Raw genomic sequence first — 57,671 nt, forward strand, 5'->3', positions numbered from 1 at the left:
GTTAATAAAGACCTTCAACTCAACTTATAAATAATAAAAATAAGTGGTGAAATCAATGTTTAAGCCAAAAGAGTCTAGCCAAAGTGAATATGAATTTGTATCTATTGATGAATGGGTACCTGATGTCCATCTTCTTCGTTTGATTGATAAATATATTGATTTTTCGTTTCTTCTTGAGAAGGTCCGTCCTTATCAAAGCGATTGAAGAATGTGAGCGAACAGGCTATTCTTACTGCAGCCTGCCAAAATAAAAAAAGATTGTGACACACTTAGCAAGGATAGAAAAAGTGTGTTGCAATATTTTAGGTTGATTTGCCTCCCTGTTGATTGGAGCGGAGGGCACTCGACTCCTGCGGGATAGAGAGGTCACTGGAGACCCCGCAGGCGCCAAAGCGCCGAGGAGGCTCCAGGACCTCCCCGCGGAAAGCGAGTGCCCGGAGCGGAAATCAACAGGCCCATTTGCAGGGATAATCAATAAATTTAGTATTTAAATTTTGACAAAAAAAAATTGCCGAGAAAAATACCCTTTCTCGACAATCTGAGCATCGGATACGATCCGATGCTTAATTTCAACCCCAATAAAAAGGAGTCTCTTGGTAAACATAATAATTGAGCCAGTTTGAAAAGAATAAGTGGCCATGTGATCGCCAGCGGTTGATTGGAGGTTGGGTTGGATCATTATTTGGAAAGTAGTTCTCTGGTATATGAATTTCAAGACCCTTATTCAAATCCCTTTCGTACTCCTGTGCGAGCGAATCTGATTCATATTCCAAATGCCCGGTAATCATAACATGCCTTCTGTCTCTTGATGCAATTAATAATGCTCCTGCTTCCTCTGAAGCAGCAAGTAATTTTAATTCTGGATGTTCCTTAATAGCTTCAATCGATATATCTGTATAACGAGAATGAGGCGCATAAAACTGGTCATCAAAACCACGGAGCAAAATATCATTTTGTTCAAAAATCCGGTGGGCATAAATGCCTGAGCATTTTCGCTGTAATTCAAATTTGTTAATATCATAATGATAATTAAGTGCCGCTTGTGCTCCCCAGCAAATATGTAAGGTCGAAGTAACATTTTCATTAGCCCAGTCCATAATTTCTGTTAACTCCGCCCAATATTTTACTTGATCAAATTCTAAGAGCTCCACAGGAGCACCAGTAATAATCATCCCGTCAAATTTTAGGTTTTTCACTTGGGAAAAGGTAGTATAAAACTGTTCGAGATGCTGTTTACTTGTATGGGTCGATTCATAAGAATTCGTTTTTAAAAAATTAACATTAACTTGTAAAGGCGAATTTCCTAATACTCGTAAAAGCTGTGTCTCCGCTTTCTCTTTTTCAGGCATTAAATTTAGAATGAGGATATTTAATGGTCTGATGTCCTGAGCAATCGCACGTTCATTGTCCATGATGAAGACATTTTCTGTTTCAAGAATTTCCCTTGCTGGAAGGAGTTTTGGAATGTTAATTGGCAAGTGACCATCCCCTTTATCAGGTTTAATTTAAGGCGTTTTTATAATGACTACATCCATTAATATAACTACCTACGACAATAAGTCAATGAATATTTAAAATATTTAATAATTATATTATAAACATTATTGTAATTTCAGAAAAGATAATAATTTATTCATATTTAAATATCGGATTGAATGCGCCTATTTGATACAATGATAACGTAGGTCTAATTCTATATGCAGAATGCGGGGGATAAAGGTGGTATTAAAAACAACAGTGAAGTCAGACATTGAAATTGCCCAAGAATCAAAAATGAAGCCAATTGTTGAAATCGCCAAAAAAATTGGTTTGGAAGAGGATGATTTAGAACTCTTTGGAAAATACAAAGCAAAGATTTCAAATGAAACTCTTGCTAAACTCAAAACAAAAACAAGCGGGAAAATTATTCTTGTTACTTCCATTAATCCAACACCAGCAGGAGAAGGAAAATCAACTGTGACCGTTGGGCTGGCTGATGCGTTTAATCAGATAGGTAAAAGAACCATGATTGCAATCAGAGAGCCTTCCCTAGGACCAACAATGGGGATTAAAGGCGGAGCGACTGGCGGCGGGTACTCTCAAGTTCTGCCAATGGAAGACATCAACCTACACTTTACTGGAGATATTCATGCGATTACAACTGCAAACAATGCCCTCGCAGCATTAATCGATAATCATCTCCAACAAGGAAACGAACTTAACATCGATCAACGCAGAATTGTCTGGAAACGAGCGCTAGATCTAAATGATCGTGCCTTAAGAAAAGTGATCATTGGTCTGGGCGGTCCACTTCAAGGGGTGCCGAGGGAAGATGGCTTTGATATTACAGTAGCATCGGAAATTATGGCTGTTTTATGCTTAGCAACAGACTTAAAGGATTTAAAATTACGATTATCACGGATGGTCGTTGCTTATAATTTTAATAAGGAGCCGGTTACGGTCGGTGACTTAGGGGTGGAAGGCGCATTAACATTATTGTTAAAAGAAGCGGTTAAACCTAACCTTGTTCAAACCATTGAACATACGCCAGCTCTTATTCACGGCGGTCCGTTTGCGAATATTGCCCATGGATGTAATAGTGTAATTGCTACAACAACAGCGGCTAAATTAGCGGATTATGTCATTACAGAAGCAGGTTTTGGTGCTGATTTGGGTGCTGAGAAATTTTTACATATTAAATCGAGAAGCGCAGGGATTAAACCAGAAGCTGTTGTCATTGTTGCGACGATTCGTGCCTTGAAAATGCATGGTGGTGTAGCGAAAAGTGAGTTAGCTCATGAGAATATTCCGTCTTTAACTCTAGGATTTGCAAATCTAAAGAAACACATCGAGACAATTCAGAGCTTTGGATTACCCGTTGTTGTTGCGATAAATAAATTCATTACCGATACCGAACTTGAGGTAACAACATTACTAGAATGGTGTCAAAGAGAGAATGTGCCAGTTGCCTTAACCGAGGTGTGGGAAAAAGGCGGAGCAGGCGGTATCGATCTTGCTAACACGCTTTTAGATTTAATGGACAAAAAAGAAAACAACTTTAAGCCGCTATACGACTTATCGGATTCCATCGAGAAGAAAGTTAGAACGATTGTTCAAAAAGTGTATGGTGGAAACGATGTAGAATTTTCATCAAAAGCAAAAAAACAATTAATTGATTTTGAAAAGTTCGGCTGGTCTAATTTGGCCGTTTGTATGGCGAAATCCCAATATTCGTTGTCGGATGACCCATCAAAATTAGGAAGACCATCGGATTTCAGTGTGACGGTCAGGGAATTTAAACCATCTATCGGTGCAGGATTTATTGTCGTCTTAACCGGAGATGTCATGACAATGCCGGGTCTGCCGAAAAAGCCAGCAGCCTTAAATATGGATGTAGATGAAAACGGAAATGCAATCGGGCTATTCTAAGAGGAGAGTAATGGTAAATGTTTGATCCAACAGCCTTCGATAATATGAAAGTAGTAGTTGAAGGGGCACTTTATGACTTGGATATTTGTGGTGAGATTGTGATTACCGATCGCAACGACTTTATGAACATGGCTAAAATGGCTCGGAAATTTGACGTTTCTTTTCAATTGCCTCATAAAAAGGTTACAGCGAAAATCGAAATGACATCAAACCTTGTTAATCTAGGTGCTGAGCTTCTGCCAGCTTTACTCTCAGAGAAGAATGCAGGTTGTCATTTGAACCTTCAATTTTTTACAGAACATGAAGACTTAAATATTGACTTTGAAGCAGTTGAAACCATTCTAATGAATGTTTGGGGGGCCACGAGAAAAATTACTCAAACCATTCAGTATGACCCGCTTAAAATTGAAAAAAATCATACTCATGTCATGACGGTTGAATTTGATCGATTAATCGGAGAAGACCAAATGGATGATTTAGTTGAAATGGCGGAGTTTATCATCACAACACTCAAGAAACTTAGCGAGAAAATTAACTAATCAAACAAAACCAGCTTTTTCATCGAAAGCTGGTTTTGTAAGCGCTTTTATAATATTTACAATATTCTAATTTTTATGTACGATGAATTTACAAACTTGTAGAATTTTTAATATAAAGGGGAGATGACGTTGGTCAAAACGGCTTGGGTCACAGATAGTACTGCCTATTTAGATGAAGAATTAAGAAATCATCCAGATTTATATACGATTCCACTAACAATTTTACTAGATGGTGATGAATTTTCAGATGGGATTGACTTAACCTCTGCTCAATTATTCGAGCGATTAAAGCAACTTAAAAATCCTCCAAAAACATCACAACCTTCCATTGGTGCATTTCAAGCATTATTCGAACAACTATCTAAAGAATATGACCAAGTGGTTGCCATTCTTTTATCAGGAAAATTAAGTGGTACAGTCTCCTCCAGTGAACAAGCTGCAAAACTTGTTGATATTCCAGTTATCACGTTTGATTCTAATATTCTTACCTATCCAATGACGGCATTACTTAAAGAGGGAATATCATTACTAGAGGGTGGGGCTAATCTTGAATCGGTCATCGACCAACTTGAAAGGATTAAGAAGACGAACGAGACCTATGTGCTTATCGGCAGTTTAGAACAACTCCACCGAAGTGGAAGGATGTCCGGTGTGCAATTCTTCCTTGGCAGTATGCTTAATGTTAAACCCATTATTTCTATCGTAGACGGAGCATTGAGTGTAAAGGAAAAAGCAAGAAGTGAGAAAAAAGCGAAAGAGAAAATATTGGATTATTTACGATCGTCGTACGAGCAACATCATTTTAAAGAAGTATATATTTTATATGGCTTGCACGAGGAACCAGCTGCTAATTGGAAGAATGAATTAAGAAAGGAATTTCCGGAGCTAGAGATTATCTGCTGCCCACTTGGTGCGGTAATCGGGGTTCACGCAGGTGAAAATACACTCGGTGTCAGCTGGCACAATGAATTGAAATAACTTAATATCGTACTGAGCATACTAACATTGCATTTGAATTTAGATGAGAGGAAGATGCACTATTAGTAAGCAAGGTAGACAAAATCCGAACCAAACAAGAGAGCAAATTGAAAAACAAGACAAAAGAAATGATATTGAACTTGGCAGCGAGTTTCAGATTGGTAATAGCAAGTCTCAAAGCCAGAAAAAAAGTGGACGTCAAGCCAACAAAAAATAATCCCGAGCATTCGGGGTTATTTTTTGTTGGTTTTTCATGATAAAATAGCAAGGATGAAAGTGGGTGTGCGGAAATAATGAAGAATCAGATGATAGAACAAACAAAAGTTTATGTACGTAACGAATTAGGGGAAGATGCCACAGGCCATGATTGGTTCCATGTTGATCGTGTCCGAAGAAATGCCCTACATATTTGCAAGGAAGAAAAGGCAGGAGATCCGTTTATAATTGAAATGGCGGCCCTTCTCCATGACATATCAGATGAAAAGTTAAATGAAAGCAGCGAAAAAGGGGAAGTAAAACTAGAAACGTTTTTACAAACCATCCCGCTGACTGATCACGATAAAACCCATATCAAACAAATTATCGCAACGATTTCCTTTAAAGGTGGACAACATACAACGCTTGCAACGATTGAAGCGAAAATTGTTCAGGATGCAGACCGATTAGATGCGATAGGAGCAATCGGGATTGCAAGGGTGTTTGCATATGGTGGCAAGAAAGGACAGGCCATCTACGATCCAAGCATTAAAGTAAGAGAAGAAATGACCGTAGAGGAATATCGAAAGGGTAAATCAACAAGCATTCATCATTTTTATGAAAAATTACTTAAATTGAAAGACTTGCTTAATACCGAGACTGCTCGAAAAATGGCAGAAAGCCGTCAGCAAATGATGGTCACATTTTTAGAACAATTTTACCAAGAATGGGATGGACAAGAATGAAAATGCTCACAGTTGAAAATGTTTCGAAAACATATGGGGATAAACAACTCTTTAACTCTATATCCTTCACGATCGGCGAAAAAGAGCGTGTGGGGTTAATTGGAATCAATGGGACCGGTAAATCATCCTTATTAAAAATAATTGCTGGACTCGACACACCAGACGAAGGCAAATTAATCACTAGTAAAGACTATTCAATCGCGTTTTTAAACCAGCAGCCAGAATTAGATGGGGATAAAACGGTCCTAGAACAGGTCTTCCATGGCGAAGCCCCCATTTTAAAACTAATGCGCTCCTATGAAAAAACTTTATTGGATCTTTCTATTTCCCCAAATGAATTAAAAATCCAAGATGAACTTTTTCAATTGCAAAAGCAGATGGATGCGCTAAATGCTTGGGATGCGAGTACGAATGCCAAATCGATATTAATGAAATTAGGAATTGAAGATTTCACAAAAAGAATCGGTGAGATGTCCGGTGGGCAGAAGAAACGTGTTGCCTTAGCGCAAGTTTTGATAGCTGAGCCCGATTTACTTATTTTAGACGAACCAACAAACCATCTTGATTTTGATTCGGTGAAGTGGTTAGAAGATTACTTGAGCAGATATAGTGGCTCGATTCTACTAGTCACCCATGACCGTTACTTTCTCGATCGAGTAGCTAATCGAATGTTTGAACTCGATGGCGGGCAAGTTTACAGCTATAAAGGCAATTATGCGGCCTTTTTAGAAGCAAAAGCGATTCGTGAAGAGAATGAAGCAGCGACTTTTGAAAAAAGAAAAAACCTTTTCAGAAGAGAATTAGAGTGGATCAGACGCGGTGCAAAAGCCAGAACAACCAAACAAAAGGCTAGAATTCAACGATTTGATGAGCTTGATGAGAAGGTTGCTAGTGGGAAGCCAACCTCTGAAAAACTGGATATTTCTTTAAATGGCAGCCGGCTTGGTAAACAGGTATTTGAACTGAAGGACGCTTCCAAGCGATTCGAAGCAAGAACGATTTTAAATCACTTTGATTTGCTTGTGAAGCCTGGTGATCGGATTGGTATTATCGGTAAAAATGGGACGGGAAAATCAACCCTTTTAAATATCCTGGCCAAACAGATTCCGCTTGATGAAGGTGAGTTCATTATGGGGCAAACGGTGAAAATCGCTTATTATACTCAGGAAAGCGAAGATATGGATGAAAATAAGCGGATGATTGAATACATTAAAGAAACGGCCGAAGTTGTTAATACATCGGATGGAAAAACAATCTCAGCAGCGCAAATGCTTGAACGCTTTCTATTTCCTCCGTTTTCGCACGGCACACCGATTCGAAAGCTGTCAGGCGGAGAAAAACGACGTTTATATTTGTTGAAAATTTTGATGACCGCACCAAATGTGCTCTTGTTGGACGAACCAACCAATGACCTGGATACACAAACATTGACCGTTCTGGAAGATTATTTAGAAGATTTCCCTGGAGTAGTGATTACTGTTTCCCATGACCGCTATTTCTTGGATAAGGTGGCCGAAGAGCTTCTCGTTCTCCAAGGAGAAGGGGCGATTGATTCTTTCTATGGAAATTATACCGAGTTTCTTGAAAAGGAATCGGCTCTAGAAGCGCAAAAAACGGTTACAGTTACGGTCAAGCCAACCAAATCAAACGAGAAAGAAAAAAAGAAACGAATGACCTATGCTGAGAAAAAAGAATGGGAATCAATTGATGAGGACATTGAAAAAACTGAAACCCGCTTAGAAGAAATAGCTTCCGAAATGGCGAAGACCGGGAGTGATTTTACTAAAGCTCAGGACTTAATGAAGCAGGAAACAGAATTAAATGAAAAGCTCGAGTATTTAATCGAGCGCTGGTCATATTTAGCAGAGCTTGCGGAAAAGGAATAAGGTGAGATCAATGAGAATTAAGGCAATTGAACCAACGCCAAGCCCAAATACAATGAAAATCAATTTAGATGAAGAACTTCCCATGGGGAAAAGCTATAATTATAAGAAGGAAACAGCTGCAGTTGCACCTGTTGTGATTCAAGCTATCCTTCAAATAGAGGGCATAAAAGGTGTGTACCATGTAGCCGATTTTCTTGCTGTTGAACGGAATGCGAAATACGATTGGAAAGAATTACTGCCACAAGTACGCCAGGCATTTGGAGAAAAAGCGGCCGAAGTTGCCAAAACCAAACCAATCGATGAACATTTTGGTGAAATTAAGGTTGAAATCCAAATATTTAAAGATATACCGCTTCAAGTAAAGCTTACCGATGGTACGACTGAGAGACGGTTTGGAATGCCAGAATCCTTTTTAAAGGCAAGAGAGAGGGCGCAGCTTCCTAATGATCACTATCTTTTACTCAGAAAATGGCAGAATCAAGGCGTCCGCTACGGTGATTTTGGACAGGTTGGCCAAGAGGTTGTTGACGAACTGATTGCCGCCTATCCACAGGAACGACTCGAAGAATTGGTTGCAAAAGCCCAATCAACTGATTCTGCATCAGAGCAAAAAATGAGTGTGGTTCGCAAAAAAGTAACGCTCGCAGATTTACAGAATCCCGATTGGCAGATTCGCTATCAGGTCCTCGAACAAATGGATGACCCAGAGCTAGCGGATTTACCTGTCCTTAAAAAAGCCTTATCAGATGAAAAGGCTTCGATTAGAAGGCTTGCCACTGTGTATCTCGGGATGATCAAGGAGAAGGAAGTACTCCCGTTACTTTATAAGGCACTAAAGGATAAAACTGTGACCGTTCGAAGGACCGCAGGTGATTGTCTATCTGATTTGGGATTTCCTGAGGCAGCCGACGAAATGATGAAGGCCTTGCAGGATAAGAGCAAGTTAGTTCGCTGGCGGGCAGCTATGTTTCTATATGAAGCAGGCGATGAAAAGGCCCTTCCGGCTTTAAAGGCTGCTGAGAATGATTCTGAATTTGAAGTCAGTTTGCAAATAAAAATGGCCATTGAAAGAATTGAAGGCGGCACAGAGGCTAAAGGTTCTGTTTGGAAGCAAATGACGGAGGCTAGGAAGACCACCGAATAATTGCAAATACCTAATAGATTAGGTATTCTAAACATGATGATTCTTGAAACGGAGTGATTGTAAATGTCAAATGCATATGAAGAATATATGAAACAAATGGTTTTACCGATGCGGGAAGAATTAACAAGAGCAGGATTTGAAGAACTTGCTACTGCACAAGATGTAGAACAATTTATCGAAAATGTGAGCGGAACAACACTTGTTGTCGTCAATTCCGTGTGCGGATGTGCTGCTGGGTTAGCTCGTCCCGCTGCAACGCAAGCTGTCCTAAATAGCGAGAAAAAGCCCAACCATCTAGTAACCGTTTTTGCTGGACAAGATAAAGAAGCAACAGCAAAAATGCGTGAGTATTTTGAAGGAATTGAACCATCATCACCATCAATGGCATTATTAAAGGATAAAAAAGTCGTTCATTTTATTCCGAGACATGATATTGAAGGAATGCCAATGGAATCAGTAATGCATAATTTACTTGGGGCCTTTGAAGCCCATTGTTAATTAGGATGTCAGCCGACATCCTTTTTTTTAATTGCTGGGTAGGACGGAATATTTTCCAATTCCTCGTAAAAAGAAGTATAATATTTTCTATAATAACTAATTTCAGAAAATAGTAGAAAATAGATGAAGAATAAGGTGATTAATGATGAACAATTGGATTCGAAAAACGTTATTTGTACTAGTAACTGTTTTAACTTTTGGTCTCGTTACGCCAACACATTTAATAGACCAAGTAAACGCTAAGAATCTAAACGATCATGATGCGTTTGAAGCGCCAAACACAGAAATCGCCTTTGGACAATCGAATACCTTTGAGCAAGAAACGGAGTTTAATAAAGAAAAATTTTTAGAGGAACTTTTGAAACAAGCAGAAGTTCAGTCTTATCAGAAATTTGGTACTAAAATAAAACCTGTTATCGAAAATGAATTCAGGGAAATTATTTTGCCGAACATCGAAAAAGCCCTTGAGGAAATGGCTGTCCAATTTCCTGAAGAAGATCTAAAAAATCTCACCATTACAGAGCAGCCTGGAACCGGTCATTCTGAAAAAATATTTAATATTAATAATCGAGGAATCGGGAAAGATGTCCTTCGTTTTCATGTGAGACGGGATAATCCTCCGCAAGCAGGCTACTGGTTTAATTTTCATTATCATACCTATCATGATGATTTCCAGAACCATCATGAATTAGGGTCCATTTATTGGGCCAAAAATACACCACCCAAATGGATGAGTTAGAGTGATTTGCTATTAGGTACAAAAAAAATTTATTATAATAATTGAAACCTTTTTATGACAAACTCGTATATAGACTATTACCTAAAATGGAGGAATGAAAAATGGCAGTAAGTTTATCAAAAGGGCAAAAAGTGGATTTAACAAAAACTAATCCAGGATTAACTAACGTTGTGGTTGGACTTGGATGGGACACTAACAAATATGATGGTGGAAATGACTTTGACTTAGATTCATCTATTTTCTTATTGGGGGAAAATGGCAAAGTAACGAATGAAACTGACTTTATTTTCTATAATAATCCTCAAGGGGCAAATGGTGCTGTTGTACATACGGGGGATAATCGCACAGGTGCTGGTGATGGTGATGATGAAGGCGTAAAAGTAAGTCTAACTACTATTCCTGCCAATATTCAGCGAATTGCTTTTACCATTACAATTCATGAAGCAGATAGCAGAAATCAAAATTTTGGACAGGTATCAAATGCTTATGTCCGAATTTACAATGAAGCTAACGGTGAAGAATTAATTCGCTATGATTTAGGTGAGGATTTCTCAATTGAAACAGCCATTGTTGTCGGAGAATTGTACCGACATAATGGTGAATGGAAATTCAGTGCTATCGGCAGCGGTTATCAAGGCGGTTTAGCTGCTCTTGCAACTGACTTTGGCTTACAAATTGGTTAATGGTTAATTGTAAAAGATCCAGCCTAATGCTGGGTCTTTTTACAAAAACTTTGTTTTAAAAATGTCTAGCTAAAGCGCCTAGGGACGCTTCCGCTTTTCTATTCTAGGAGGAATTTTTTTAATGTCTGTTTTGAATCATATAATTGACACATATGCACAATTTTTTGATTTAAGTATGTGGGGTAAGATATTATCAGACCCAGTTAGCTGGGGATTAATTGGAACTCTTATTATTTTAGAAGGTTTGCTTTCTGCCGATAATGCACTTGTTTTAGCTGTTATGGTTAAACACTTGGAACCTAAAAAGCGCAAAAAAGCTTTGTTCTATGGTTTATTAGGGGCATATATTTTCCGATTTATCGCCATTGGAATCGGAGTATACTTAATTAAGTTTTGGGCCATTAAAGCGTTTGGGGCCGCCTATCTTGCCTGGTTAGCAATTAAATATTTCATTGATAAGCGTAAAGGCGATACTGGCAGCGATGAAGAGGAAGCGAAAGGAATTAACCAAGGAGGCTTGTTAATTCGCTTATTCGGTACTTTCTGGGGAACGGTAGCTGCCGTTGAATTAATGGATATTGCCTTCTCGGTCGATAGTGTTCTTGCTGCCTTTGGAGTCAGCAATCAAGTATGGATTTTATTTGTTGGCGGTATCTTGGGCGTATTAATGATGCGAGGTGTCGCTGGGGTATTCCTTACATTAATTGACAGAATCCCAGAACTTGAAACCACCGCTTATATCTTAATTCTAATCATTTCTATTAAGATGGCACTAACTTTACCGTTATTCAATATCCATATTGAATCTCTACATTTCTTTATCATTCTAGCAGTAACATTTGGGGCTACCTTTATTGTTCACTTTATGAATAAGAAAAAGGAAACCAGCAAAGAAAACCAATAATAAATGGTTGACTAAATAGGGGAGCTGACGAGAGTCCGTCTCTCCTATTTTTTAGCTTTAAAAAGAGGAGAAATTGGTTATGGAATTTTTTACATATTTTTACCAAGATGAAATTAAACGCTTCTTCTTTCAAAAACCTCAGACTTTTACTAAATATTCTAACCGTGAACTTTTATCTTATGGTTTAGGTGCGACACTTTATATGCCAGCGACACGCCCAAATATTCACCAAGAAATTCTCTCCAAGAAGCATGAAGGATTAACTTCTCTTGTCATCGACTTAGAAGATGCTGTCGGTGATAACGAGCTAACCAATGCAGAAGCTATGCTCATCAATGAATTGTTAAAGTTAAATGCGGAATTAAAAAAGGGCTTTCTAAGCTATTTGGATCTTCCTCTCATGTTTATCCGGATTCGGAATGTGGAGCAGTTTAAACGAGTTAAAGAACAATTAGCGGATGCCATTAACCTCCTTACAGGAGTGGTACTTCCCAAATTCAGCACCGAGACAGGTGAAGAATTATTAATGGAAGTGCGCCGAATACATACTAAGCAGCATCCATTTTATGCAATGCCCATCTTAGAAACAGCAAAGGTCATTCATAAAGAAACGAGAATGGAAGAATTAATGAGCATAAAAGCTCTTCTTGACCGCTACAAGGAACATATTTTAAACGTCCGGATTGGGGCTACTGATTTTTGCGGATTATATGGAATACGCCGGAGTGCGGATACAACCGTATATGATATAGCTGTTTTGAGAGATTGCATTTCTGATATTATCAATGTCTTTCAACGTTTTGATAGTCCCTATGTTGTATCAGGCCCAGTTTGGGAGTACTTTTCTGCGAAAAAAAGAATGTTAAAACCTCAGTTACGGCAAACCCCTTTTCGAGAACGGTATGGTGATGAAGGGCTGAAATGGCGTGCCAAATTAATCGATGAACATATGGATGGCTTAATCCAAGAAATTCTCATGGATATCGCAAACGGAATAACAGGAAAAACGATTATCCATCCCTCGCATATCAAAGTCGTTCAAGCCCTCAATGTTGTTTCCTATGAAGAGTTCATTGATGCAAGTAATGTCATAAATGCAGCAACAGGGGAAATTGGCGTCATGAAAAGTAATTTTGCTAATAAAATGAACGAGATCAAACCTCATTATTATTGGGCTAAGAAAACCATCTTAAAATCACAGTTGTACGGGGTGCTGCATGAAGAATTCACAACCATTGACCTTATTAAAAAAGAAGTATACGTATAATATCTTAAACTCAATTAAAACCGAGATAGAAGTCACTGAAAATCCGTATGATTTGCCGATAGAAGAGTTATTTACCATGGCGGCACGGATAAATAAGAAGCGCTCATTCTTATTCGTAAGTAAAGTGCTCGGTAAACACTTACCGATTAATCCCCATAAAGGACTACTGACTGCTGCGCTCCTTGGTGCGAGATATTTAGAAACTGTTAGGGAAACCAATTGTTTTGAAACTAAGAAACTATTAACAGCGTTTAGATGTGAAGAATCATACCGGATTAAGGCCTTTATTCCTGAGTATATTAATCCATTAGTGATTGGCTTCGCTGAAACAGCCACAGCCCTTGGGCATGCTTTCTTTGATTGCTTGCAATCTGCCGAATACTTTCACACCACTCGGGAAGAACTCATTCAGGTAAGTCCAGAAATTACCTTTGAAGAAGAGCATTCACATGCAACATCACACCGCTGTTATATTCCGTTGGAGATGATTCAGAATGAACGAGAGATTATCCTTGTTGATGATGAATTAACCACCGGTAAAACGGCCTTAAATATAATTGAATCCATTCATAGCAATTTCCCAAGGCGTAATTATACGATTGTTTCCATTTTGGATTGGCGTTCTGAAGAGAATCGTAATAGATTTCAACAACTTGAACAGGAATTAAACATAAAAATTAATGTTGTAAGTCTGGTGACTGGGACTGTACAAGTGGGGAAGATACGAGAACTAGAGAACCGCACAACAGTTGTTGAAAGGAATGAGAGCGTCACGGCATCTATTGAATGCATCGACCTTTCACCATTTATTTCTCTTACTCCCTTTTCAGTGAATAACTCAGTTAATAAGTCCTTTTTTATAAAAGAAACCGGTCGATTTGGCCTTAGCAGTTCAGAGAACAATTGTCTTCACCAGAATGCCTCTGCTGCTGCCTCGACTTTAAAACAAAAAAGAACGGGAAAAAGAACGCTTTGCCTAGGAACGGGAGAGTTTATGTATCTTCCTATGAGACTCGCTGCTGAAATGGGAAGTGATGTTTATTATCAATCAACTACTCGCAGTCCCATCTTCATCGAAAACAAACTGGGTTACGGGGCAAGGTACGGTTCGTCCTTTCCAAATCCGGAAGACTTATCGATTACTCACTTTGTTTATAACATCCCGCCAGGGTTCTACGATGAAATATTTATCTTCTTGGAAAGAAAAGTAGAGTTAGAGAATCTTCAGCCAATACTGAAAGAACTAGAAATATTACAAATAAAGTTGATTAGACTGGTCTTTTTTTCTGAAAATCGAGGTGAACAAGTTGAAAATCACAAAAAATAAACCTGCAAGCATCGGAAGCTATAAGGCGGAGGATGTGCAATTTTTATTAAAAGATTTAAGTAATATTACGTTGGAGGATACTACCGAAAATCGCGAAAGGAAGGTTCAATCAGGTGTTCATTATAGTGAATCTTTACCCATAGAGTACCAGCCTCCAAAAGCCTACGTGGATTTATTCTGGTCGACCTTACAGAAATACAAACAAAAAGTGGCTTTATGTATTGGAATTGTAGCTGAACAAATCTATCAATCTAAAGGCGATAAGACTGTCCTCGTATCACTAGCTCGTGCGGGTACACCAGTCGGGATCTTGATTAAACGATATATATACATGAACTACCATGTCTTATTGCCGCATTACAGTGTATCTATCATCCGAGATAGAGGGATTGATGAAAATGCGCTTCAATATATAATCAGCCGACACCCAAAAGCTGACATTCAATTTGTTGATGGCTGGACCGGTAAAGGGGCCATTTCGATAGAATTGACCAAAGCCTGCCACCAATTTCAAAAAAAATACGGGATATCGCTTGATAACACTTTGGCAGTGATTGCAGATCCTGGCTACTGTACCACACTGTTTGGAACAAGAGAAGATTTTTTAATCCCAAGTGCTTGTCTTAATTCAACAGTATCTGGGTTGGTGAGCCGGACAGTGTTAAATGATCAATATATCGGGAAGGATGATTTCCATGGGGCAAAGTATTATCAAGAATTAATTCCAATGGATGTTTCCAATGATTATATTGATTTATTAAGCATGGAATTTGTTAACATTTCAAAGGCAGGGGCTGAAGGTGCTCGTAAAATGATGCACGAGAAAATTGAAACGGGATTCTTAGGGATGGAGGACGTTAAGCGAATTCAAGCTGAATTTGGAATTGAAAGCCCTCATTATATTAAACCAGGAGTGGGAGAAACAACGAGAGTGCTCCTTCGCAGAGTTCCATGGAAGATCTTGATGCGCGACCCTTCAAGTCCCTTTGTCAAACATATTCTCATGCTGGCCGAAGAAAAGGGTGTAGAAGTCGTACCGTATCCGAATTTAAAATATTTATGCTGCGGCTTAATTAAATCGGTTAAGGGGAGGAGCTCATGATTTTTGCTTCTGACCTGGACCGGACATTGGTTTATTCGAAACGGGCAATTGAAGAACTGGGGATTGATGATCAGCTCGTCCTTAAACCGGTTGAAAAAAGAGATGATAACTGGGTTGCTTATATGACAGAATCATCCTATTTGGCATTAAAAGAGTTATCCTTGTCTAGTTTATTTATTCCAGTTACCACACGGACTACGGAGCAATTTAACCGCTTTCAAATCTTTGAAAAGGATATTTCATTAAAGTATGCAATCACCTCTAATGGAGCCAATATAATTTATCAGGGGAAATTGATGGAAGAATGGTCTCTCTATATTATGAATCGGATGAGAGATGAATCAGTTACCCAAGAAGAACTGCTTTTTAAGTTAAAAAAGGCAGGTTTACAATTTGATGGGCAAATGAAGCAGGCGGAGAATTTATTTTTCTATTTCATTTTAACCAGTCTTCCACCTGCTTCTGATCGGAAAGCGATTAATGAAGTGGCTATATTAAATGGATGGAGGATCTCCATTCAAGGGAGAAAGCTCTACTTTATCCCACGAGCGATTAGCAAAGGGGACGCACTTGAATTTATCTCAAAACGAGAAGGAAAGGAAGTATTGGCAGGTGCAGGGGACTCTGTACTAGATTGGGACTTTCTGGAAAACTGCCACTATCGTTTTGTACCGGCCCATGGTGAGCTTGCAAGGGTGTCAGGCACCACTAATTATACACTTACCAAAACTAAGGGTATTGGTGCAGGGGAGGAGATTATCCATCAATTTCTTCAACTGCTCCGTCTTACTGTTTAATCCTTTTCACTTTTTGGAGAAAAAACAAAAAAGTAAATGCTAGAAAATAGACTGTACGTACCCAAAAAGAAGAGAACCGAAAGGGCTAATGAATGCCATACAGGGGACAATAGAAAGGTAAAGATTAAACTGAACAAAAATAAATCAAGATAAACAAAGACATCGGAAACCATGACATCCATAACGGTATTTAGTTCTTCATGTATTTGTTCCATCCGCGGCCGCTTATATAAAAATCGCATTTGAGTCACCTACTTTAGTGTGAGTACTCAAATAGTATGTAAGGACAAGGAAAAAGGTGAAAAATGAGGAAAGTCTAATTATATGAAACATTTTTAAAGGAGTTTCGTATAAACAAATGTACCAAAGAACTAACTGTGATATGATGTTATGGAAACCTTACATAATTTTCTAAACGCTTGAAAAAAAAGCTTTCGCTTCTAGAGGGAAGGGATTATGAATGAATCCACCATATAATCAGTTGAACGCCAAACCTGTCTCCCTTTCATATGAAAATTGGCACACTTTGCTGAAAAAACCACTACCAGAGCGGCCAGATTATTCATTAGAAAATGGAACTATTCACATTGGGCAAGTAATTGGGAAGTTCCTTGGTATACCGATCGACCAAGATCACTATTATAACCAGCTCTATGATTATGTGAACAATCCGGAATGGAATCTTCATTTGTTAGGTGAAGAGTCACTTGATAAGACAATTAACAATCATCATTTTCAATCGATTCAAAAAGTAATAAATATTAATCGAGACCAAAAGCTGTCCATCAACCGATTTACGGCTTTTCTTGACGGAGAACAGCTTTTATTGAAATCAAAAGTGCCTGTTATCCATCGGAAACTGCGCGAAGCAATGATTGCAACCCTCGAGTTGTTCGCAAGAATTGAAAAGGAAGGTTTAGTCAACCATGATCTAAGGCGGGTCCTTGTTGATCTTGTTAAATGGTCTATCAATCATTTAGAGCCGGTATTGGAAAAGGCAGATCCCAAACAAGAAATGCCCAAATTTTTGTGGTACGGCGACTTTAAGAAAAGTCACCAATATTTTTTATTTTATTTAATGAAGCTTGGTTGTGATATCGTCATTTTTCATCCAGAGGGTAAGGATATTTTTAAAGGGCTGATTCATGAGCCGATATTCTCTCATGAATACCCCAATAGGATGCCTGCAGAACCATTTCCTAAGGCACAGCGCACTCGTAAAGCAACGGTTGCCTACAGAGCCTCAAAAGAAATTGAGACCATATTAAATCAAGAAGGTTCTGGCCTTTACAAACCATGGCAATTACGGGATTACACTCCGTCATCGATTACTTTAAAAACTACGTATGATGAACTTTTTATTCTTGGAAAAGAAATGGCAATGATTCGGCCTGATTTTGAGGTAGGGAATGGACAAGTCAAAATCCCTTCGATCTTTGCTAAAGTTCAGGGTGTGAGTAAGAATCGTAAAGAGTACTGGGACCGGTTGCAATCTCTGACTGAATTAGAACATAGTTTACTGATCCGTCGCTTGCCAATCACGATGGCAAGTACAAGTGATTTCCGCTTTCACTACCGAAATGCTCTTGATAAGGATGGTTTAATTAATCCTGAAATCATGATGAAGTCACATTACTGGCCCTATTCTTTTTTATCATCTGGGTTACAAAAAGGAATTGCTCATGCGGTAAGAAGAATTTGTGAAAAACCAGGTTTAAAGCCTTTACCAACGGAAACGATAGAAGACGTAAAAATGTATTTATTTACACAGGCCCTCTTTATGCCAAAACCGATTATTCAGTTGATTGAGAGGTTTGACTATTCCCAACATGTACCGAAATTGATTATTTTCAATAATGAATTAACCGGTATGCTGTCAAGGTCCGATGCAGCTCTTCTTTTACTATTAAATCAATTTGGGATCGATATCATTCTGTATAATCCTCCCGGTCATAATGATATTGAAAATTTTCTTGATGAACGGTTATTTGATAAGCATTGGCTCGAAGATGTTGTTTTTGAACTAGAGTTTAAAGAACCGTCTATCTTTAAAAAAGGCCTTTTTCAAGGAATCTTAAAAAATTTAAGGGGAGATTAATAAGTGACTCTTATACCAAATCCATCAAGCGGCTTAACGCCAGCAGGTGCAGATGACATCCTGACAGAAACGAAAGTCTCTGACATTAAACTTGCGCTTCGGAAAGAACCAGAAATTCAAAATTTGGTCCGTACGATTGATGAGCGTGACCAAATTCAAGTTTTAGAGTTTGGGAAGGAACCAGCCGTTCAAATTTCTCGTTTTTCTGATCAGATCCTAAACAATATGAGAACCACAAAAGTAGAGGATTCAGGTGAACTTCTTAAACAACTGGGCCGGATCATGGATAAATTTGATGCCAAGGACTTCCAAAAGACATCAGGTGGACTTTTCGGAAAGCTCTTTAAAAAAGGTGAAAAAATGGTTGAAAAGTTGTTTGGCAAGTACCAAACAATGGGCTCAGAAATTGACAAGGTATACATAGAAATATCCAAATATCAGCATGAAATGGTCGATTCAACAAATATGCTTGAACAAATGTATGAGCAGAATTACCAGTATTATTTGACGCTTGAAAAATATATTGTTGCGGGTGAACTAAAAGTGGAGGATTTAAAAAATAATCAACTTCCACAACTTGAAGCCCGGACCGCTGCTGGTGACCAGATGGCCTCTATGCAATTGGACTCGCTCAAAAATGTGATTGAGTTATTAGAACAGCGCATCTATGATCTTGAAATGGCGAAAATGGTCGCACTACAGACGGCACCTCAAATTCGACTTCTACAAAGAGGAAATACTAAACTGATTGGAAAAATTAATTCGGCGTTTGTTACGACCATCCCGATTTTTAAAAATGGTTTGATTCAAGCGATGGCAGCAAAAAGGCAAAAGTTAGTTGCTGATTCTATGAGTGAACTTGACCGCAGAACAAACGAAATGCTCTTAAAAAATGCGCAAAACATTTCACAGCAAAGCACCGATATTGCGCGGCTTGCCGGTGGACCAAGCATTAAAATCGAGACAATCGAAGAGTCTTGGAACATTATCATTAAAGGGATGCAGGAAACAAAGGCAATTGAAGAGGAAAATAAACGAATGCGGGTTGAAGGTACAAAACGTTTAGAACAGCTGCAAGATAACTTTAAAAAGTTGAAACAGGCTTAACAAATAACTGTTTTTGATTAACTAAAATTCTATTGAGGTGATTAAATTGGCTATTAATTTACAAAAAGGTCAACGAGTGGATTTAACGAAAGGTAATCCGGGATTATCTAAAATCATGGTTGGTTTAGGATGGGATCCAGTCCAAAGCGGTGGTGGCGGCGGCTTATTCGGCGGTTTATTCGGAGGCGGCGGTTCCGCTAATTTTGATTGTGATGCCTCTGTTATTATGCTGGGCACAAACGATAAACTCCAAAGCAATAAGGATGTTATTTATTTTGGTAATTTACGAAGCAATGATGGAAGTGTACAACACTCAGGTGATAATTTAACTGGCGATGGAGACGGCGATGACGAGCAGGTAATGATTGATTTAAGCCGAGTTCCGTCTAATATCCAAAAACTTGTATTCGTAGTAAATATTTATGACTGCGTAAAGCGAAAGCAGCATTTTGGGATGATTAAAAATGCCTTTATCAGGGTCGTAAATCCTGGAAATAATCAAGAGTTAATCCACTATAATCTAACCGACAATTACAGCGGGCTCACTTGTCTTGTAACTGGAGAAATTTACCGTCATGGAAATGAATGGAAGTTTGCGGCAATCGGCAGCGGCACCAATGCTGCTAGCCTTAGTGAAGTTGTTCGTTCCTTTAGTTAAGAAAGAGTATTAAGTTCAAATAGAGGTGATCCGTTTGGGTATTAACTTAGCAAAGGGGCAAAGAATTGATTTAACCAAAACAAACCCTGGGTTAACAAAAGTAATTGTTGGTCTTGGCTGGGATACGAATCGTTATCATGGTGGAAATGACTTTGACCTGGATGCATCGGCTTTTTTAGCTGACGCTAATGGCAGAGTCATCAACGATTCGGACTTTATTTTTTACAATAATCTAGTTCACCCTTCAGGTTCGGTCGAACATACAGGGGATAATCGAACGGGCGAGGGTGACGGGGACGATGAGCAAATCAAGATCGACTTCAGTAAAGTTCCTTCTCATGTCCATCGAATTGCAATTACGGTAACCATTCATGATGCGGATGCAAGATATCAGAATTTCGGCCAAGTTTCCAACGCCTTTGTACGTTTGGTTGACGAAGATACGAATAATGAGGTCTTACGCTTTGACCTTGGCGAGGATTTTTCAGTTGAGACAGCGGTTGTGTTTTGTGAACTCTACCGCCATAACGGTGATTGGAAATTTAATGCAATCGGCAGCGGCTTTGCAGGTGGATTAGCAGCCCTTTGCCGAAACTATGGTTTAGAAGTATAAATGTCATTTGAAAAGCTGCCTTTACCGGCAGCTTTTTCCCTTTAATAACCACTTTTCCCTTTTAAATTCCAATCGAACATACGCGTTCCCATGTTATAATTCTATTATTATATTGAATTATTAGGGGAAGATACTATGCTTAAATCTGTTACGGCTTTATTCATAGCTGTTTTGTTTCTCTCATCCATCACTACTTCACAAGCTTCATATGATGGTATTTTGCTAAGGGACTTTCCGGAAAACTCCTCACTATACCAATCTCTTAAAGTTGATAAGTCATTAGCACTATTAGATCAAATCATTGTTTTACCAAAGCAGGACTTTAATCAACAAGAAACGGCAGCCATTATAGGCAGAATTGATTCTCTCCCTTACTCTATTTTAGAAAAAATCAATAAAAAAGGAATCAGTTTGAAGCTTTTTACTGGAAAACTTACGGATAATCCCACGGCAAGTCAACTGGCAGGGAAGATTCCGAGAGGATATACAACGAATATAACCTGGGATGATGTTCCTGGCATTGGTGGTTCTAAAGTGGTCTTGGTTAAAATCGGTGCTAGTGAAAAAGGGCATGGACACGGCTCTATAAATTTAGAATTACACGAACTAGCACATTCAATTGATCGTTATGTGTATGGAGAGATTAGTGGTTCGAAAGAATTTTTGAATGTGTGGGAGAAGGAACATGAGCAATTGTTTCCAGGAAACAGCTATTTTCTATATCCAGAAGAATATTTTGCAGAGACCTTCGCAATGTACTATTTAAATAATGATACGAAAGAACTATTACGGACGAAAGCACCGAAAACATTTAAATTTTTGAAACAGCTATCGCTTCACTAATTTGCCCTTGATTGTTAAAATAGATAAATATGTGCATAAAAGGGAGTTGTCCGAGGTGAAGCAATATTTAGATTTATGTAAGCATGTACTTGAAAATGGAAACGTGAAGGGCGATCGAACAGGTACGGGAACCATTAGCACCTTCGGGTATCAAATGAGATTTAATTTGGCGGAAGGATTTCCGCTGATGACTACCAAAAAGCTGCATTTAAAATCAATAATTTATGAACTTCTTTGGTTTTTAAATGGTGATACGAATGTCCAGTATTTGCAGGAGCATGGCGTCCGCATTTGGAATGAGTGGGCCGATGAAAACGGGGAATTGGGTCCAGTCTATGGTCACCAATGGCGTTCTTGGACAGGGGCCGATGGAAAAACTGTTGATCAAATTACAGAGTTAATTCACCAGATCAAAACGAATCCCAATTCTAGAAGGCTGCTGGTTAATGCTTGGAACGTGGCGGAAATTGACAACATGGCGCTGCCGCCGTGCCACTGCATGTTCCAATTTTATGTGGCAGACGGCAAATTGTCCTGTCAGCTGTACCAACGCTCGGCAGATGTCTTTCTTGGCGTCCCGTTTAACATCGCATCCTATGCGCTTCTGACAATGATGATCGCTCAAGTATGCGACCTCGAACCAGGAGAATTTATCCATACATTTGGTGATGTTCATATTTATCAAAACCATCTTGAACAAGTAAGATTACAAATGGGGAGAGAGCTTCGTTCATTGCCTGCCCTTAAAATTAATCCGAATGTTAAAGATATTTACTCGTTTAAGTATGAAGACTTTACATTAGAAGGTTATGACCCACATCCTCACATTAAGGGAGTGGTTAGTGTATGATATCCTTTATTGTCGCGATGGACAAAAATAGAGTGATCGGGAAAGATAATCAATTGCCGTGGCGTTTACCGGAGGATTTAAAATTTTTTAAGAGGGTCACGATGGGCCACCCTATTGCGATGGGAAGAAAAACGCATGAATCCATTGGGCGTGTTCTTCCTGGCAGAGAGAACATTGTTATTACTCGCCAGGCTGATTACCAGAGTGAAGATTGTACAGTTTTTTCCTCGGTTGAGGAGTTTGTAAGGTTTAGCCAAAAGCAAAACGATGAAATCTTTGTGATTGGCGGAGCAGAAATATTCAAAGAGACATTTACAAATGCGGATCGTCTCTATATTACGCTTATTCATGATGAATTTGCAGGAGATACGTTCTTTCCTGATTTTGATCCTAGCGACTGGGAACTGGTTTCAAATGAAAAAGGAATAAAGGATGATAAAAATCCGTATGATTATGAGTTTAGAATATATGACAAAAAACCTAGAGGATAAATGAAAACCCTGTGAACAGGCCTTTTCATCTCATAAAAATAAGCATCAGCAAATCGCTGGTGCTTTAACTTGCTTTTGATTAGAAATATGTTCCATTTATTTCGTACTCAGCTAATTTAGCCAGCATTCCTCTGAATTCTTGTGGATGGCAAAATTCATCCTCGTTGAAATGGGTTTTAATCCAGGCAATTAATTCATACGGGCTATTAAAATATTCCCCACTTCGATCGCTTTTACGAATGGTATATCTTCCATTATCATCATCAATTGTTATCTCTACTGGAAGAGCTCCATCATAACTGCAAAGTGAAAATTCCATCCCATCACATCCTATCGATATTGTTTATCATTTTGAAAATATATGTTCCTAATGCTCCAATTATATTCAAAAAAATAAATAGTTATCAAAATATTTTAAAAGTTCATTAAATACATTTAATAATTGACTTCATTAATGGTAATTGTTAAATTGTCAGTAGTAATTTATAATGTGATATGGAATACTAAATAATACACAGTTGTTATTTTTACTAGAAAATGTGAACTTACTATGAATTATTAATGATAAATTACCAAAGATGAATTTTTGGTAATATAATCATAGTAGAAATAATATTACAATTAAAGGGGATGTACATCCATGTTTTCAAATATCGGAGTACCAGGATTGATTTTGATTTTAACACTTGCATTAATTATATTTGGACCTAAGAAACTTCCAGAAATCGGTCGTGCCTTCGGACAAACATTGAAGGAATTTAAAAAGTCTACACGTGAACTCACCGATGATGTTATGAAAGACATTGATGAAGATAAGAAAAATTTGACTAAATAAGGTGTGAGATATTGTGTCTTACACCTTTTCTGCTTCAAGTTTAACCTATAAGAACACGTGAAAACATGTTCACCTTGATTAAGGAATGTATCAGTACATTTCGTATCGAATTAATTATATGAAGTTGTCTTTCTAGAGTGCATGAACGTACTCATCTTTAACCTTTTAAAATTGGCAGGGGAAGTACATGGATGATAAAGAATTAAATTTAGTGGATCATTTAGAGGAACTACGCAAACGGATTATTATTTCTGCACTTGCCTTTGTAGTTTTTTTTATTGTAGGTTTTATTTACGTTGATGATATTTATAAATGGTTTGTTGGAAGTCAAAAACTACTGGTTCTCGGACCTAGTGATATTATGTGGATATATTTCATGCTGGCAACTGTTGTTGCTGTTGCAGGAACTATTCCTGTTCTCGCATTGCAAATTTGGATGTTTGTCAGACCAGCGTTGAGACCGGTTGAAAGAAGAATAACCCTTTCCTATGTTCCAGCCTTATTTTTCTTATTTATTATTGGCCTAGCCTTCGGCTATTTTGTAATTTTTCCAATGGTGTTAGACTTTTTAGTGAACATGGGCAAAGATATGTTTGTCACAAACTTCACAGCCGAAAGATATTTTAGCTTTATCATGAACATGACCCTGCCATTCGGGGTATTGTTTGAGCTTCCTGTTGTGGTTATGTTTTTAACTTCACTTGGGATCATCAATCCGTTTGTTCTTTCAAAAATTCGTAAATACGCCTATTTCGTCCTGATTATTATCGCAATCGTTATCACACCACCAGACTTTATGTCTGATTTTGTCGTAACTGTACCACTCTTACTTCTTTACGAAATCAGCATTAATTTATCGAAATTTGTCTATCGCAAACGGTTGAAAAAACAGCAAGATGAGGAATTAGAAGAAGAGATAATCGAAGCATAAGTAGACTGCAAAAGACCTCAAGGGGTTAAACTCCTTGAGGTCTTTTTTTTTTGTTGTGTTTACCAATATTTTCAACTCAATTATTGATAATATTGTAAAAATGTAGTTAAGGATAGTTTGTGTACTTTTTTGAATATTCAAGACTAAAGCCCTACTACTATACTACAATGCTCTTGTAATTATGTTTTTACTTATTTTCATGATATGCATCTTTGAATCAAATGCTATCTAAAGTGCTAGAGTATACAAAAGGGGTCCGGATCATGCGCGACCCGACTAGAGGCGGTTTTGCTACGACCCTTGTTGAGATTGCCGAGGATTTTCAGGTAACGATGAAAATCAACGAACTCGACCTGCCTGTTAGGGTAAAAGTACATGGGGTTTGTGACCTATTGGGGTTTGACCCTATGTTATCTGGCGAACGAAGGTAAAGCAATTATCATCGTAGCAAAAAAGGAAAAAGATAAGGTACTAGGTATTTTGCGGGAATTTCCAGAAGGCAAGGACGCTGTCATTATCGGTTCGATTATCGGTAAAGAGAGGGGCCAACTACTATTAGAAACCCCGCTCGGTTCGAAACGATTGCTTACTAGATTATCAGGAACAATGTTTCCGAGAATTTGCTAAAAAATAGCCCTCATTCTTTTAAGAATGGGGGCCGTTTTTTTTGTCCTGTTCTTTCATCCATGACTGATATCTTATGTAGTTAAGATACTCATGAAAGTCTTCTTTTTTTAAACCATCCTCGATTGCCTGCTGAATCAAAATCTTCCATTCCTCATCTAGTTCGCTTTCCTCATGTTTCTTTAGCTTTGATTCTTCTAGTAGATATTGAACGCTAGTCTCTAATGGTGCAGCGACTTTAACTAAAAACTGTAGAGATGGATTGGTCTGTAACCCTCGTTCCAGCTGACTTAAATAGGATTTTGATACATCAGCCAACCTGCCCAATTCCGTAATCGAATACCCCTTTTGCAGTCTCAACCGTTTAATCTTTTGACCGATCATATCACCTTCAGCTCCTAATAAAGAACAGAAAAATCAGTTTACATTGTACATTATAAAGAACAAATGGTATTTTATAAAATACAAAATAGTGAGAAAAATAGAGAAAACATGAGATATTCCAATTAAAACGTTCTTTATTAAGAAAATTTGGCTATTTTTAAGGTTTTTCAAGTTCGTTATTTTGGCATATACTCAACTTATAAGTTCGCTACTAAGAACGAAAAAGAGTTAGAACGGACTTATAACAAAAATATAAAGGATATAAGAGGAGGAAAACAAAAATGAGTATTAAAAAGAAATTAGGTTTGGGAGCAGCATCTGCAGCACTAGGATTGGCATTAATTGGCGGAGGTACATATGCTTATTTCAATGACAAAGCCGAAACGACTAGCAAATTTGCAAACGGAACTTTAGATTTAAATGCTGCACCAACAACTATTATCGATGTTGATAACTTAAAGCCTGGGGATACAATGTTCCGTTCTTTTCAACTAAAAAATGATGGTTCTTTAGATATTGCAAAAATCCTTTTAGCTACAGATTATAGTGTTACAGATGCAAAAGGTGATAATGCTGGCGAAGACTTCGGTAGTCATATCCGTGTTAATTTCTTAATTAATGGTGATAAAGCTGAGGTTCCAGTTTGGTCAACTACACTTGCTGACCTTAAATCAATGTCTCCTGATGTTATTGAAGAGAAGTTTTGGACTCCATGGTGGGCAGAAAATGGGGGTAAATTAGCTGCACATACTAGCGATACACTTTATGTTCAGTATGAATTTGTTGATAATAACCAAGATCAAAATAAATTCCAAGGTGACTCTTTAGAACTTAAATGGACATTTGACGGTAAACAAGGGGCAGGTACAGCAAGATAATTAAATTAAAAGGAAGGGTGGGTACTGCCCCCCTTTCTTTTAAATAAACTAATACTTTTAACCTTAGGAAAAGAGCATATCTTTTTTTAAGTTGAAAAGTATTAATAAGAATTAGATTTTACGAAATACATATAGTAGGGATAAATTTTACTAGATTCATTTCTACCCGGTAGGAGATGAGGGGTGTGATTAAGATTCGAAAATCCAGATTAAAAAAGTACGGGAAGAAGAATAGAAAGGTCCTAATAGTAGCTCAACTTTTAGGAATAGGATATATATTCACTTTCGGCATTGGATTTTTAACAACCAATACTGGGGCATATTTTAATGATGAAACTAAGACTACAGTAACTTTTCAAGCAGGTACTTGGGAAACCGAATGGGACAAAAGTTCTCTAAAATTTACTAGAAATGATCAAACTTTTGAAAGCTGTAATCAAAAAGAAATCACTGTAACTTTAACAAATACTGGCAGTGATATGGAAGGTCCATCCCGATATGAGGTGTATTACATAGATAAAGGGAATCCAAAGGATGGAGAAAAGGTTGCAGATGGAGTAATAGAACCAATATTAGCAAATAAGTCGAGTTCCTTAAAATATACAGCATCTAAACCTGGTAATTATAAATTTAGGGCCTTCCAACGACCTAACCATGCTTTTAAGGATGAAAGTCAGGATTTATGGAGTGATACAATCACAATCACATGTAAAACTAAATCATCTAATGAAACTCAACAAAATCAGATAAATAATAACCAAGGTGAACAAACTGAAACCCAGCCAACTGAAAATATTAATGAAAATGATAATAAGTCATTAAAACCAGAAGACTCTGAAACAAATCAAACTGAAAAAATTGATTCACCACAAAATGAAGAAAAACCAGAAGTTGATGATACTAATCAAACTGACGATTCTGTTCCCTCACAAAATGATCCAGAACCAGAAGATGCTGATACTAATCAAAGTGGCAATATTGATTCATCACAAGATGATTTGAATTCGACAGAAATTAATCCCGAAATCGGCAATACGAGCCCATAAATATTAACAACTGAAAGGTGATAAAAATGGATGCTAAAAAAATTAAAAAATGGACTAGTAATATTGTAACCTCTATTTTATTTATCGTGTTAATTGTAATGATTTTTGTTGTTATTTCATCTAAAGCATCTGGTGGAGAACCACAAGCATTTGGATACCAATTAAAAACAGTTCTTTCTGGATCGATGGAGCCTGGAATCAAAACAGGATCTATTATTGCAGTCAAACCAGGTGGGGACATGACAAGGTTTAAAAAAGGTGATGTTATTACCTTTAAATCTGAAGATAATGTTATTGTCACTCATAGAATTGCTAAGGTTATAAAAACAGGCGGGCAAGTCAGTTACCAAACAAAAGGGGATAATAATAAAACGGCAGATTTGAATCCAGTTTTATCTAACAATGTAATCGCAGAATACTCGGGATTCACAATTCCTTATCTTGGTTATTTTGCTGATTTTACTAAATCTAAAATTGGAGGATCATTATTATTATTACTTCCAGGTTTAGTTCTCCTAGCATATGCAAGTATTTCAATTTGGAAAACAGTTTCCCAACTTGAAAATAAAGGTAATAAAGTAGCTGAAATTGAAAGTACTGATAAGTCTGTATAATTAGTTCTTTAGACTTATTAGAGGTGGAACCTACTTTTTACTGGAATGGCTGGAACAAGGGGGAGAGAAAAAAACAGTGAATAAAATAATAAGTGTAACGTTTATTAGTATACTTGCTCTAACTCTTATATTTTCGCCGTCAATTATTAAAACAAGTGCTGCATCACAAGACCAAGATATAGATATTGCTACATCACCAGAAAAAGTGTTATTTAATATTTCTAATTTTAAACCTGGTGATTGGGCAGAGAGACAATTGACAATTCGAAATTTAGGGAAACAAGATTTTAAGTACCTATCCTCAATTAAATTAAAAGAAGGCTCAAAGAAACTTTATAATGAACTATTACTTAAGATTTCTGATAAAAACAATATAGTGTTTGAGGGTAAAATGAAAGATTTTAATAAATTGGATCCTAGATTCATTGCAAAAAATGATTCAGAACAATTGTTTTTTAAAGTTGTGGTTCCAGAAGAGCTGGGAAATGAATTTCAGGGACTTGGATGTGAAGTAGTGTTTAAATTTTATGTGGAAGGAACCTTGGGTGGTACTTTACCAGTTGACGGTCCTAAACTACCGGAAACAGGAACGAACATGTTTAATATTTTAGTAGCAGGAGCAGTGCTAGTTTTAACAGGATCAATTCTTCAATTCTATATTAAAAGACGTCATAGATTAGAGAACGATTTATAAAAGGATCTTGACTAGGTGAATTCCAACGTCAAGGTCTATTTTAAATACATAATACATAACTATTTGAAAATAGGTAAAAAAGTCCTCCAATAAAAAACGGAATGGAGCTGCCCTTTATGTACAAAAAACTCTGCCCAAAATGCCACCAACCATCCTTCAGTAGCAGCGATATAGACAGTTGGATCTGTCCAGTCTGTAATATTGACCTCACTCGTGTTACCTCTCAGGACGCTGAGAGTCCTAAACGAACAAAACCGCAATTATTTATAATCAAAAACAGTTATCTCCAAGAAAACCCAAAAGTAAATGCCAAAATAAAACCGTTCATATTTCAATCATTCGATTAAATTATAAATTGCCTTATTCACCAAGAAAGGTATGATTCCCTTAATATTGAGGAATTATACTTTTTTTAATTTAGGCTGAGTAAACAGACTCTATTGATTGGAGCGTAAGGCACGAAGACTCCTGCGGGAGGACGGGGCTGGGGAGACCCCGCAGGCGCAAGCGCCGAGGAGGCTCCCCGTGCCGCCCGCGGAAAGCGAAGTGCCTGGAGCGGAAATCAGCACTCAATTTCAATACAGCCTAAAACGTTAATAATTCATAAATATTTCTTTAATCCAAGCATAAATAGACACATTTCGATGGCAAGTGGGTGTATAATATATTCAAACGGGTGAAAAAGAGGATTGATATTTTGTTATTCAAAAGCCTAGAGTTCAAAAATGTTGTTGGACAGAAGGTTAAAGTCATGGACATTCCTGTATTGGCAGAAAATAGCACTTATAATTTTATGATTCAAGTCCGTTTACAGACGTTTGTGGCGTCGATTTACAAGGAAAAAAGCTTAAAAAAATGCTACTCCTTTAAAGAACATTTGAAAAAGGTCATGAAATGGCCGGATTATGAACAATTATTTAAAGTAGGAGAATTAAAGAATAACGCTTAATGCATTCAGAGCATCGCTGGGGATTACCTCAGCGGTGCTCTTTTATTTATAGAAAATACATGAAAAGTGATCGATATTATTCCTTTCAATAATACTTACCTGTATAATACAAAACAGTACTAGTAGGGAAGTGACTGTTTTGAGCAAAATTAAAATTGTAACCGATTCAACAATGGACATGCCATTAGAAATGGCAGAAAAACTTGGTATAGTTGTTGTACCCTTGTCCGTAACGATAAATGGAGAATCATACTTAGATAGAGTGGACATAGATGTAGTTGAATATATTGATGTGATGAAAAATTCGGCGGAATTACCGAAAAGCTCCCAACCTTCTGCTGGAACCTTTCTTGAAGTGTATGACCGGCTTGGAGAAGAAGGATATGAGATATTATCGATACACATGACAGGCAAAATGAGCGGGACTGTTCGTTCAGCTGAAAGCGCTGCCCAGATGTCGAAAACAAAAGTGACCGTCATTGACTCCATGTTTATTTCGTTGGCGCTCCAGTTCCAGGTGAAGGAAGCAGCGAAAATGGCGAAACAGGGAAAGAGTATCGAGGAAATCCTTACTCGGCTTGATAAGGTACGTGAACATACCAAACTATATATTATGGTAGATACGCTTGAGAACATGGTGAAGGGTGGGAGAATCGGTAAAGGTAAGGCGTTTATTGGTTCGTTATTAAATATCAAACCAATTGCCTCACTAGAAGGGGCCGAATACAACCCAGTTGCGAAGGTCCGCAGTCATTCGCAGGTGGTTAAATATCTGGCAAAGCAATTTGCTGAAGATGTTAAAGGGAAAACGATTCTTGGTGCAGGTATTGTTCATGCCGAAGCAATTCAACTATCAACAAAGCTAAAAGATGCGATCACGGAATTAACTGGCTATAAGGATATTTCCATTGATTATACTGGTCCAACCATTAGTACTCACACCGGGCCTGGTACAATCGCCTTAATGTATTATTTTGAATAGCAAAAAAGGATGGGCCAGATGAACTGACACCATCCTTTTTATTTACTATTTACAAATTCCGTGTTTGATGAGGGGATCGAAAGCCCAAGTCTGTGCAAATGCTTGCGAATACCGCATCGTTCCCAGGTTAATAGGATGTTATTTTCCAAACTATTTTTTGGATAAAAGATTCCAATCTTCGTCAGTTCTTCAAAGGTTATACCTTGGCGTACATAGTAATCAATGGTTTCATCGCGCTTTTCAATAATTGCAAGGAATTTATCCATCGCCTTTTTAAATTCCTTATTAGAAAATATACCTTTCTGATGCCCAGTAATATAGGTATCAGCATCAAGCGTAAGCAGACGTTTGCCTGTAGCAATGAAGTCTTCGATGTTTCCATCTGTCCCATTATACCAAGGTCCAAATGAAGTCATATCATAATCGCCAACATAGACGACACCTAAATCAGGGAAGTATGGGCAGGAAAGTCCGCTGGTATGACCAGGAGTATGTAAAAATATTACCTTCACATCCCCAAAGACATAATTTGTTTCATACTCGTATGTGCCTGAAAATTCCCCGAGATTTTTCACCCATTCCTTTGGAAGAGATTTTTTCCACTTTTTAACACCTAAATGCCCCCATTCCTGATAAACACCATTGGCTTGGGCAACACCTTCGACCGTAAGTGATGTTTCAAATTCAATCGGATTAATTAATTTTGTTGCATCGGTAAACAAATGGTTGTGAAGTGTATGATCGGGATGGTAGTGCGTATTAATTATTAACTCTACCCCGTATTCCCTGTCTACATCTAACAGTAATCTTCCGTCCGCCCCACTATCAATCAACACCTTTTCCGAACAATCGATGAATAGGCTGCGTGAAAATGGTACTTTACTATAGTTTGTGCCTTCCAAAATCATAATTGGACCAATTCGATTCATTGCGATCACCTCAAAGCGATTTTAATAGTAACACTCCCGAATTTAAACATGCAAACTCTATTATGAATGAGTATTCATTCATAATAACATAAGTATCCATTTTAGGAAACATCAATGGTGCCTGACACCCATATACTTTCTTTTGGTTAAAATTAGATTTTTTGGTAAAGATAAAAAAAATTGAATGGTTAAGGTGTTGCCAATGTTTAAGCGGAAGCCAGAAAATAAAAAGTCAGAGGATAAGAAACCGCATAGTTTAAATGTGGACGATCTTAAATCAGAATTGCAAGCAGAGATAGGCGATTGTTCAGACCTAAATTTTCGAACCCTAAAAAAGAATGGGAAGAAGATTGTTATCTGCTTTTTAAGCAGCCTGATTGATAAAACCAGCTTTGATGAATTTGTATTGTTACCAATTCAACAAAATACACAAAACGAATGGACAACGGAAAGCCTTGCGCAGATCTTGCCGGTTGCAGAAGTTTCTGTAGCCAATCAATTAAAAGAGATTGTTTCATCTTTAATAGAAGGAAAAACGTACATTTATATCGATGGTGAACCCTATGGGATTCTTGCCAATGTCGGTACTACCGTGGAAAGATCTCTTGAAAAGGCAGAAACTGAGTCGCTTGTATATGGCCCAAAGATTTCTTTTACAGAATCCCTAATAGGAAATTTAAATATTATCAGGAGTAATTTGAAAGATCCACAATTGTGCATGGAAGATATCACGATCGGAAAAAGGGTTAAAACACCTGGAAAAATTGTCTATGTTAAAGATATTGCAGATGAGGAGAATGTAAATACCTTAAGGCAAAGAATCACGGATTTAGAATTCGATTACATACCGGATACAACGGTTTTGGGGCAGTTAATCGAAGATAATAGTTGGACGATTTTCCCGCAAATTATGTCAACGGAACTACCAGACCGGGTCACTCTTTCCTTAATGAGGGGGAGGGTGGCAGTATTGATGGACAGATCCCCGTCGGCTATTTATGGGCCAACACCCTTTCTTAGTTTCTTTGAATCAACCGAAGATATATATATGCGTTGGAATATGGGCTTTTTCTTACGAATGCTGCGAATTATTTCAATTTTTCTCTCGATATTATTGACCCCGGCATATGTGTCTGTCTTGACTTACCATTATGAGGTTATTCCATCAGCATTGCTCATTTCACTTGGTCAATCTAGAGCGAATGTTCCATTTCCCCCTGTTCTTGAAGCTCTTCTCTTAGAATTTGTCATCGAACTATTAAGAGAGGCAGGGGCACGACTACCAACAAAAGTAGGTCAAACAATGGGTATTGTTGGTGGTATTGTTATTGGACAGGCAGCGGTACAAGCAGGATTTACAAGTAATATCTTAATTATTATTATCGCCTTAAGTGCCCTTGGTTCCTTTACCTCACCAAGTTATTTAATGGGTACTGCTGTTCGGATGATTCGTTTTCCAATTATTATTTTAGCAGGTTTATGGGGGGGGATTGGCATTATGTTATCGTTTAGTTTTATTTTAATTCACCTTTTAAGATTAACAACCATGGGGAGACCCTACCTTATGCCTATCTATCCTTTTAGGTGGAAGGACTTAGGATACAGTGTTCTTAAATTGCCGGCTCAATATTTATCCTACCGGCCAGTAACAAATCGTCCTGTAGACAAAGAACTTTTTCCAAAACATAAAGGTGTTGAAAAAAAGGATGTAGATGAATAGGAGCGGTCAGGATGAAAGTGGATGTGCATCCAAAAGAAGGATTATTGGTTAATGCATTCCTGGTCATGTTTTTTATACATGCTACACAAACCGGCGTAGGAATTGTCGGGTTACCTAGGATTGTATACTTAGCATCAAAGCATGATGCATGGATCTCAGTTTTTCTCGGAGGAATGTTATCGGCATTTGTTTTAGCAATGATGGTTCTCATGCTTAAAAAATATGATAGTGCGGATCTATATGGAATTCAGGTAGATGTGTTTGGAAAATGGCTTGGAAATGCGCTGAACATTTTTTATATGTTCTATATGAGCATAAGTTTTTTTGTCGTCCTTATGAATTATATTGAAATTGTCCAAGTATGGATTTTTCCTGAACTACCAACCTGGCAGCTATCTCTTGCACTGATCCTCTTAACCATCTACGCGGTTAATGGCGGCATTCGTATTATTGTCGGAGTGGCTTTCATATCAGTCTTAGGGACTGTTTGGATGATTTTTATCCTCTTCGTCCCTATGCAGTATGCAGATCCTAAAAATCTGCTTCCTCTTTTAAATACAGATTTGAAGCACATTGTGAATGGTGTTTATAAAACATCTCTGTCACTCATGGGCTTTGAACTACTGATGTTTTTATATCCATATGTGAAGGATAAAAAGAAGGTTTTTCTCTACTCGCAAATAGGAAATTTATATACAACTTTTCTTTTCACAGCAATTACCATGGTGTGTATTACGTTTTTTGCAGAAAATGGGTTAGCGCGAACCATTTGGCCAGTTTTATCGATGTTTAAAATTGTTAGGTTACCAAATTTAGAACGATTTGAATTTATTGCCGTTTCATTTTGGATGTTAGTCATCCTGCCAAACATGTGCAGTTATTTATGGGCTGCATCTAAGGGCTTTAGTCGAATTGTTAAATGGAAACAAAAAAGAGGGATATGGATCATCGGCATCCTTGTTTGGGGTGGGTCGTTTTTTATTAAAGCAAGGTATCAAATGAATGAATTGACTGATTTTGTTGCAAAACTAGGTTTTTTATCTGCCTTCTGTTATCCTGTACTCCTTTCAGTGCTCGTATTGGTGAAAAAATGGTTCCTAAGGAGGAAGAAATCAAGTGCGGAAGCTTCATAATAGCAAACTCATTCTTTTGTCAGTTTGTTTGATAACGATGGTTCTCAGTGCTGGGTGTGTTCAGCAAAAGCCTCTTGAAAAATTAGGACTAATTACAACGCAAGGTTACGATATGGAAGGGAAAAATGAAATCAGAGGAACTGCAGTCGTTCAAAAATTTGATCCAATGACAAAAGCAGCAACGAAAGTAATCACATCCTATGCAAAAACAAGCAAAGGATTAAGACAAGAAGAAAATCTTCAATCTAACCAAAAGCTGGTTTCAGGACAGCTCCGTTCGGTTGTTTACAGTCGAGAGTTAGCCCAAAAGGGGATTATCCAGCTCGTTGATACGTTAAATCGTGATGCAGCAATTGGGAATATGGTCTACTTAACGGTTGCAGATCAATCTGCTTCAGAAATAATGGAAATTGAAAATAAAAATAAAGGTAATTTAAACCTGGGTACATATATATACAATTTAATTAAACAAAATGTGGATGGGGAACAAATTATCTCCCCGACCCTACATGAGTTTAACCATAATTATTATGATATTGGCAAGGACCCTGTTCTCCCTATCCTAAAAGGTAAGGGGAAAGATGTGATTATTTCTGGGGTAGGTCTATTTAAAGATGACCGTTTAGTTGATGAATTGAAACAAGGGGATCTTTTTTATTTAAAAATATTAGTGGATAAATATAAAGCAGGTACAAAAGAAATGGGGTTTAAGACCGAACAATTAAAAAAAATCATCTTGAAAAATGAAAATTATACGAAGAAACCAATATTCAGTAAAATATATGTCACGATTGAAAATATTCGGAGCAAGACGAAAATTAAATTAGTCGATAAAAAAAACCTCCGCTTTAAAGTGAATGTTAAAGTAGATTCAAGGGTATTAGAGATGACACAAGCCTTAGAATTAGGGAAACCTGCTTCCATAAAACTACTTCAAAAAAGGTTTAATCAGACAATGAAAAAGAAAATAGAACAGTTACTTCTTCATTTTAAGGAATTAGGAATTGATCCCGTCGGATTTGGGGATGAATACGAAGCACATTTAAGAGGAAGAACGATTACGAAAAAAGAGTGGGACAGGAAATATAAGGACGCTACCTTTGATGTTCAAGTGGAGAATACGATCAAACGAACCGGAGTGATTGATTAACAAACCATTTGCTTTCTTCTTTTTCAATTCTTTGTTAAACTAATCACGAAATGGAAAAGAAAAAAGGTTGCAGGTGATTGTATGAAAGCACGGTTTTTATTATTTATCTTAGTTTTATCAACTCTTATAATGACGGCATGTGGACAAAAAGAAATTGAAAATGCCGTCGATTGGCCTGTTAAGGATTTTACTGCGACAAATCAAGACAATAAATCCTTTGGATCAAAGGATTTAAAGGGTAAGGTGTGGATTTCAGACTTTATTTTCACAAGTTGTGCAGATGTATGTCCACCGATGACCTCTAATCTGACTAAATTACAAAAAATGGTCAAGGATGAAGGGTTGAAAAATGTTGAATTTGTTTCTTTCAGCGTTGATCCAACAGTAGATACCCCGGAAGTATTGACCCGGTACGCGGAGCAATTCCAAGTAGATTTTAAGAATTGGACTTTTCTAACTGGCTACTCACAAGAGTTTATTGAAAACTTCGCCCTGAAAAATTACAAAGCACTGGTTAAAAAGCCTCAAGAGGGTAATCAGGTCATTCATGGGACCTCCCTTTATTTATTAGACCAACAAGGACATGTAAGAAAATCGTATGATGGGTACAAGGATGTTCCCTTTGATGAAATCGTTCATGATATGAAAGCATTGCAATAGACCTTTGGACGGGTCTATTTTTTTTGGCAGGAATAGGATATAGTACATATTGTTTTGAATGATTCATGCCGTGCTATAATAAAGATAATTTAGAGGGCAGGTGAAATAAATATGAAAAAGCTATTCCCCCTTCTAATTCTCTCGGTATTATTCTTATGTTCATGTAATCAAGTTGACCAATGGGCGTTACATCCTGAAAAGAAAACAGCTGCACAGGCCTTTGCACAGGTCCCTGCTGACTTTGTTCCTCGGAAAATAACAGTACTATCTGCTGGAGATTCACTCACCCAAGGGATAGGTGATAGTTCAAACAAAGGCGGCTACTTACCATATTTAAAAACAATGCTTGAAAAAGAAAAGGGAATCAAAGAGGTAGATTTTTATAATTATGGTGTGAAAGGCAATCGGACAACTCAATTGTTAAAAAGACTGAAAACATCAGAAATGAAGGTTGCGCTCCAAAAGTCTGATTTGGTTATCTTAACGATCGGCGGAAACGATATTATGAAGGTAATGAAGGATAATATTGAAAACCTTCAACTATCCACGTTTAGAGACGAAAAAGAATCGTATCAGAAACATTTAACGCAAATTATTGACCTTATCGTGGAGGGAAATCCCCATGCTCAAATTGTATTAGTGGGGCTTTACAATCCATTTTCTAAATGGTTTTCAGAAATTAAAGAGTTGGATGAGATTGTTGCTGATTGGAATAAGGCAGGCCAAGCGGTCATTGCCCATTACCCTAATGCCTATTTTGTTCCCATAGAAGATATATTTTTAAAGGCAAATGAAGACCTTTTATATACTGATAATTTTCATCCAAATGACAAAGGCTATGAGTTGATAGCACAAAGGTTGAACCAGACCTTGGCAGAACAAGTATTACCAGGTTTGGATAAAACGCCATATATGGTCAATACAGAGGAGAATTAGATGAAAAACAAATGGAAAGTTGGATTCCTGATTTTGTTAGGAATCAACCTTTTGTTCGCTATTATTATGTTGTCCCTGGTTATGTTTCCGTCAAAAGGTCCGCAAACAAGTAAATTAAAAGGGCCAGTGGGAGAACAAGTTTCGTTTCACGTTAATTCAAATAAGGAAGATTTAAATAAGTTGATTAATCATTATTTAAAAGAAGAGGCTGCAGATTCTTCCATCGATTATCAAGTCATTCTTGGCAATGAGGTGGAACTGTATGGAACCTTGCCGTTTTTTAGTGAGGAATTAAATATGAAGTTAACTTTTAATCCTAGTGCCCTTGAAAACGGCGATTTGGTATTAAGACAGAAATCAATGACAATCGGCAGTTTACATCTTCCTATTTCGTACGTTCTTAATTTTATTAGTGAAAATTATAAGATTCCTAAGGGTGTCGAAATTAGACCAAAAGATAAACTGATCTATGTTAATATGCAGCAATTGAAATTAAAAAGTGATATTACACTAAAGGCGGATAAATTTAATTTGAAAAAGGATGACATTGCTTTTACGATTTTAGTTCCAGTGAAGTAGGTGCCTCGTTATAGTAGAGACACCTATTTTTTTAATCTTTAATTTTGATGTATTGAAATTCTGGTTCGTTATTTGCTAAACCCAAAAAAACAATCGTATAACTTTCATTAGGCATAAACTGTACCCTCGGCATCGGCAATAACACGGTCTTTGTGTCAGCCTCCCTTGCCTCTAAATCAACTGTCATTGGTGTTAATCCTAAATATTCAGTTGCCTGCTTATAGGATAATTTTGGGAAAACTACATCCCTGTCTTTGACCGCAATATCAAGTGGCGAGGTATCTGGTGATAAGTGAATAAAGCGAACCTTCGATTCATTTACTGGTACTCTTGGTTTATTCTGAAAAACTAATAAGCGCATTTTCTTAACAGAATCAATCACTGCAAGTGTATATGCTTTTCCAGGTTCAACCGTAATCTTTTTATTTAAAACGCTGTCGACCATGTTGCCAGCCGGGTAAATATCGATATGATGTTTTCCAGCTTTTAACGGTAGATAACTACTTACATTTTTAAAGGGTAAGTCCCGTATTACTCGTTTCCCATCTATATAAAGATCAACGTTAGGGGAATCTGGGGAGGTGTGAAGGACGCGGACATACGCTTCTCTTTGTAACGGTTGTTGAGGATTTGTTCTCATGAAATTCATTGCTTTATTCACATATTTTATATGTTTTAGGTAATACTGCATGTGTAAGTTGGGAAATGAGTATTTATAAGATTGAGCTAACAAATCATACATAGCTGCTCTTTGCAGATAATCGGAATGCGTTCTTTTCTCGGACATATTATCAACTCCTATCAATTGGATTACACCATAATTTATTCAAGCTTAAATAGGTAGGTGTCTAACTTCTTAAGCACAAATTTGGAATTTTTACATTTTTTATTTACAAATGGGAATATTACACATATACTTATAACAAATATGTTTGAAAGTGGGTGACGTGCAATGTTAATTGAAACGATGAGAGTAATTCATAATCTGAATATTGCTATTTGCACAGCCCAATGTTTGATCCGTTAGGGTTCCTTTGTACATTTTATTCCAATAAGCGAATAAAACCATGGGCTGTGTGTGCCTATGGTTTTTTATTATGAAAAAATTAGCATTCGCTGGAGGAATATAAATGAATTTAGTATCAATCGGTTTAACTGAAAATGTAAAAAATGATTTTCATACTTTAAATACAAATGTTGAAATGATACTTGGTCGAGTCGCCCTCGAACACAAACGAATGTATCGGGTTTGGACAGAGCAGGGTGAATTATTATGTGAGGTTTCAGGCAGATTTAGTTTTAATGCCCTCAACCGAGAGGACTACCCAGCTGTTGGTGATTGGGTTGCTCTAAAGCCAAGGTGTGATGAAGGAAAAGGTACCATATTGGCGATCATGCCTCGGAAAAGTAAGTTTTCAAGAAAATCTGCAGGCCATACCGCAGAGGAACAAATTGTGGCGACCAATGTCGACACTGTTTTTCTCGTCAATTCACTGAACGAAGATTTGAATGTAAGAAGAATGGAGCGCTATCTGTTGCTAGCTTGGGAAAGTGGGGCCAATCCTGTTATCATTTTAAGTAAGGCAGACCTTTGTCAGAATCTTGAGAGTAAATTATCTGAAGTTGAAGCAATAAGCATGGGAGGCGTTCCCGTTATTGCGATTAGTGCTGAAACGATGAGTGGATTTGAGAAATTAGAACCCTTCATACAGCCGGGACAAACGATTGCCTTGCTTGGATCCTCTGGTGTAGGTAAATCGACATTAACTAATCGTCTCTTAGGAGAGGAAAAACAGGCAGTTCAGGATATTCGCTTGGCAGATGATAAAGGACGTCATACCACGACGCACCGTGAACTGATCCTTCTCCCCAACGGCTGTGTCTTAATTGATACACCAGGGATGAGGGAATTGCAGCTTTGGGAAAGCACAGACGGTTTAACTGAGACCTTTTCAGAAATTGAAGAACTCGCTTCCTCTTGCCGCTATCGGGATTGTCAACATAAGAATGAGCCTGGCTGTGCAGTGGTGAATGCGATTGAAGAGGGATTGGTGGCGGCTGAACGGTTAACTAGCTATAATAAACTGCAAAAGGAATTAGCGTTTATCGAAAGAAAGGCCGATAAACGTGCCCAAGCGGATGCAAAAAAACAATGGAAAAGTATTAATAAACAAATGAAACAGCGAAAAAGCTATTAATATTATGAAAGCTGAGCAAGTGTTGTGATGTCGACCATTATTTGCTCAGCTTTTTTTGAACAGCAAATTTTATTTTTAGGAAAACTTTCTGTATACTCATACTCAAAGTAAATGAAAGTTAAGGGGTGGGAATGTGGAAAAGCAATATCAAGTAGCAACGTTTGCCGGTGGTTGTTTTTGGTGTATGGTAAAACCATTTGATGAACAGCCAGGGATTAAAAGTGTTATTTCCGGCTACACAGGGGGAACGGTAGAGAACCCGACGTACCAGCAAGTATGCTCAGATACAACCGGTCACTATGAAGCCGTTCAAATTACTTACGATCCAGAGATATTTCCCTATGAAAAATTATTGGAGTTATTTTGGCAGCAAATTGACCCTACCGACCCAGGTGGCCAATTTTATGATCGAGGGCAATCGTATCAAACGGCGATTTTCTACCAAGATGAGGCCCAAAAGAAGCTTGCTGAACAGTCGAAGCAAGCATTACAGGAAAGCGGCCGGTTTAGCAAACCAATTGTGACACCGATCTTGCCTGCAAAGACTTTTTATCCAGCGGAAGATTATCATCAGCAATATTATAAGAAAAATCGTGCCCATTATGAATCCTATCATGTAGGCTCAGGACGAGCTGGCTTTATTCAAAGTCATTGGAGGGAGAAAAAGTGAACAACAAAGACCTAGAACAATTGAAAAAGAAATTAACACCGATTCAATATGAAGTCACTCAAAATAATGGTACGGAACCACCGTTTCGAAATGAGTATTGGAATGAAACGAGAGAGGGCATCTATGTGGATCTTGTTTCAGGGGAACCGCTGTTTAGTTCATTGGATAAATTCGATGCTGGCTGTGGCTGGCCGAGTTTTACGAAACCAATTCAAGATGAAGAAGTGATTGAGAAAGCTGATTTCAGTCATTATATGACCCGGACAGAAGTAAGAAGTAAATCGGCAGATTCTCATTTAGGACATGTATTTAATGACGGACCAGCCCCAACAGGCTTGCGTTATTGTATCAACTCTGCCGCCGTACGGTTTATTCCGAAAGATAAACTGGAAGAGGAAGGGTACGGGGAGTTTATGAAGCTATTTGAAGCAAAATAAAAAGCCGCGCTTTGCGGCTTTTTATTTTGTCTTTTGTTTTGTGGTCGACGTCATTCCTCCGGAGAGGATAAATTTCATTGCTTCCTCTGGTTTGACGTCAATCAATTCCACCTGTTCCTTTGGAATTAAAAAAGTAAACCCGGCCACTTGGAAGGTTTGCGGAATATACACGGCCACATGATCCTTTAACGGAGAATAGAAATCCTCTAATTGTTCAGAAGTTATAAAACCAAGGCTCCGCATCTCCGTTCCTGGAATCACGACTAGAGCCACTTTGGAAAAGGATTTTTTCTCGCCAAGAAAGGATTGAACGGTGTCCTTAATAACGGAATAGATGGTTTTCACCACAGGAATCTTCTCTAAAAGTCTATCGATCAACCTGATGATTTTCCCTGATATATATTTCGTTGATAGCCAGCCTAAAAAAGTAATTAAGATTAAGGTTGACAGTAAGCCAATGCCCGGGATGTAATCCTCCTTTAAATATGGCTTCAGGGTGTTGCCAAGTAAACCATCTAAAAATAGAAAGGTTTTGTAAATGACATAGATCACAAGGATAATAGGAACAATGGTTAAAATACCGTTAATAAAATTTTTCACTATGGATTTCATCGTTTCACCTACAATTTTTATCATTGTATTTCATAATATAGGCGAATGCACATGCGGGTCAAGTACCTACTACATATTGTATCAGTGTTAAGAAACAATTTTGTAAGGAGTGAATGTGCATGTATTACGGACATGGTGGTTGTGGTTACCCTGCATACCCTGCATATCCTGCATATCCTGTAGGGGGTTGCGGCATTGGCGGTGGCTTTGCATTAATTGTCGTCCTATTTATCCTATTAATCATCATCGGGGCGAGCTGGGGCTGTTAATTTGACGAAGTAAAGGCTGACTCTAAATGAGTCGGCCGTTTTCTTTTTAAAGGGAATTTTCTGATATAAAAGCAAAATCCGAACAATTATAAATAAATTATATTCATAGTTCGTATTTATTGTTGACGAAACAAAAATAGTCTGATATATTTACCAATGTTGAGTAAAATGACTTTGGAGGTAATTGGACAATGGATACGAGATATGATGTGATTGTAGTGGGTGCTGGCCCTGCAGGGATTTTTGCCTGCTATGAACTGACACTAAAAATGCCGAACGCAAAGGTTCTCTTAGTGGATAAAGGACATGATATTTACCGGAGAAATTGCCCAATATTACAAAAGAAAATTGAAAAATGCCCACCTGCTGCAGGGAAAAAAGAATTTGCTGGGTGTCTGCCGGCCTGTTCAATCACAAATGGTTTTGGTGGAGCAGGTGCTTATTCGGACGGGAAGTTTAATATCACAAGTGAATTTGGCGGTTGGATGACAGACTATCTCTCTGATTCTCAGGTAGTGGATTTGATTCGTTATGTTGATGAAATTAACCTAAAGCACGGTGCGACAACGAGCATAACTGACCCATTAACAGAAGAGGTAAGAGACATTGAACGACGCGGCTATGCAGCAGGATTAAAGCTGTTACGTGCTCAAGTACGCCATCTTGGTACGGAACAAAATCTTGAAATCCTGAAAAGTATCTATGAATATTTAAGAACAAAAGTTGAAATGTCATTTAAAACAGAAGTTGACGATTTAATTACTGAAAAAACTTCTGAGGGTCTTGTAGTTAAGGGTATCAAGCTAAAAGGGGATCAAAACATTTATGCCGATAAGGTGGTCATTACACCGGGACGAGATGGCTCTAAATGGCTCTCTGATATCTTAAAATCACGCAGATTACGGATGATTAGTAACCAAGTAGATATTGGGGTTCGTGTTGAGACATCCAATATTGTCATGCAGGAAATTAATGAACATTTGTACGAAGGGAAATTTATTTTTAATACATCGGTTGGGACTACGGTACGGACTTTTTGCAGCAACCCATCAGGTCATGTGGTCGTTGAGAATCATTCCGGTATCATGCTTGCTAACGGTCATGCCTACAAGGATCCAAAACTCGGCAGTCCGAACACAAATTTTGCCTTACTTGTTTCGCATACCTTTTCTGATCCTTTTGATAAACCGAATGAGTATGCACATGAAATTTCCCGCCTTGCCAATAGTCTTTCGAATGGCGGTCTAATTGTTCAAAAATATGGAGATATTTTAAAAGGCAGAAGATCGACAACAAAAAGAATTAAAGAAGGCTTCCTTGAGCCGACTTTAAAAGAAGCGGTTCCTGGTGACCTTGGTTTAGTTCTTCCGTATAATACGTTAAAAAGTTTAATAGAAATGACCGAAGCGTTAAACCAGGTGTCCCCGGGTCTTGCTTCTGAGCATACCTTGTTCTACGGTGTGGAGGCGAAATTCTATTCGGCACGACCACGTTTAAATGATCGCTTTGAGACAGAAATCAGCGGACTTTATGTCGGCGGTGATGGAGCAGGGATTACGCGCGGGCTTGCGCAAGCAAGTGCATGCGGAGTCTGGATTGCTAGGGACATTATTCAAAAAACCACAACTGAACCAAAACAAGAACCAATTCATGTCTAACCCGCAAATTTTTGCGGGTTATTTTTTTAATCCTTTACCCAATCGGTACTTTTTCCTTTGGATATTTGATCTTTTCCTTGCTGCTTTTTCCTCTTAGAATAAGTAAACAGGTAACAATTCCTACTCTCCCAATAAACATAAGGATAATGATAAGAATTTGTCCAAACGTAGAAAGTCTAGGTGTTAACCCCAAAGATAATCCATTCGTCCCGAAGGCTGAGGAAACCTCGAAGATGACCTCAAGAACAGTACCGTTTTCGGTAATAGATAGGACTAAAATTGAAAACAAACATAATAACGCCGCAGTTGTAATCACTATAAATGATTTTAGAACATCCTCACTTAACAACTCACGTCTAAAGACTTTGATTGAGCTTTTTCCTTGGGCATAATATATGATGGATAAAATAATGATGGCAAATGTAGTTGTTCGAATCCCACCGCTTGCACTACTTGGGGAACCGCCGATGAACATTAAAATGGATAAGAATAGTTGGTTGCTTGGTGTAAAGTCATTAATATCCATTGTTGCCAATCCAGCACTTTTAGTTGTAACGGAATTAAATAACGAGTAAAAAAAGGATTCATGCCAACTTTTATTAATAAAAAAATGCTGACTATCAAAAATATAAATGAATAAGGCCCCTACAACGGTAAGGAAGACAAACGTTATTGTGGTTAACTTAGTAAATAAACTGAAATGAAATTTCTTCCTGCTATTTAGGTTTATAAAGAATTCATAAACCTCCACCATCACTGGAAAACCAATCGCCCCCACAATCATCAACAAAATGATAACGGTTTGAACAAAATAGTCTCCGCTAAATGAACTGAGGGACTTATTAGTTAGATCAAATCCCGCATTAGTGGTGGCGCTAATTGATGCAAAAAATCCATGCTTAAATGCAGACAATGTCCCTTCGTGATATTCCAAAAAACGAATTCCTAAAATAATTCCTCCCACAAATTCAAACGAGATAAAAATAATTAATATTCGCTTTGCCAGTTGGACTAAGCCTGATAGATTCGATTGATTTTGATCAATCATAATTAGTTGTCTTTCTTTTAAACCCACTTTTTTACCTAGCATAATCCAAAGGAACGTACTTAAAGACATAACCCCTAACCCACCCAATTGGAGAATTAAACATAATAGGAAGATTCCAAAGTTGCTAAATGTATCTTTAATAGAAATCACACTTAACCCGGTTACACTTATCGCGCTCGCCGAGGTAAACATGGCATCGATAAAGCTTAGTGAAACATTTTCGCGATGGGCCATAGGGATTTTTAATAAAAGTGTTGAGATGACTAAAGCAGAAAAATAAAAAATAACGATTAATTGTATGGTTGAAAGGCCTTTTGTTTTTAATTGTATTTTTTTGAATGTACGCATCGAACCCATCCTTCTCTATTCTAAAAGTAATTTTATATGACGCATCTCGAAATGTAAAAGATTGCTTTCACTTCACTGACGTGGCTTTCATTTTTCTTTGTAAATAACACGAAAGAAACATATAAACCATTCATACAATTTCTATAAGGCCTGCCTAATTTAAAAAGGAAGTGATTCCTATGGATCATTCTTTTCTTATAAAGCCAATGCTTGATGACACCTACCCAGTCATTGACTATGGCCAAGGAATTTATTTATTTGATAAGGATGGAAAAAAGTATCTAGATGCTGCTTCCGGTGCAGTAACAGCCAATATCGGTCATGGTGTACCAGCGATCATTGAAGCAATGAATGAACAAGCAAAAAAGGTTTCGTTTGTGTATCGCTCCCAATTTACGAGTGACCCGGCAGAGAATCTTGCGAAAAAAATCGCAAGTCTGCTTCCGGGGGATCTAAATTGGTGTTTCTTCGTTAACAGCGGTTCTGAGGCAACAGAAACGGCCATGAAAATGGCGATTCAATATTGGCAGGAAAAGGGGGTGCAAACGAAATCCAAGGTATTATCACGCTGGGTTAGCTACCACGGGATTACTTTAGGAGCACTTTCTATGTCCGGGCATCCGGGAAGGAGAGCAAGATTTGTTCCACTGTTAGAGGATTTTCCAGTCATTAATCCCCCTTATTGCTACCGTTGCCCATATAACCTCGAGTCATCAAGCTGTAACTACTTATGTGCCCATGAATTGGAAACTGCGATCAAGCGGATCGGTGCGGATCAAATCGCTGCTTTTATCGCGGAGCCTGTCATTGGTGCAGCTGGAGGGGCAATTGCTCCTCCAAGAGATTATTACAAGGTCGTAAAAAATATATGTGAGGCACATGACATCCTTTTTATTGCAGATGAAGTCATGACTGGTTGTGGCCGGACTGGAACAATGCTGGCATGTGAACAATGGGGCATTACACCTGATATTGTCGCATTAGGAAAAGGGATGGGTGCCGGATATGCCCCGATTGCAGCGGCTATCGCTAGTGACAAAGTCATCGAACCGATATTGGCTGGAACAAAGTCAGTAATGAGCGGTCATACTTTGAGTGCTAATCCACAAGCATGTGCAGCGGCCCTGGCTGTTCTTCAATATATAGAAGAAAACAATATTATCCAAGAGGTTGAAAATAAAGGAATCTATTTACGTGATCAACTTGAACAATTAAAACCACACTTCCCATTTATAGGTGATGTCCGCGGCAAAGGATTATTGCTAGGAATAGAGTTTGTTCAGGTTATGGCTACCAAAACACCATTTCCTAGAAGCTCGCGAGTCACTCAAAGAATGGTTGAATTCGCTAAGGAAAAAGGAATGCTTATCTATCCTGCTGGCGCAGGCATTGATGGGATAAACGGTGACTCGATTATTATTTCACCACCCTTAACAATTACAAAAAAAGAGATGGATGAACTGGTGCATTTACTAAAAGAAACTTTTCAAGTCTTCTCAGAACTAACACAATAAATGGAGGAATGGGGGGGATTTTTTATATGGAAAATGCTTTTAGAAAAGTGACCACTTTAGAGGCTGTAATGAAATACTTCCATGATGGAATGACATTGATGTTTGGTGGATTTGGCGGGGTCGGCTCACCCCCTGACTTAATTGACGGCATTCTTGATAAAGGAGTTCGTGATTTAACATTAATTGGGAACGACACGGGATTCCCGCACATTGGCATTGGGAAATTAGTCAGTCAACAAAGAGCGTCGAAAGTGATTGCCTCGCATATCGGCTCCAATCCGATTGCAGGACAGTTGATGCACGAGGGGAAACTAGAGGTAGAGTTTTCACCACAGGGAATTTTAGCGGAACGAATTCGTGCGGGCGGTGTAGGTATCCCAGCGATCTTGTCTGATATCGGCATGGACAATGAATTGGTTGTGAAAGATAAACCGTATATTTCGCTAGCGGATAAGAGGTATTTGGTTGAATCGGCCCTAACTGCAGAAGTGTCAATTATTTATGCCAAAAAGGCAGATGAGTATGGGAATTTAATTTATGATAAAAGTGCCCGCAATACCAATCCGCTCGTTGCCATGGCAGGGGATATTACGATTGCGGAAGTAGAAGAAATCGTCCCGCTTGGTAGTCTTGACCCTGACGCCATCATTACTCCTGGAGTGTTCGTGAATTATGTGATTCTATCTAAGGGGGTCAATTGGAAATGGGCATGGGAGTAGACATTAGAAATCGAATGGCCAAACGGGCTGCAGAAGAAATTCATTCGGGTATGGTTGTCAACCTTGGGATTGGGATCCCGTCGCTCGTTCCGAACCATCTACCAAGTGAGACAAAAGTGATGTTTCATGCTGAAAACGGAATTACCGGGATGGGGCCAAGTCCAAGCAAGGGTGAAGAAGATGAAAATTTATGTAATGCAGGAGGATTTCCCGTCACGCTGAACAAGGGCGGGTCTTATTGTGATAGTGCGATTTCGTTTGGGATGATTCGCCGGGGCAAAGTGGATGTTACTATATTAGGTTCGCTTCAGGTTAGTAAATGGGGAGACTTGGCTAACTGGATTGTCCCTGGGAAAAAGGTTCCAGGAATGGGTGGAGCAATGGAACTTGCACAAAAGGCAAAAAAGGTCATTGTTGTTATGAATCATTGTGACAAACAAGGGAATCCCAAAATTGTCACCTCTTGCTCATTACCGTTAACTTCATCTGCATGTGTCGACTTAATTATTACTGAATTAGCTGTTTTTTTGGTAACCGAAGAGGGGTTGCTTTTAACAGAGTTGTTTGCCCCCTACAGTTTAGAAACAGTTGTTAATAAAACAGGCTGTGAATTCAAAATAAGCGAAACTGTTCGTATGATTCCATACTAGAAAGAATCATTCTGAAAGGAGTGAATCGTTTGGACAATTATGAAATGCGCATAAAACAGTGGATAAAAGAGAATCGTGCTCGTGGAGCTAGACTGTTACAAATACTGGTTCGTGAAAATAGCACACGGGGAAATGAAAGTAGTACACAAGCGATTATCATTGAAAAATGTAGACAATTAGGCTTAACTCTCGATATTTGGGAAATCGGCAGTGATGGATTAAAATCCCACCCTGCTTATTGTTGTGATCGTCAGAGTTTTGAGGGAAATCCCAATTTAGTCGCTGTGTTAAAAGGGACCGGCGGAGGCAAATCGATGATTTTAAATGGTCATATCGATGTAGTACCAGTTGGGGATGAATTGAATTGGACGCATGACCCTTTTAGCGGGATCATTGAGTGTGGCAAGCTTTATGGGAGAGGCGCTACAGATATGAAGGGTGGGAATACAGCTCTGTTAATGGCGATTGAGGCATTAATTGCTAGCGGAATAAAACTGAAAGGTGATGTGATTTTTCAAAGTGTAATAGAAGAAGAAAGTGGAGGAGCAGGTACCCTTGCTGCAGTTTTAAGAGGTTACCATGCGGATGGGGCCATTATTCCAGAACCAACTAATCTGAAAATATTTCCGAAGCAGCAGGGATCAATGTGGTTCAGAATTACTGTGAAAGGCAGAGCAGCACACGGCGGGACGAGGTACAAAGGTGTCAGCGCCATCGAAAAAGCATTATTTGTTACTCAGAGATTACAACAATTAGAGAAAGAGAGAAATACCAGAATAACTGATCCTCTCTTTGAAAAAATCCCCATCCCCATCCCAATTAATATCGGCAAACTCTCAAGCGGGGAATGGCCTTCTTCGGTGCCTGACACCGCAATTATAGAAGGAAGAATGGGCGTTTCTCCGGAAGAAACGATTCAATCAGCACAGGAGGAGATGGAAAAATCCTTGTGTGGACTAAGCGAACAAGACGAGTGGCTCCATGAAAATCCGCTTAAGTTAGAATGGTTTGGCGGAAGGTGGCTGCCAGGAAGCCTTGAAAATGACCATCCTTTAATCACTGAACTGACGAAGAGTTTTATAGAAGTTAAGGGGGAAAGCCCGCTCATCCAGGCAAGTCCATGGGGGACGGATGGCGGTATTCTTTCCACCATTGGCAATACTCCCGTCGTTGTCTTTGGACCGGGAATAACAGAAACCGCACATGATGCCAATGAGCATATTGTCCTCGAGGATATGTTTGTCGCCAGTGAGATTATCGCTTTAACTCTATTAAAATGGTGTGAGGTGGCAGAATAATAAACAGAAATCTTACTATTTAATTCCAAAAATTGCTATTATTGAATGAAAAGGGCATGGGTCCTATGGATGCAGCCCCAGGCGGTGAAGGAGTCAAATATGCTTCGAAGAGATGACAGAGCTTAAGTTAATTAGTTTGAAGTTGGTGTAATGGAGAATGTCTGGCTAATCCTAAGCCAGACATTTCTTCAAATTGCTAGAGAAATGTACAAATAGGGGTGATTTCGATGAACCAAACAGCATCCACTATTTTTCTAGAGGAGGTCAGCTATTTTCTCGAAGTTTATCTTGATCCATTTAATAAACGTATTCGTGTGGATGATTATCGGGGCAAAACAAAATTGCTAATCGAGAAAGTGGAAGAACTTGTCTTAGTTCACAAGGCAGAAAAATTAATTGTTAAAGTCCGCCGTGAAGATTATTTCACCTTCTTAGAAAAAGGTCTACAGCCAGAAGCGGTTGTTGACGGATATTTTCTTGGTTCAGATGCCCATTTTTTTTCAAAGTTTTACACTCCTGAGCGAAAAAAAAATGATCATTGGATCATTGAGGACGGGATGGTTCACAGTATCTATCAATTAGACACGACTGATCAAAAGCCTTTTCCTCCAAAAGAATATGAACTACGAAAAGCTGATCAGAGTTGTGCAGGAGACCTTGCCGCCCTGTACCAGCAGGTGTTTCAAATTTATCCAACTCCTTTGCATGATCCGGAGTATATTAAAAAGACCATAAAGGACGGAACGATTTATTACGCTTTCTTCTATTCAGGAAAAATCGTGAGTGCGGCTTCAGGTGAAGTCAATTATTTTTATAAAAATGCAGAACTGACGGATTGTGCAACATTAACAGAACATCGGAAATATGGACTTATGAAAATTATTCTCCAGGAACTGGAAAGGGAATTAAAAAGGAAGGGTATTTATTGTGCTTATTCCATTGCCAGATCGTTATCTTTTGGAATGAATGCAGTGTTGTTTCAGTTGGGATATTCGTACCGGGGAAGGTTTATGAATAATTGCTTTATCTATGACAAACTTGAAAATATGAATATGTGGGTAAAAAATCTGGCAAACTGCTAAAATCTCGGCTTATTGTGCCAATTTTTCGGCACCTTAAGTTTAGCCGCGAAGGGTGGTGAATTAATGATTTTGTTAACTGCTTTAACGCAAGAAGTTCTAACCGCTATTCTAAAGGGCATTGATGAAGGGATTCATGTGGTTAATACAGAAGGAAAAACCATTTTTTATAATGAAGTAGCGGCCAAACACGATGGCATGGATGTGAAAGAAGTCCAGGGAAAGCATTTAATTGACGCATTTCCGTCGCTTACTGAAGAGTCGAGCACCTTGCTGAAAGTAATCAAAACAGGAAAGCCAATCTACAACCAAGCACAGGTATATATGAACTTGCACGGGACAAGAATTGATACGATCAACACAACCTTGCCAATCTTTCTCGAGGATGAAATCATTGGTGCGGTTGAAATTGCAAAAGATTATTCCCGGATGAAACTGCTTGCGGAGCGACTCTTGGATTTACAAAGGGGATTTAATAAAAGTAGTAAGAAAAAAACAATGAAGCAAGTTACCTATACATTAAATGATTTATTGACGGTGAATCCTGCGTTTCAAAGGATGAAGGATGAGGCGAAAAAGTTAGCAAAATCAGATGCTCCCATCCTCGTTTATGGCGAGTCCGGTACTGGGAAAGAATTATTTGTTCAAGGAGTCCATTATGAATCTCCTCGTTCGGATGGAGCCTTCATTGCTCAAAACTGCGCTGCCATCCCTGAAACACTTTTAGAAAGTATCCTTTTTGGCACCTCAAAAGGAAGTTATACGGGTGCTGTTGATCGTAAAGGTTTATTTGAACTGGCCGATGGCGGTACGCTATTTCTTGATGAATTACATACAATGCCGATTGAACTCCAAGCGAAACTCTTACGGGTTTTAGAGGATGGCATGGTCCGAAGAGTCGGAAGTTCGGGGAGCATTTCAGTAAATGTGCGTGTGATTGCCGCTATGAATGTATCTCCAAGAAATGCCCTTCAAGAGCAAAAACTGCGTGCAGACCTTTATTATCGATTGAATGTATTTACTTTTTCTCTCATCCCTTTAAGGGATCGAAAAGATGATATCCCTTTTTTAACAGAACATTTTATCAAGGAGTTTAACCAAAAACTTCAAAAAAATATTAACGGATATGAAAAGAAGCTGGAGCTCTTCTTAGTAAACTATCAATGGCCAGGAAATGTGCGTGAACTAAAACATACGATTGAATATATGATGAATGTTTGTGAAGCAAGACAGTTAAGATATGAAGATTTACCCAGCTTGTTAAAACATCTTCCAGTCTCGGCCACAAGTAATAGCGGCGAAATAGAAAATCTATCATTAAGGAAAAATATCGAAAAATTAGAAAAGGATCTGATTAGGAATGCCCTTAAGTTATCTGAGGGAAACATTAACCAAGCAGCGAAGTTTTTAGAGATTCCTAGACAAACCTTACAATATAAACTGAAAAAAATAATCGACTAAGCCGCCGAGTTTTCGGCGGTATTTTTTTTTGCTGAAACATCAGGAGTAAGTTTTAAGCCTTTTATGACATTGGCATAATTCTTGCATATTATTCTAATGAAGCAAGATGGGAGGAAATTACAATGAAACAATTTTTATATAAACCAAAAAGACAATGGAAGGATATCGAGTTATGGAAAGATGTGACTTCAGTGCAGTGGAACGATTGGCTTTGGCAGCTAACGAATACCATTCGAACGTTAGATGATTTAAAAAAGGTAATTAATTTAACACCCGATGAAGAAGAAGGGGTAAGGATTTCGACGAAAACCATTCCCTTAAATATTACACCATATTATGCTTCATTAATGAATCCAGACGATCCACGCTGTCCGATCAGGATGCAATCGGTGCCGATTTCAAAGGAAATTTATAAAACGAAATATGACTTAGAAGACCCATTATATGAGGATGAAGATTCCCCAGTCCCAGGGTTAACGCACCGCTATCCAGACCGAGTTCTTTTTTTGGTAACCAATCAATGTTCGATGTATTGCCGCTACTGTACCAGGAGACGTTTCTCAGGTCAAATTGGCATGGGCGTGCCTAAGAAACAGCTGGATGCCGCCATATCCTATATCAGAAATACCCCGCAAGTGCGTGATGTCTTAATTTCAGGGGGGGATGGCCTGCTGATTAATGATAATATCCTAGAATACATCCTTAAAAACCTGCGAGAAATTGACCATGTTGAAATTATCCGGATTGGGACACGTGCCCCTGTTGTGTTCCCACAGCGGATCACCGAAAACCTCTGTAATATTTTAAAAAAATACCATCCAATCTGGCTAAACACCCATTTTAATACATCTATTGAAATAACTGAGGATTCAAAAAAGGCCTGTGAAATGCTTGCGAATGCCGGTGTTCCGGTCGGTAATCAATCAGTTATCCTCGCTGGGATCAACGACAGTGTACCAATTATGAAGAAACTCATGCATGATCTTGTCAAAATTCGCGTCCGCCCTTATTACATTTATCAATGTGATTTATCAGAAGGAATTGGTCATTTCCGTGCTCCAGTGTCCAAAGGACTCGAGATTATTGAAGGTCTCCGTGGACATACATCGGGATATGCTGTACCAACTTTTGTCGTCGACGCGCCTGGAGGAGGAGGTAAAATCGCTCTTCAGCCCAATTATCTGATTTCACAAAGTCCGGAGAAAGTGGTTCTTCGGAACTTTGAAGGGGTGATTACTTCATACCCAGAACCGGAGAATTATGTCCCTGGAAGGGCAGAGAAATATTTTCAAGAGGTTTATCCTGATATGGATGAAAAGCGTTCACTTACAGGAATCGCAGGGATTATGAATGACCAGCACTTTAATCTTGTTCCTGAAGGGTTAACACGGCTAAATCGTCGCAAAGATTACAACCAAGACCCTGCCCACACCACATTAAAGGATAAGCGCAGCAAACGGGATGAATTAAAGGATAAGAAATTTAAAGCATTGACCCAGAAAGAAGCGGAGGGTTCATAACCTTCAAATGAAGGCACATCAGCCGAAACGATGAAGGAATAGGAGTGATTTAAATGACAACTGAATGTGAGTGGTGTAATAGTTCAAATGCGTTGAGAATAACAGACTCTGTGTTTTGGGAATTACCTGATGGGACACGCGCGATTGAAATCACTGACACCCCCACCAATTCCTGCCCTGAATGTAAGATGATTTATCAAAGTGAACCAATTGTTAAAGAGATAGAAAATCAGTTGTATTTAATTGATTGTAAACAGCTTGGAAAAGTGGTCAGTTTTGAAGAATTAATGGCCATTCCAAGATTGCTAAAGAAAAATTATTTTGATTTCTCTTCATAATGGAAGCAGCCTCGTAGGCTGCTTTTACCGTTTTTGGGATTTTCTAAACGCTGGACGCTTACCATCGTATCCGTTATAGTATTTCTTAAGTGAATCTGGATGAGAAAGGCGTTTAGATATGATTAAATCATTTTATCATTTTTTAATGAAATATAGGCATCCGGCTCCAAAGGATGAAATTAGTTTATTTGCGAATCATGCCTATTTAGATCATAGTTTTCCTAAAGTCTCAGAAGACTATGATGAGATCAGTTCTTATCTAGAACTGAACGGTCATTATTTAGAATCCATGTCCATTTTTGATGAAGCATGGCAGCAATATCAGTTAACAGAACGTAAATAATTGGAATTTGGAATCGTCTCATGAATGAGGCGATTTTTTCATTTTATAAATCTCATGCGCTTTTATTCAAACGATGCATATAATATTGTAATCAAAATTCACGACTTATTAATTGAGAGGATGGGAGGAAATGGCAAACAGAAAAAAACCGAAGTATAAGATCGGTGATACGGTCGTGATTACTATTTATGGAACAGTTGGCAAGGTAACAGATATTAACTTCCTAAATTTATTGGTTTTATAATATGACACATTGGGAGGGTATGAAATGGCGTTGGCTGCTATTTATTTACGTTTATCAAGGAACGAGGAACAATTAGATATTGAGGAAATTTTAACAAATCATCGAAATGCTCTTATCAAACTTGCAAAGCAACATACATTGACATATGACATTTATCAAGAAATTTCGAGTGGTGTGAACAAACAAAGACCACAATTGAATTTATTGTTAAGCAGATTAGATGAATATGATTATCTTTTGGTAATGGATATAGACCGGATTTCTCGTGACAATGCCTATGCTGAACAAATAAAATCAGTGTTGATTGCACATGACATCAAAATAATAACCCCACAGGGTGCTATTGATCTGAATCAAGAAAGTAATGAAATGTTATATTCTTTCCAGGCGATGATGGCAAATTTTGAGTATAAGCAAATCAAAAAGCGTTTGGGACGAGGTCGATTGGCAGCAGCAGAACAAGGAAGATGGACAATGAGTAATAAGGTTCCATTGGGATATGAAAAAGACAAAAATCAAAGATTAGTCATTGTTGAGGATGAAGCAAAAATAATAAGGTACATATTCCAAAAGACTATAGAAAGAGTTAGTGTAAACGAAATAGCCAAACAATTAGATATGCTTGGTTGGAGGAGTAGAAGTGGTAAAGTTCTAACGACTTCTCATATCTCATCAGCAAGAAGAAATGTTGTTTATTATGGAGTAGTCCAAGCTTGTAGAAGGGTAAACGGGAGAGTGGTTGATGAAGTTTTTGTTGAAAATGCTCATGAACCAATTATCTCAAAACAACAATGGTTAGTGGTTCAAAAAATACTTGAAGAAAACAAAACAGGAAATTACTTTAATAAAAGTAAAGCAACCCGAAAACTGCAAAACTTAATTTATTGTAATTGCTGTGGAAGAAAAAGATATATCCAAATAGATGGAAACGGAACTGATTTTATCAAATCGTGTTTTTATAAAATAAGCAATAATACATGTAGAGATAGGGGGCATAAGTATCTTCCCGTGGAAGATTACGTAATTAATAAGGTAAAAGAAAAGAAGGAGAATCTTGAAAAGACCATTCAAAAATTGAAATCTCTTGATGCTTCGGATGAAGAAAATAAATTACTTTCTCAAATGGATGCTTTAAAAAAGCAATTTGAAAGATTTGAAAAGAGACGAAAAAATTTAACAATAATGAGAGCAGACGGAGAGATAAGTAAGAGTGATTTTCTTGTAATGAGCGAAGAGAATGAGGAACAAATGAAACAGGTTAATCAACAGCTTGAATTAGTTAATATACAATTAACAAACTTGAAAAATACAGATCGGGAACAACGACGGTTAGAAAAAATTATTGAAATGTTGGATAGGATAGAGACGCTTGATCACGAAAACTGTAATGCTTTCCTTAAAACGTTCATAAAAAAAATCTGGTTCTCAACTAATGCGATTACAAATCATAATACTAAAACAGAGGATCCCGAAGTAACAATTAATATTGAATGGCTCTAAAAGGCATGTAAATTATTTATTTAACTCCGAAATTAAAGGGAGTCTTTTTTTTTATTCATCTTATTTTTGTATTTTTCCGTATCATTATGTAGTTCCTATTATAAAGTAAAGCTACGTTTTTATTAAAGAAAATGTGAAAGCGCTTAATATTTTGGATTTTAGTAAAGAGTTAACCTGAGTAGAGCAGGTGAAGAAAACAAGGGTTCATCTACTTTTTTTTCATTTAATTTTTAGGATTCAGGAGGTGGGGATTTCCCAAATAGCATACTTCAGCATTAAAGAATTCTATTGGATGATTGGGTTCTAAATTAAACCATTTTATAGACTAAGAGGTGTAAAGAAAAATGACAGTACTTGTTAATAGTGATCAAGTCCAAAAGCCAGGTAATAAGCAAAGTGAAACAAAAGATTTATTAAGTTCAACTCAGTTGATCATAAAAGAGGCGGTTCAAAATTTAGGGTATGCCGATGATGTATATGAGCTGCTAAAGGAACCACTTAGAACTATCACGGTACGTATCCCAGTACGAATGGATGACGGGTCAATTAAAATATTTACCGGTTACCGCTCGCAACATAATGATGCAGTAGGTCCGACAAAAGGTGGAGTACGTTTTCATCCTGAAGTCAATGAGGCTGAGGTAAAAGCGTTATCGATTTGGATGAGTCTTAAGTGTGGGATTGCAAATCTCCCTTACGGCGGTGGAAAAGGTGGTATTATTTGTGACCCGAGAAACATGTCGTTTAGGGAACTGGAGAGATTAAGTCGTGGATATGTTCGTGCAATCAGCCAAATTGTCGGCCCGACAAAAGACATTCCGGCACCCGATGTGTATACAAATTCTCAAATCATGGCGTGGATGATGGATGAGTACAGTCGTCTTCGTGAATTTGATTCTCCTGGTTTTATTACGGGTAAGCCGGTTGTTTTAGGGGGATCACAAGGTCGTGAAACAGCAACAGCTCGCGGTGTAACAATTTGTATTGAAGAAGCTGTAAAGAAAAAAAACATTGAATTACAAGGTGCACGAATCGTAATTCAAGGCTTTGGAAATGCAGGAAGCTTTTTGGCCAAATTCATGCATGAAGCCGGAGCAAAGGTGATTGGTATTTCAGATGCATATGGCGCTCTATATGATCCAGAAGGACTTGATATTGATTATTTACTTGAACGACGCGATAGTTACGGTACAATAACAACTTTATTTACTAATGTCATTACGAATCAAGAATTGCTTGAAAAAGAATGTGACATTCTTGTACCAGCTGCCATTTCAAACCAAATTACAGCAGAAAATGCAGGTCGTATTAAAGCAGCGATTGTGGTGGAGGCAGCGAATGGACCAACATCCCTTGAAGCGACAAAAATTTTGGATGAAAGAGGAGTCCTCCTTGTACCTGACATTCTGGCAAGTACAGGTGGTGTCACCGTTTCTTACTTTGAATGGGTTCAAAATAATCAAGGATATTATTGGTCAGAGGATGAGGTTGCTGAAAAACTGAGAAACGTAATGGTCGCTTCCTTTGAAGAAATTTATCAAACATCACAGGCCCGTAATGTTGATATGCGTTTAGCAGCATATATGGTTGGCATAAGAAAACCGGCTGAAGCTTCGCGTTACCGGGGCTGGATATAATGCTAAAAGGTTCATAGAAACAAAGAATGTCGTACATGAAAACTTACTCGATTGATTAAAAGAATATGTGAATAAGCTTAATATTTTGGGTTTTTATTTTTAGGAAGAGGATAACCCTGTAATGATGTAAATATAACGTAAACAGATTGATATGTTTTAGGGAGATGTGTGTATGGAAGTAAAACACTGTAAAGAATCACGAGTGATACGA

Annotated in this window: 64 protein-coding genes (1 of these 64 running past the window's edge); 56 read left to right on the plus strand and 8 right to left on the minus strand. The window is 38.1% G+C overall.

The genetic code is table 11. The annotated features are described in order from the left end of the window. The first annotated feature begins 55 nt into the window (after positions 1-55). Positions 56-205 (plus strand): hypothetical protein, encoded by a 150-nt coding sequence (locus tag ACJ004_RS21905; protein WP_410893563.1) that lies wholly within the window; start codon positions 56-58, stop codon positions 203-205. Positions 206-569: 364 nt separating this feature from the next. Here the strand turns inward: ACJ004_RS21905 and metA are convergent, their stop codons facing one another. After that, positions 570-1,478: a homoserine O-acetyltransferase MetA gene (gene metA / locus ACJ004_RS21910; protein ID WP_410895265.1), complete on the minus strand. Its 909-nt coding sequence runs from the start codon at positions 1,476-1,478 to the stop codon at positions 570-572. A gap of 226 nt (positions 1,479-1,704) precedes the next feature. On the opposite strand from metA, the gene ACJ004_RS21915 reads away from it, so the two are divergent. From ACJ004_RS21915 to ACJ004_RS21985, 15 genes are all read left to right on the plus strand, one after another. After that, positions 1,705-3,408, plus strand: coding sequence for a formate--tetrahydrofolate ligase (locus ACJ004_RS21915; RefSeq protein WP_410895266.1), 1,704 nt, complete (start codon positions 1,705-1,707; stop codon positions 3,406-3,408). 17 nt (positions 3,409-3,425) lie between these two features. Then, entirely contained in the window at positions 3,426-3,947 is a 522-nt protein-coding gene (locus tag ACJ004_RS21920; RefSeq protein WP_410895267.1) for a hypothetical protein, read from the plus strand. A gap of 129 nt (positions 3,948-4,076) precedes the next feature. Then, positions 4,077-4,925: a DegV family protein gene (locus ACJ004_RS21925; RefSeq protein WP_410895268.1), complete on the plus strand. Its 849-nt coding sequence runs from the start codon at positions 4,077-4,079 to the stop codon at positions 4,923-4,925. A 43-nt stretch (positions 4,926-4,968) separates the two neighbouring features. Next, positions 4,969-5,142, plus strand: coding sequence for a PIN domain-containing protein (locus ACJ004_RS21930; RefSeq protein ID WP_410895269.1), 174 nt, complete (start codon positions 4,969-4,971; stop codon positions 5,140-5,142). A 76-nt stretch (positions 5,143-5,218) separates the two neighbouring features. Continuing rightward, complete coding sequence (locus ACJ004_RS21935; protein ID WP_410895270.1) at positions 5,219-5,866, plus strand: HD domain-containing protein; 648 nt, start codon at positions 5,219-5,221, stop codon at positions 5,864-5,866. Beyond that, positions 5,863-7,752: an ABC-F family ATP-binding cassette domain-containing protein gene (locus ACJ004_RS21940; protein ID WP_410895271.1), complete on the plus strand. Its 1,890-nt coding sequence runs from the start codon at positions 5,863-5,865 to the stop codon at positions 7,750-7,752. The genes ACJ004_RS21935 and ACJ004_RS21940 overlap by 4 nt, the downstream gene beginning before the upstream one ends. A 10-nt stretch (positions 7,753-7,762) precedes the next feature. Then, entirely contained in the window at positions 7,763-8,896 is a 1,134-nt protein-coding gene (locus ACJ004_RS21945; RefSeq protein WP_410895272.1) for a conserved virulence factor C family protein, read from the plus strand. Between the two features lie 63 nt (positions 8,897-8,959). After that, positions 8,960-9,394: a BrxA/BrxB family bacilliredoxin gene (locus ACJ004_RS21950; protein ID WP_410895273.1), complete on the plus strand. Its 435-nt coding sequence runs from the start codon at positions 8,960-8,962 to the stop codon at positions 9,392-9,394. A 145-nt stretch (positions 9,395-9,539) separates the two neighbouring features. Then, positions 9,540-10,133, plus strand: a complete 594-nt coding sequence (locus ACJ004_RS21955) for a YpjP family protein (protein ID WP_410895274.1) — start codon at positions 9,540-9,542, stop codon at positions 10,131-10,133. A gap of 101 nt (positions 10,134-10,234) precedes the next feature. Beyond that, positions 10,235-10,816, plus strand: a complete 582-nt coding sequence (locus ACJ004_RS21960) for a TerD family protein (protein ID WP_410895275.1) — start codon at positions 10,235-10,237, stop codon at positions 10,814-10,816. Between the two features lie 121 nt (positions 10,817-10,937). Beyond that, positions 10,938-11,720 (plus strand): TerC family protein, encoded by a 783-nt coding sequence (locus ACJ004_RS21965; RefSeq protein ID WP_410895276.1) that lies wholly within the window; start codon positions 10,938-10,940, stop codon positions 11,718-11,720. Positions 11,721-11,799: 79 nt separating this feature from the next. Beyond that, entirely contained in the window at positions 11,800-12,987 is a 1,188-nt protein-coding gene (locus ACJ004_RS21970; RefSeq protein WP_410895277.1) for an HpcH/HpaI aldolase/citrate lyase family protein, read from the plus strand. Continuing rightward, on the plus strand, positions 12,938-14,314 hold the full coding sequence (locus ACJ004_RS21975; protein ID WP_410895278.1) for a phosphoribosyltransferase family protein: 1,377 nt from the start codon (positions 12,938-12,940) through the stop codon (positions 14,312-14,314). The genes ACJ004_RS21970 and ACJ004_RS21975 overlap by 50 nt, the downstream gene beginning before the upstream one ends. Beyond that, the gene (locus tag ACJ004_RS21980) at positions 14,295-15,416 is read left to right on the plus strand and encodes a cysteine protease StiP family protein (protein ID WP_410895279.1); all 1,122 of its coding nucleotides are present in this window, start codon (positions 14,295-14,297) and stop codon (positions 15,414-15,416) included. The genes ACJ004_RS21975 and ACJ004_RS21980 overlap by 20 nt, the downstream gene beginning before the upstream one ends. Further along, positions 15,413-16,213 carry a hypothetical protein gene (locus ACJ004_RS21985; protein ID WP_410895280.1) on the plus strand — a complete coding sequence of 267 codons (801 nt, stop codon included), beginning with the start codon at positions 15,413-15,415 and terminating at the stop codon, positions 16,211-16,213. Before ACJ004_RS21980 ends, ACJ004_RS21985 begins: the two co-directional genes overlap by 4 nt. On the opposite strand, the gene ACJ004_RS21990 is transcribed toward ACJ004_RS21985, so the two are convergent. Continuing rightward, complete coding sequence (locus ACJ004_RS21990) at positions 16,210-16,455, minus strand: hypothetical protein (RefSeq protein WP_410895281.1); 246 nt, start codon at positions 16,453-16,455, stop codon at positions 16,210-16,212. The two genes, ACJ004_RS21985 and ACJ004_RS21990, sit on opposite strands and share 4 nt — an antisense overlap. Before the next feature lie 218 nt (positions 16,456-16,673). Between ACJ004_RS21990 and ACJ004_RS21995 the strand changes: the two genes are divergently transcribed. From ACJ004_RS21995 to ACJ004_RS22025, 7 genes are all read left to right on the plus strand, one after another. After that, the gene (locus ACJ004_RS21995) at positions 16,674-18,311 is read left to right on the plus strand and encodes a YceG family protein (RefSeq protein ID WP_410895282.1); all 1,638 of its coding nucleotides are present in this window, start codon (positions 16,674-16,676) and stop codon (positions 18,309-18,311) included. 3 nt (positions 18,312-18,314) lie between these two features. Then, positions 18,315-19,418 carry a toxic anion resistance protein gene (locus tag ACJ004_RS22000; protein ID WP_410895283.1) on the plus strand — a complete coding sequence of 368 codons (1,104 nt, stop codon included), beginning with the start codon at positions 18,315-18,317 and terminating at the stop codon, positions 19,416-19,418. Positions 19,419-19,464: 46 nt separating this feature from the next. Further along, positions 19,465-20,076 carry a TerD family protein gene (locus ACJ004_RS22005; protein ID WP_410895284.1) on the plus strand — a complete coding sequence of 204 codons (612 nt, stop codon included), beginning with the start codon at positions 19,465-19,467 and terminating at the stop codon, positions 20,074-20,076. 34 nt (positions 20,077-20,110) lie between these two features. Next, complete coding sequence (locus tag ACJ004_RS22010; protein ID WP_410895285.1) at positions 20,111-20,689, plus strand: TerD family protein; 579 nt, start codon at positions 20,111-20,113, stop codon at positions 20,687-20,689. A gap of 135 nt (positions 20,690-20,824) precedes the next feature. Beyond that, positions 20,825-21,532: an anthrax toxin lethal factor-related metalloendopeptidase gene (locus ACJ004_RS22015; RefSeq protein ID WP_410895286.1), complete on the plus strand. Its 708-nt coding sequence runs from the start codon at positions 20,825-20,827 to the stop codon at positions 21,530-21,532. A gap of 55 nt (positions 21,533-21,587) precedes the next feature. Further along, the gene (locus tag ACJ004_RS22020; RefSeq protein ID WP_410895287.1) at positions 21,588-22,382 is read left to right on the plus strand and encodes a thymidylate synthase; all 795 of its coding nucleotides are present in this window, start codon (positions 21,588-21,590) and stop codon (positions 22,380-22,382) included. Beyond that, positions 22,379-22,873, plus strand: a complete 495-nt coding sequence (locus tag ACJ004_RS22025; protein ID WP_410895288.1) for a dihydrofolate reductase — start codon at positions 22,379-22,381, stop codon at positions 22,871-22,873. Before ACJ004_RS22020 ends, ACJ004_RS22025 begins: the two co-directional genes overlap by 4 nt. A gap of 79 nt (positions 22,874-22,952) precedes the next feature. On the opposite strand, the gene ACJ004_RS22030 is transcribed toward ACJ004_RS22025, so the two are convergent. Continuing rightward, positions 22,953-23,192 carry a hypothetical protein gene (locus tag ACJ004_RS22030; protein ID WP_410895289.1) on the minus strand — a complete coding sequence of 80 codons (240 nt, stop codon included), beginning with the start codon at positions 23,190-23,192 and terminating at the stop codon, positions 22,953-22,955. 321 nt (positions 23,193-23,513) lie between these two features. On the opposite strand from ACJ004_RS22030, the gene ACJ004_RS22035 reads away from it, so the two are divergent. The 4 genes from ACJ004_RS22035 to ACJ004_RS22050 all read left to right on the plus strand — a co-directional run bounded on the left by ACJ004_RS22035 (position 23,514) and on the right by ACJ004_RS22050 (position 25,266). Beyond that, the gene (locus tag ACJ004_RS22035; RefSeq protein WP_218350058.1) at positions 23,514-23,708 is read left to right on the plus strand and encodes a twin-arginine translocase TatA/TatE family subunit; all 195 of its coding nucleotides are present in this window, start codon (positions 23,514-23,516) and stop codon (positions 23,706-23,708) included. A gap of 187 nt (positions 23,709-23,895) precedes the next feature. Next, on the plus strand, positions 23,896-24,639 hold the full coding sequence (gene tatC, locus ACJ004_RS22040; RefSeq protein ID WP_410895290.1) for a twin-arginine translocase subunit TatC: 744 nt from the start codon (positions 23,896-23,898) through the stop codon (positions 24,637-24,639). A gap of 233 nt (positions 24,640-24,872) precedes the next feature. Beyond that, the gene (locus ACJ004_RS22045) at positions 24,873-25,070 is read left to right on the plus strand and encodes an AIR synthase-related protein (RefSeq protein WP_410895291.1); all 198 of its coding nucleotides are present in this window, start codon (positions 24,873-24,875) and stop codon (positions 25,068-25,070) included. Further along, positions 25,039-25,266, plus strand: a complete 228-nt coding sequence (locus ACJ004_RS22050; protein ID WP_410895292.1) for an AIR synthase-related protein — start codon at positions 25,039-25,041, stop codon at positions 25,264-25,266. The genes ACJ004_RS22045 and ACJ004_RS22050 overlap by 32 nt, the downstream gene beginning before the upstream one ends. 18 nt (positions 25,267-25,284) lie before the next feature. Here the strand turns inward: ACJ004_RS22050 and ACJ004_RS22055 are convergent, their stop codons facing one another. Continuing rightward, positions 25,285-25,647 carry a helix-turn-helix domain-containing protein gene (locus tag ACJ004_RS22055; protein ID WP_410895293.1) on the minus strand — a complete coding sequence of 121 codons (363 nt, stop codon included), beginning with the start codon at positions 25,645-25,647 and terminating at the stop codon, positions 25,285-25,287. A gap of 281 nt (positions 25,648-25,928) precedes the next feature. Between ACJ004_RS22055 and ACJ004_RS22060 the strand changes: the two genes are divergently transcribed. The 6 genes from ACJ004_RS22060 (at position 25,929) to ACJ004_RS22085 (ending at position 30,810) form a co-directional block, all read left to right on the plus strand. Next, positions 25,929-26,525, plus strand: coding sequence for a TasA family protein (locus tag ACJ004_RS22060; RefSeq protein WP_410895294.1), 597 nt, complete (start codon positions 25,929-25,931; stop codon positions 26,523-26,525). Between the two features lie 185 nt (positions 26,526-26,710). Further along, positions 26,711-27,571 carry an amyloid fiber anchoring/assembly protein TapA gene (gene tapA, locus ACJ004_RS22065; protein WP_410895295.1) on the plus strand — a complete coding sequence of 287 codons (861 nt, stop codon included), beginning with the start codon at positions 26,711-26,713 and terminating at the stop codon, positions 27,569-27,571. A 26-nt stretch (positions 27,572-27,597) separates the two neighbouring features. Further along, positions 27,598-28,185, plus strand: coding sequence for a signal peptidase I SipW (sipW, locus tag ACJ004_RS22070; protein ID WP_410895296.1), 588 nt, complete (start codon positions 27,598-27,600; stop codon positions 28,183-28,185). 76 nt (positions 28,186-28,261) lie between these two features. After that, complete coding sequence (locus tag ACJ004_RS22075; protein ID WP_410895297.1) at positions 28,262-28,879, plus strand: LPXTG cell wall anchor domain-containing protein; 618 nt, start codon at positions 28,262-28,264, stop codon at positions 28,877-28,879. A 697-nt stretch (positions 28,880-29,576) separates the two neighbouring features. Next, the gene (locus ACJ004_RS22080; protein WP_410895443.1) at positions 29,577-29,828 is read left to right on the plus strand and encodes a DUF2535 family protein; all 252 of its coding nucleotides are present in this window, start codon (positions 29,577-29,579) and stop codon (positions 29,826-29,828) included. Between the two features lie 139 nt (positions 29,829-29,967). Next, a complete protein-coding gene (locus tag ACJ004_RS22085) occupies positions 29,968-30,810 on the plus strand; it encodes a DegV family protein (protein WP_410895298.1) in 843 nt (280 codons plus the stop codon). Between the two features lie 38 nt (positions 30,811-30,848). Here ACJ004_RS22085 and ACJ004_RS22090 read toward each other — a convergent pair whose 3' ends face one another. After that, positions 30,849-31,739 (minus strand): MBL fold metallo-hydrolase, encoded by an 891-nt coding sequence (locus tag ACJ004_RS22090; protein WP_410895299.1) that lies wholly within the window; start codon positions 31,737-31,739, stop codon positions 30,849-30,851. Between the two features lie 202 nt (positions 31,740-31,941). Here ACJ004_RS22090 and ACJ004_RS22095 point away from each other — a divergent pair, with 202 nt between their 5' ends. From ACJ004_RS22095 to ACJ004_RS22120, 6 genes are all read left to right on the plus strand, one after another. After that, positions 31,942-33,459 (plus strand): spore germination protein, encoded by a 1,518-nt coding sequence (locus ACJ004_RS22095; protein WP_410895300.1) that lies wholly within the window; start codon positions 31,942-31,944, stop codon positions 33,457-33,459. A gap of 11 nt (positions 33,460-33,470) precedes the next feature. Next, positions 33,471-34,592: a GerAB/ArcD/ProY family transporter gene (locus tag ACJ004_RS22100; RefSeq protein WP_410895301.1), complete on the plus strand. Its 1,122-nt coding sequence runs from the start codon at positions 33,471-33,473 to the stop codon at positions 34,590-34,592. Then, entirely contained in the window at positions 34,576-35,742 is a 1,167-nt protein-coding gene (locus ACJ004_RS22105) for a Ger(x)C family spore germination protein (protein WP_410895302.1), read from the plus strand. The genes ACJ004_RS22100 and ACJ004_RS22105 overlap by 17 nt, the downstream gene beginning before the upstream one ends. Before the next feature lie 81 nt (positions 35,743-35,823). Beyond that, positions 35,824-36,402 (plus strand): SCO family protein, encoded by a 579-nt coding sequence (locus ACJ004_RS22110; protein ID WP_410895303.1) that lies wholly within the window; start codon positions 35,824-35,826, stop codon positions 36,400-36,402. 111 nt (positions 36,403-36,513) lie between these two features. Beyond that, positions 36,514-37,338 carry an SGNH/GDSL hydrolase family protein gene (locus tag ACJ004_RS22115; RefSeq protein ID WP_410895304.1) on the plus strand — a complete coding sequence of 275 codons (825 nt, stop codon included), beginning with the start codon at positions 36,514-36,516 and terminating at the stop codon, positions 37,336-37,338. Continuing rightward, positions 37,339-37,917 (plus strand): YpmS family protein, encoded by a 579-nt coding sequence (locus tag ACJ004_RS22120; protein WP_410895305.1) that lies wholly within the window; start codon positions 37,339-37,341, stop codon positions 37,915-37,917. A 31-nt stretch (positions 37,918-37,948) separates the two neighbouring features. On the opposite strand, the gene ACJ004_RS22125 is transcribed toward ACJ004_RS22120, so the two are convergent. Then, the gene (locus ACJ004_RS22125; RefSeq protein WP_410895306.1) at positions 37,949-38,704 is read right to left on the minus strand and encodes a DUF4397 domain-containing protein; all 756 of its coding nucleotides are present in this window, start codon (positions 38,702-38,704) and stop codon (positions 37,949-37,951) included. Between the two features lie 343 nt (positions 38,705-39,047). On the opposite strand from ACJ004_RS22125, the gene rsgA reads away from it, so the two are divergent. The 3 genes from rsgA (at position 39,048) to msrB (ending at position 41,222) form a co-directional block, all read left to right on the plus strand. Further along, positions 39,048-40,115, plus strand: a complete 1,068-nt coding sequence (rsgA, locus tag ACJ004_RS22130) for a ribosome small subunit-dependent GTPase A (protein WP_410895307.1) — start codon at positions 39,048-39,050, stop codon at positions 40,113-40,115. 133 nt (positions 40,116-40,248) lie between these two features. Next, positions 40,249-40,785, plus strand: coding sequence for a peptide-methionine (S)-S-oxide reductase MsrA (gene msrA / locus ACJ004_RS22135; RefSeq protein ID WP_410895308.1), 537 nt, complete (start codon positions 40,249-40,251; stop codon positions 40,783-40,785). After that, a complete protein-coding gene (msrB, locus tag ACJ004_RS22140; RefSeq protein WP_410895309.1) occupies positions 40,782-41,222 on the plus strand; it encodes a peptide-methionine (R)-S-oxide reductase MsrB in 441 nt (146 codons plus the stop codon). Before msrA ends, msrB begins: the two co-directional genes overlap by 4 nt. Before the next feature lie 21 nt (positions 41,223-41,243). Here the strand turns inward: msrB and ACJ004_RS22145 are convergent, their stop codons facing one another. Beyond that, on the minus strand, positions 41,244-41,834 hold the full coding sequence (locus ACJ004_RS22145; RefSeq protein ID WP_410895444.1) for a DUF502 domain-containing protein: 591 nt from the start codon (positions 41,832-41,834) through the stop codon (positions 41,244-41,246). Between the two features lie 194 nt (positions 41,835-42,028). Between ACJ004_RS22145 and ACJ004_RS22150 the strand changes: the two genes are divergently transcribed. Both ACJ004_RS22150 and ACJ004_RS22155 read left to right on the plus strand, forming a co-directional pair. Then, complete coding sequence (locus ACJ004_RS22150; protein ID WP_142332963.1) at positions 42,029-42,103, plus strand: YjcZ family sporulation protein; 75 nt, start codon at positions 42,029-42,031, stop codon at positions 42,101-42,103. Between the two features lie 191 nt (positions 42,104-42,294). Beyond that, entirely contained in the window at positions 42,295-43,761 is a 1,467-nt protein-coding gene (locus tag ACJ004_RS22155; protein WP_410895310.1) for an NAD(P)/FAD-dependent oxidoreductase, read from the plus strand. 34 nt (positions 43,762-43,795) lie between these two features. On the opposite strand, the gene ACJ004_RS22160 is transcribed toward ACJ004_RS22155, so the two are convergent. Further along, positions 43,796-45,157 (minus strand): TrkH family potassium uptake protein, encoded by a 1,362-nt coding sequence (locus tag ACJ004_RS22160; protein ID WP_410895311.1) that lies wholly within the window; start codon positions 45,155-45,157, stop codon positions 43,796-43,798. Between the two features lie 179 nt (positions 45,158-45,336). On the opposite strand from ACJ004_RS22160, the gene ACJ004_RS22165 reads away from it, so the two are divergent. From ACJ004_RS22165 to ACJ004_RS22220, 12 genes are all read left to right on the plus strand, one after another. Next, the gene (locus tag ACJ004_RS22165; protein WP_410895312.1) at positions 45,337-46,671 is read left to right on the plus strand and encodes an aspartate aminotransferase family protein; all 1,335 of its coding nucleotides are present in this window, start codon (positions 45,337-45,339) and stop codon (positions 46,669-46,671) included. A 26-nt stretch (positions 46,672-46,697) separates the two neighbouring features. Then, a complete protein-coding gene (locus ACJ004_RS22170) occupies positions 46,698-47,390 on the plus strand; it encodes a CoA transferase subunit A (protein ID WP_410895313.1) in 693 nt (230 codons plus the stop codon). Further along, the gene (locus ACJ004_RS22175) at positions 47,375-48,040 is read left to right on the plus strand and encodes a 3-oxoacid CoA-transferase subunit B (protein WP_410895314.1); all 666 of its coding nucleotides are present in this window, start codon (positions 47,375-47,377) and stop codon (positions 48,038-48,040) included. The genes ACJ004_RS22170 and ACJ004_RS22175 overlap by 16 nt, the downstream gene beginning before the upstream one ends. A gap of 44 nt (positions 48,041-48,084) precedes the next feature. Continuing rightward, positions 48,085-49,338, plus strand: coding sequence for a peptidase (locus ACJ004_RS22180; protein WP_410895445.1), 1,254 nt, complete (start codon positions 48,085-48,087; stop codon positions 49,336-49,338). Between the two features lie 227 nt (positions 49,339-49,565). Beyond that, on the plus strand, positions 49,566-50,420 hold the full coding sequence (ablB, locus tag ACJ004_RS22185; protein WP_410895315.1) for a putative beta-lysine N-acetyltransferase: 855 nt from the start codon (positions 49,566-49,568) through the stop codon (positions 50,418-50,420). A 63-nt stretch (positions 50,421-50,483) separates the two neighbouring features. Beyond that, the gene (locus ACJ004_RS22190) at positions 50,484-51,878 is read left to right on the plus strand and encodes a sigma-54 interaction domain-containing protein (RefSeq protein WP_410895316.1); all 1,395 of its coding nucleotides are present in this window, start codon (positions 50,484-50,486) and stop codon (positions 51,876-51,878) included. Between the two features lie 122 nt (positions 51,879-52,000). Continuing rightward, entirely contained in the window at positions 52,001-53,398 is a 1,398-nt protein-coding gene (gene kamA, locus ACJ004_RS22195) for a lysine 2,3-aminomutase (protein WP_410895317.1), read from the plus strand. Between the two features lie 53 nt (positions 53,399-53,451). After that, complete coding sequence (locus ACJ004_RS22200; protein ID WP_410895318.1) at positions 53,452-53,736, plus strand: YokU family protein; 285 nt, start codon at positions 53,452-53,454, stop codon at positions 53,734-53,736. A 121-nt stretch (positions 53,737-53,857) separates the two neighbouring features. Continuing rightward, positions 53,858-54,079 carry a YozE family protein gene (locus ACJ004_RS22205; protein WP_410895446.1) on the plus strand — a complete coding sequence of 74 codons (222 nt, stop codon included), beginning with the start codon at positions 53,858-53,860 and terminating at the stop codon, positions 54,077-54,079. A gap of 268 nt (positions 54,080-54,347) precedes the next feature. Continuing rightward, positions 54,348-55,823 (plus strand): recombinase family protein, encoded by a 1,476-nt coding sequence (locus tag ACJ004_RS22210; RefSeq protein WP_410895319.1) that lies wholly within the window; start codon positions 54,348-54,350, stop codon positions 55,821-55,823. Between the two features lie 344 nt (positions 55,824-56,167). Next, the gene (locus ACJ004_RS22215) at positions 56,168-57,460 is read left to right on the plus strand and encodes a Glu/Leu/Phe/Val family dehydrogenase (protein ID WP_410895320.1); all 1,293 of its coding nucleotides are present in this window, start codon (positions 56,168-56,170) and stop codon (positions 57,458-57,460) included. A 172-nt stretch (positions 57,461-57,632) separates the two neighbouring features. Beyond that, a protein-coding gene (locus ACJ004_RS22220) for an acyl-CoA thioesterase (RefSeq protein WP_410895321.1) crosses the window boundary here: on the plus strand, positions 57,633-57,671 show its 5' end (the start). Its footprint extends 462 nt past the window's final position; 39 of the gene's 501 nt are visible here — the first part of the coding sequence; its start codon is at positions 57,633-57,635; the stop codon falls past the right edge of the window.

The organism is Neobacillus sp. 204, from assembly GCF_046562815.1.
Taxonomy (GTDB): domain Bacteria; phylum Bacillota; class Bacilli; order Bacillales; family Cytobacillaceae; genus Neobacillus.

Bases quoted from the DNA above. Each gene is read 5' to 3' on its own strand.
- ACJ004_RS22015 (WP_410895286.1), top strand. From the start codon at position 20,825: ATGCTTAAATCTGTTACGGCTTTATTCATAGCTGTTTTGTTTCTCTCA.
- ACJ004_RS22060 (WP_410895294.1), top strand. From the start codon at position 25,929: ATGAGTATTAAAAAGAAATTAGGTTTGGGAGCAGCATCTGCAGCACTA.
- ACJ004_RS21990 (WP_410895281.1), bottom strand. From the start codon at position 16,455: ATGCGATTTTTATATAAGCGGCCGCGGATGGAACAAATACATGAAGAA.
- ACJ004_RS21950 (WP_410895273.1), top strand. From the start codon at position 8,960: ATGTCAAATGCATATGAAGAATATATGAAACAAATGGTTTTACCGATG.
- ACJ004_RS21995 (WP_410895282.1), top strand. From the start codon at position 16,674: ATGAATCCACCATATAATCAGTTGAACGCCAAACCTGTCTCCCTTTCA.
- ACJ004_RS21935 (WP_410895270.1), top strand. From the start codon at position 5,219: ATGAAGAATCAGATGATAGAACAAACAAAAGTTTATGTACGTAACGAA.
- ACJ004_RS22210 (WP_410895319.1), top strand. From the start codon at position 54,348: ATGGCGTTGGCTGCTATTTATTTACGTTTATCAAGGAACGAGGAACAA.
- ACJ004_RS22155 (WP_410895310.1), top strand. From the start codon at position 42,295: ATGGATACGAGATATGATGTGATTGTAGTGGGTGCTGGCCCTGCAGGG.
- ACJ004_RS22215 (WP_410895320.1), top strand. From the start codon at position 56,168: ATGACAGTACTTGTTAATAGTGATCAAGTCCAAAAGCCAGGTAATAAG.
- ACJ004_RS22115 (WP_410895304.1), top strand. From the start codon at position 36,514: ATGAAAAAGCTATTCCCCCTTCTAATTCTCTCGGTATTATTCTTATGT.
- ACJ004_RS22165 (WP_410895312.1), top strand. From the start codon at position 45,337: ATGGATCATTCTTTTCTTATAAAGCCAATGCTTGATGACACCTACCCA.
- ACJ004_RS22175 (WP_410895314.1), top strand. From the start codon at position 47,375: ATGGGCATGGGAGTAGACATTAGAAATCGAATGGCCAAACGGGCTGCA.
- ACJ004_RS21970 (WP_410895277.1), top strand. From the start codon at position 11,800: ATGGAATTTTTTACATATTTTTACCAAGATGAAATTAAACGCTTCTTC.
- ACJ004_RS21945 (WP_410895272.1), top strand. From the start codon at position 7,763: ATGAGAATTAAGGCAATTGAACCAACGCCAAGCCCAAATACAATGAAA.
- ACJ004_RS22125 (WP_410895306.1), bottom strand. From the start codon at position 38,704: ATGTCCGAGAAAAGAACGCATTCCGATTATCTGCAAAGAGCAGCTATG.
- sipW (WP_410895296.1), top strand. From the start codon at position 27,598: ATGGATGCTAAAAAAATTAAAAAATGGACTAGTAATATTGTAACCTCT.
- ablB (WP_410895315.1), top strand. From the start codon at position 49,566: ATGAACCAAACAGCATCCACTATTTTTCTAGAGGAGGTCAGCTATTTT.
- kamA (WP_410895317.1), top strand. From the start codon at position 52,001: ATGAAACAATTTTTATATAAACCAAAAAGACAATGGAAGGATATCGAG.
- ACJ004_RS21940 (WP_410895271.1), top strand. From the start codon at position 5,863: ATGAAAATGCTCACAGTTGAAAATGTTTCGAAAACATATGGGGATAAA.
- ACJ004_RS21920 (WP_410895267.1), top strand. From the start codon at position 3,426: ATGTTTGATCCAACAGCCTTCGATAATATGAAAGTAGTAGTTGAAGGG.
- ACJ004_RS21930 (WP_410895269.1), top strand. From the start codon at position 4,969: ATGAGAGGAAGATGCACTATTAGTAAGCAAGGTAGACAAAATCCGAAC.
- ACJ004_RS22160 (WP_410895311.1), bottom strand. From the start codon at position 45,157: ATGCGTACATTCAAAAAAATACAATTAAAAACAAAAGGCCTTTCAACC.
- ACJ004_RS21955 (WP_410895274.1), top strand. From the start codon at position 9,540: ATGAACAATTGGATTCGAAAAACGTTATTTGTACTAGTAACTGTTTTA.
- rsgA (WP_410895307.1), top strand. From the start codon at position 39,048: ATGAATTTAGTATCAATCGGTTTAACTGAAAATGTAAAAAATGATTTT.
- ACJ004_RS21915 (WP_410895266.1), top strand. From the start codon at position 1,705: ATGCGGGGGATAAAGGTGGTATTAAAAACAACAGTGAAGTCAGACATT.
- ACJ004_RS22095 (WP_410895300.1), top strand. From the start codon at position 31,942: ATGTTTAAGCGGAAGCCAGAAAATAAAAAGTCAGAGGATAAGAAACCG.
- ACJ004_RS22145 (WP_410895444.1), bottom strand. From the start codon at position 41,834: ATGAAATCCATAGTGAAAAATTTTATTAACGGTATTTTAACCATTGTT.
- ACJ004_RS22170 (WP_410895313.1), top strand. From the start codon at position 46,698: ATGGAAAATGCTTTTAGAAAAGTGACCACTTTAGAGGCTGTAATGAAA.
- ACJ004_RS21985 (WP_410895280.1), top strand. From the start codon at position 15,413: ATGATTTTTGCTTCTGACCTGGACCGGACATTGGTTTATTCGAAACGG.
- ACJ004_RS22200 (WP_410895318.1), top strand. From the start codon at position 53,452: ATGACAACTGAATGTGAGTGGTGTAATAGTTCAAATGCGTTGAGAATA.
- ACJ004_RS22180 (WP_410895445.1), top strand. From the start codon at position 48,085: ATGCGCATAAAACAGTGGATAAAAGAGAATCGTGCTCGTGGAGCTAGA.
- ACJ004_RS22025 (WP_410895288.1), top strand. From the start codon at position 22,379: ATGATATCCTTTATTGTCGCGATGGACAAAAATAGAGTGATCGGGAAA.
- ACJ004_RS22120 (WP_410895305.1), top strand. From the start codon at position 37,339: ATGAAAAACAAATGGAAAGTTGGATTCCTGATTTTGTTAGGAATCAAC.
- ACJ004_RS22190 (WP_410895316.1), top strand. From the start codon at position 50,484: ATGATTTTGTTAACTGCTTTAACGCAAGAAGTTCTAACCGCTATTCTA.
- tatC (WP_410895290.1), top strand. From the start codon at position 23,896: ATGGATGATAAAGAATTAAATTTAGTGGATCATTTAGAGGAACTACGC.
- ACJ004_RS21905 (WP_410893563.1), top strand. From the start codon at position 56: ATGTTTAAGCCAAAAGAGTCTAGCCAAAGTGAATATGAATTTGTATCT.
- ACJ004_RS21960 (WP_410895275.1), top strand. From the start codon at position 10,235: ATGGCAGTAAGTTTATCAAAAGGGCAAAAAGTGGATTTAACAAAAACT.
- ACJ004_RS21965 (WP_410895276.1), top strand. From the start codon at position 10,938: ATGTCTGTTTTGAATCATATAATTGACACATATGCACAATTTTTTGAT.
- ACJ004_RS22030 (WP_410895289.1), bottom strand. From the start codon at position 23,192: ATGGAATTTTCACTTTGCAGTTATGATGGAGCTCTTCCAGTAGAGATA.
- ACJ004_RS22055 (WP_410895293.1), bottom strand. From the start codon at position 25,647: ATGATCGGTCAAAAGATTAAACGGTTGAGACTGCAAAAGGGGTATTCG.
- ACJ004_RS22035 (WP_218350058.1), top strand. From the start codon at position 23,514: ATGTTTTCAAATATCGGAGTACCAGGATTGATTTTGATTTTAACACTT.
- ACJ004_RS22100 (WP_410895301.1), top strand. From the start codon at position 33,471: ATGAAAGTGGATGTGCATCCAAAAGAAGGATTATTGGTTAATGCATTC.
- ACJ004_RS21975 (WP_410895278.1), top strand. From the start codon at position 12,938: ATGAAGAATTCACAACCATTGACCTTATTAAAAAAGAAGTATACGTAT.
- ACJ004_RS22110 (WP_410895303.1), top strand. From the start codon at position 35,824: ATGAAAGCACGGTTTTTATTATTTATCTTAGTTTTATCAACTCTTATA.
- ACJ004_RS22090 (WP_410895299.1), bottom strand. From the start codon at position 31,739: ATGAATCGAATTGGTCCAATTATGATTTTGGAAGGCACAAACTATAGT.